The 57200-nt window shown below is 64.1% G+C and carries 53 protein-coding genes and 5 tRNA genes (2 of these 58 running past the window's edge); 41 read left to right on the forward strand and 17 right to left on the reverse strand.

The features are described from left to right. Positions 1-851: the 5' portion of an FAD-linked oxidase C-terminal domain-containing protein gene (locus tag LV28_RS28440; RefSeq protein ID WP_025250318.1), read on the reverse strand. Its footprint begins 742 nt before the window's first position; 851 of the gene's 1593 nt are visible here — the first part of the coding sequence; its start codon is at positions 849-851; its stop codon lies beyond the left edge, outside the window. A 242-nt stretch (positions 852-1093) separates the two neighbouring features. Here LV28_RS28440 and LV28_RS28445 point away from each other — a divergent pair, with 242 nt between their 5' ends. Next, positions 1094-1927, forward strand: a complete 834-nt coding sequence (locus LV28_RS28445; protein WP_081326814.1) for a FadR/GntR family transcriptional regulator — start codon at positions 1094-1096, stop codon at positions 1925-1927. Positions 1928-3114: 1187 nt separating this feature from the next. Further along, a complete protein-coding gene (oxlT, locus tag LV28_RS28450) occupies positions 3115-4437 on the forward strand; it encodes an oxalate/formate MFS antiporter (RefSeq protein ID WP_023594390.1) in 1323 nt (440 codons plus the stop codon). Between the two features lie 223 nt (positions 4438-4660). Here the strand turns inward: oxlT and LV28_RS28455 are convergent. From LV28_RS28455 to fdxA, 3 genes are all read right to left on the reverse strand, one after another. Next, positions 4661-4736 (reverse strand) — tRNA-Asn (locus tag LV28_RS28455). A gap of 85 nt (positions 4737-4821) precedes the next feature. Then, positions 4822-4897: transfer RNA gene (locus LV28_RS28460), tRNA-Asn, on the reverse strand. 104 nt (positions 4898-5001) lie between these two features. Further along, positions 5002-5325 (reverse strand): ferredoxin FdxA, encoded by a 324-nt coding sequence (fdxA, locus tag LV28_RS28465; protein ID WP_023594391.1) that lies wholly within the window; start codon positions 5323-5325, stop codon positions 5002-5004. A gap of 253 nt (positions 5326-5578) precedes the next feature. Between fdxA and pncB the strand changes: the two genes are divergently transcribed. From pncB to LV28_RS28490, 5 genes are all read left to right on the forward strand, one after another. Then, positions 5579-6772, forward strand: a complete 1194-nt coding sequence (pncB, locus tag LV28_RS28470; RefSeq protein ID WP_023594392.1) for a nicotinate phosphoribosyltransferase — start codon at positions 5579-5581, stop codon at positions 6770-6772. A 304-nt stretch (positions 6773-7076) separates the two neighbouring features. Beyond that, a complete protein-coding gene (locus tag LV28_RS28475) occupies positions 7077-7739 on the forward strand; it encodes a LutC/YkgG family protein (protein ID WP_023594393.1) in 663 nt (220 codons plus the stop codon). Positions 7740-8016: 277 nt separating this feature from the next. Beyond that, on the forward strand, positions 8017-9435 hold the full coding sequence (locus tag LV28_RS28480) for a sodium:proton antiporter (RefSeq protein ID WP_025250319.1): 1419 nt from the start codon (positions 8017-8019) through the stop codon (positions 9433-9435). Between the two features lie 25 nt (positions 9436-9460). Next, positions 9461-10453 carry a 2-hydroxyacid dehydrogenase gene (locus tag LV28_RS28485; protein ID WP_169834585.1) on the forward strand — a complete coding sequence of 331 codons (993 nt, stop codon included), beginning with the start codon at positions 9461-9463 and terminating at the stop codon, positions 10451-10453. A gap of 66 nt (positions 10454-10519) precedes the next feature. After that, positions 10520-11983 carry a DNA recombination protein RmuC gene (locus LV28_RS28490; RefSeq protein ID WP_023594396.1) on the forward strand — a complete coding sequence of 488 codons (1464 nt, stop codon included), beginning with the start codon at positions 10520-10522 and terminating at the stop codon, positions 11981-11983. Between the two features lie 61 nt (positions 11984-12044). Here LV28_RS28490 and LV28_RS28495 read toward each other — a convergent pair whose 3' ends face one another. From LV28_RS28495 to LV28_RS28525, 7 genes are all read right to left on the reverse strand, one after another. Continuing rightward, on the reverse strand, positions 12045-12533 hold the full coding sequence (locus LV28_RS28495; protein ID WP_023872214.1) for a GNAT family N-acetyltransferase: 489 nt from the start codon (positions 12531-12533) through the stop codon (positions 12045-12047). Between the two features lie 121 nt (positions 12534-12654). Then, the gene (locus LV28_RS28500; RefSeq protein WP_023872213.1) at positions 12655-12957 is read right to left on the reverse strand and encodes a hypothetical protein; all 303 of its coding nucleotides are present in this window, start codon (positions 12955-12957) and stop codon (positions 12655-12657) included. Between the two features lie 110 nt (positions 12958-13067). After that, a complete protein-coding gene (gene moeA / locus LV28_RS28505; RefSeq protein ID WP_038618684.1) occupies positions 13068-14351 on the reverse strand; it encodes a molybdopterin molybdotransferase MoeA in 1284 nt (427 codons plus the stop codon). A gap of 98 nt (positions 14352-14449) precedes the next feature. Continuing rightward, a complete protein-coding gene (gene mobA, locus LV28_RS28510; protein WP_038618681.1) occupies positions 14450-15061 on the reverse strand; it encodes a molybdenum cofactor guanylyltransferase MobA in 612 nt (203 codons plus the stop codon). A 23-nt stretch (positions 15062-15084) separates the two neighbouring features. Then, the gene (locus LV28_RS28515) at positions 15085-15849 is read right to left on the reverse strand and encodes a hypothetical protein (RefSeq protein WP_038618678.1); all 765 of its coding nucleotides are present in this window, start codon (positions 15847-15849) and stop codon (positions 15085-15087) included. Between the two features lie 160 nt (positions 15850-16009). Continuing rightward, entirely contained in the window at positions 16010-17137 is a 1128-nt protein-coding gene (moaA, locus tag LV28_RS28520; RefSeq protein WP_023594400.1) for a GTP 3',8-cyclase MoaA, read from the reverse strand. Between the two features lie 329 nt (positions 17138-17466). Beyond that, a complete protein-coding gene (locus LV28_RS28525; protein ID WP_038618675.1) occupies positions 17467-20826 on the reverse strand; it encodes an Rne/Rng family ribonuclease in 3360 nt (1119 codons plus the stop codon). A 619-nt stretch (positions 20827-21445) separates the two neighbouring features. Here LV28_RS28525 and LV28_RS28530 point away from each other — a divergent pair. The 4 genes from LV28_RS28530 to LV28_RS28545 all read left to right on the forward strand — a co-directional run bounded on the left by LV28_RS28530 (position 21446) and on the right by LV28_RS28545 (position 24720). Then, positions 21446-22450 carry an RluA family pseudouridine synthase gene (locus LV28_RS28530; protein ID WP_038618672.1) on the forward strand — a complete coding sequence of 335 codons (1005 nt, stop codon included), beginning with the start codon at positions 21446-21448 and terminating at the stop codon, positions 22448-22450. After that, on the forward strand, positions 22437-23099 hold the full coding sequence (locus LV28_RS28535) for an HAD family hydrolase (RefSeq protein ID WP_023594403.1): 663 nt from the start codon (positions 22437-22439) through the stop codon (positions 23097-23099). The genes LV28_RS28530 and LV28_RS28535 overlap by 14 nt, the downstream gene beginning before the upstream one ends. 5 nt (positions 23100-23104) lie before the next feature. Further along, positions 23105-23596 carry a Rieske (2Fe-2S) protein gene (locus LV28_RS28540; RefSeq protein WP_024788602.1) on the forward strand — a complete coding sequence of 164 codons (492 nt, stop codon included), beginning with the start codon at positions 23105-23107 and terminating at the stop codon, positions 23594-23596. A gap of 71 nt (positions 23597-23667) precedes the next feature. Continuing rightward, positions 23668-24720 (forward strand): S49 family peptidase, encoded by a 1053-nt coding sequence (locus LV28_RS28545; protein WP_023594405.1) that lies wholly within the window; start codon positions 23668-23670, stop codon positions 24718-24720. A gap of 100 nt (positions 24721-24820) precedes the next feature. On the opposite strand, the gene LV28_RS28550 is transcribed toward LV28_RS28545, so the two are convergent. Together LV28_RS28550 and LV28_RS28555 are read right to left on the reverse strand one after the other, a co-directional pair. After that, complete coding sequence (locus tag LV28_RS28550; protein ID WP_038618669.1) at positions 24821-25537, reverse strand: SAM-dependent methyltransferase; 717 nt, start codon at positions 25535-25537, stop codon at positions 24821-24823. Next, entirely contained in the window at positions 25534-26160 is a 627-nt protein-coding gene (locus LV28_RS28555) for a Maf-like protein (RefSeq protein ID WP_023594407.1), read from the reverse strand. Before LV28_RS28555 ends, LV28_RS28550 begins: the two co-directional genes overlap by 4 nt. 178 nt (positions 26161-26338) lie before the next feature. Between LV28_RS28555 and LV28_RS28560 the strand changes: the two genes are divergently transcribed. From LV28_RS28560 to nagZ, 21 genes are all read left to right on the forward strand, one after another. Continuing rightward, complete coding sequence (locus LV28_RS28560; RefSeq protein ID WP_038618666.1) at positions 26339-26941, forward strand: YceD family protein; 603 nt, start codon at positions 26339-26341, stop codon at positions 26939-26941. A 128-nt stretch (positions 26942-27069) separates the two neighbouring features. Next, complete coding sequence (gene rpmF / locus LV28_RS28565) at positions 27070-27249, forward strand: 50S ribosomal protein L32 (RefSeq protein WP_023594409.1); 180 nt, start codon at positions 27070-27072, stop codon at positions 27247-27249. Positions 27250-27367: 118 nt separating this feature from the next. Then, a complete protein-coding gene (gene plsX, locus LV28_RS28570) occupies positions 27368-28420 on the forward strand; it encodes a phosphate acyltransferase PlsX (protein ID WP_023594410.1) in 1053 nt (350 codons plus the stop codon). Positions 28421-28457: 37 nt separating this feature from the next. Then, complete coding sequence (locus LV28_RS28575; RefSeq protein WP_023594411.1) at positions 28458-29447, forward strand: beta-ketoacyl-ACP synthase III; 990 nt, start codon at positions 28458-28460, stop codon at positions 29445-29447. Between the two features lie 148 nt (positions 29448-29595). Then, complete coding sequence (gene fabD, locus LV28_RS28580; protein ID WP_023594412.1) at positions 29596-30525, forward strand: ACP S-malonyltransferase; 930 nt, start codon at positions 29596-29598, stop codon at positions 30523-30525. Positions 30526-30548: 23 nt separating this feature from the next. Continuing rightward, positions 30549-31301, forward strand: coding sequence for a 3-oxoacyl-ACP reductase FabG (gene fabG, locus LV28_RS28585; protein WP_023594413.1), 753 nt, complete (start codon positions 30549-30551; stop codon positions 31299-31301). Positions 31302-31437: 136 nt separating this feature from the next. Then, complete coding sequence (acpP, locus tag LV28_RS28590; RefSeq protein WP_023594414.1) at positions 31438-31677, forward strand: acyl carrier protein; 240 nt, start codon at positions 31438-31440, stop codon at positions 31675-31677. 142 nt (positions 31678-31819) lie between these two features. Beyond that, on the forward strand, positions 31820-33058 hold the full coding sequence (gene fabF / locus LV28_RS28595) for a beta-ketoacyl-ACP synthase II (RefSeq protein ID WP_023872207.1): 1239 nt from the start codon (positions 31820-31822) through the stop codon (positions 33056-33058). Positions 33059-33226: 168 nt separating this feature from the next. Then, positions 33227-33826, forward strand: coding sequence for an RNA polymerase sigma factor RpoE (rpoE, locus tag LV28_RS28600; RefSeq protein WP_023872206.1), 600 nt, complete (start codon positions 33227-33229; stop codon positions 33824-33826). A gap of 38 nt (positions 33827-33864) precedes the next feature. Beyond that, a complete protein-coding gene (locus tag LV28_RS28605) occupies positions 33865-34548 on the forward strand; it encodes a sigma-E factor negative regulatory protein (protein WP_023594417.1) in 684 nt (227 codons plus the stop codon). Next, complete coding sequence (locus LV28_RS28610) at positions 34549-35607, forward strand: MucB/RseB C-terminal domain-containing protein (protein WP_023594418.1); 1059 nt, start codon at positions 34549-34551, stop codon at positions 35605-35607. Between the two features lie 130 nt (positions 35608-35737). Beyond that, positions 35738-37243: a DegQ family serine endoprotease gene (locus tag LV28_RS28615; protein WP_025250324.1), complete on the forward strand. Its 1506-nt coding sequence runs from the start codon at positions 35738-35740 to the stop codon at positions 37241-37243. A gap of 15 nt (positions 37244-37258) precedes the next feature. Continuing rightward, entirely contained in the window at positions 37259-37504 is a 246-nt protein-coding gene (locus LV28_RS28620) for a glutaredoxin family protein (RefSeq protein WP_023594420.1), read from the forward strand. A 197-nt stretch (positions 37505-37701) separates the two neighbouring features. After that, positions 37702-39507, forward strand: a complete 1806-nt coding sequence (lepA, locus tag LV28_RS28625; protein WP_025250325.1) for a translation elongation factor 4 — start codon at positions 37702-37704, stop codon at positions 39505-39507. A gap of 18 nt (positions 39508-39525) precedes the next feature. Next, positions 39526-40440: a signal peptidase I gene (gene lepB, locus LV28_RS28630; protein WP_023594422.1), complete on the forward strand. Its 915-nt coding sequence runs from the start codon at positions 39526-39528 to the stop codon at positions 40438-40440. 276 nt (positions 40441-40716) lie between these two features. Beyond that, complete coding sequence (gene rnc / locus LV28_RS28635) at positions 40717-41751, forward strand: ribonuclease III (RefSeq protein ID WP_023872202.1); 1035 nt, start codon at positions 40717-40719, stop codon at positions 41749-41751. A gap of 54 nt (positions 41752-41805) precedes the next feature. After that, a complete protein-coding gene (gene era, locus LV28_RS28640; RefSeq protein ID WP_023594424.1) occupies positions 41806-42699 on the forward strand; it encodes a GTPase Era in 894 nt (297 codons plus the stop codon). Next, on the forward strand, positions 42686-43690 hold the full coding sequence (gene recO / locus LV28_RS28645; protein ID WP_038618660.1) for a DNA repair protein RecO: 1005 nt from the start codon (positions 42686-42688) through the stop codon (positions 43688-43690). The genes era and recO overlap by 14 nt, the downstream gene beginning before the upstream one ends. Then, positions 43687-44448, forward strand: a complete 762-nt coding sequence (pdxJ, locus tag LV28_RS28650) for a pyridoxine 5'-phosphate synthase (protein ID WP_023872200.1) — start codon at positions 43687-43689, stop codon at positions 44446-44448. Before recO ends, pdxJ begins: the two co-directional genes overlap by 4 nt. 124 nt (positions 44449-44572) lie before the next feature. Continuing rightward, positions 44573-45034 (forward strand): holo-ACP synthase, encoded by a 462-nt coding sequence (gene acpS, locus LV28_RS28655; RefSeq protein WP_023594427.1) that lies wholly within the window; start codon positions 44573-44575, stop codon positions 45032-45034. Continuing rightward, entirely contained in the window at positions 45031-46065 is a 1035-nt protein-coding gene (gene nagZ, locus LV28_RS28660) for a beta-N-acetylhexosaminidase (RefSeq protein WP_023872199.1), read from the forward strand. The genes acpS and nagZ overlap by 4 nt, the downstream gene beginning before the upstream one ends. A gap of 148 nt (positions 46066-46213) precedes the next feature. On the opposite strand, the gene efp is transcribed toward nagZ, so the two are convergent. Further along, positions 46214-46771, reverse strand: coding sequence for an elongation factor P (efp, locus tag LV28_RS28665; RefSeq protein WP_023594429.1), 558 nt, complete (start codon positions 46769-46771; stop codon positions 46214-46216). Between the two features lie 136 nt (positions 46772-46907). Continuing rightward, a complete protein-coding gene (earP, locus tag LV28_RS28670) occupies positions 46908-48158 on the reverse strand; it encodes an elongation factor P maturation arginine rhamnosyltransferase EarP (protein WP_023872198.1) in 1251 nt (416 codons plus the stop codon). Positions 48159-48280: 122 nt separating this feature from the next. On the opposite strand from earP, the gene uvrC reads away from it, so the two are divergent. Then, positions 48281-50539, forward strand: coding sequence for an excinuclease ABC subunit UvrC (gene uvrC / locus LV28_RS28675; RefSeq protein ID WP_023594431.1), 2259 nt, complete (start codon positions 48281-48283; stop codon positions 50537-50539). A gap of 47 nt (positions 50540-50586) precedes the next feature. Here uvrC and kch read toward each other — a convergent pair whose 3' ends face one another. Further along, a complete protein-coding gene (gene kch, locus LV28_RS28680) occupies positions 50587-51813 on the reverse strand; it encodes a voltage-gated potassium channel protein (RefSeq protein ID WP_255315181.1) in 1227 nt (408 codons plus the stop codon). A gap of 177 nt (positions 51814-51990) precedes the next feature. On the opposite strand from kch, the gene pgsA reads away from it, so the two are divergent. From pgsA to LV28_RS28720, 8 genes are all read left to right on the forward strand, one after another. Then, on the forward strand, positions 51991-52584 hold the full coding sequence (gene pgsA / locus LV28_RS28685) for a CDP-diacylglycerol--glycerol-3-phosphate 3-phosphatidyltransferase (protein WP_023594433.1): 594 nt from the start codon (positions 51991-51993) through the stop codon (positions 52582-52584). A 177-nt stretch (positions 52585-52761) separates the two neighbouring features. Next, a tRNA-Gly gene (locus tag LV28_RS28690) sits at positions 52762-52837 on the forward strand. 49 nt (positions 52838-52886) lie between these two features. After that, positions 52887-52962: transfer RNA gene (locus LV28_RS28695), tRNA-Gly, on the forward strand. Positions 52963-53075: 113 nt separating this feature from the next. After that, positions 53076-53149: transfer RNA gene (locus LV28_RS28700), tRNA-Cys, on the forward strand. A 206-nt stretch (positions 53150-53355) separates the two neighbouring features. Beyond that, entirely contained in the window at positions 53356-53748 is a 393-nt protein-coding gene (locus tag LV28_RS28705; RefSeq protein WP_038618657.1) for a nuclear transport factor 2 family protein, read from the forward strand. Between the two features lie 115 nt (positions 53749-53863). Next, a complete protein-coding gene (locus LV28_RS28710) occupies positions 53864-54286 on the forward strand; it encodes a hypothetical protein (protein WP_224785287.1) in 423 nt (140 codons plus the stop codon). A gap of 326 nt (positions 54287-54612) precedes the next feature. After that, positions 54613-55536 carry a LysR family transcriptional regulator gene (locus LV28_RS28715; RefSeq protein WP_038618654.1) on the forward strand — a complete coding sequence of 308 codons (924 nt, stop codon included), beginning with the start codon at positions 54613-54615 and terminating at the stop codon, positions 55534-55536. Positions 55537-55747: 211 nt separating this feature from the next. Next, positions 55748-56161, forward strand: coding sequence for a VOC family protein (locus LV28_RS28720; protein WP_023594437.1), 414 nt, complete (start codon positions 55748-55750; stop codon positions 56159-56161). Between the two features lie 237 nt (positions 56162-56398). On the opposite strand, the gene LV28_RS28725 is transcribed toward LV28_RS28720, so the two are convergent. Next, positions 56399-57200: the 3' portion of an oxidoreductase gene (locus LV28_RS28725; RefSeq protein ID WP_023594438.1), read on the reverse strand. The gene runs 95 nt beyond the window's last position; the window shows 802 of its 897 coding nt (coding positions 96-897); the start codon falls outside the window, past its right edge; its stop codon occupies positions 56399-56401.

Consider the following 57200-nt stretch of genomic DNA (forward strand, 5'->3'; position numbering starts at 1 on the left):
GCGGCCACGGCATTTCCGCCCGCCTCGACATCGTCGAAACTCGCCATGATGACTTGCTGCACCTGCGGCTTCGGCACGAGTTTCACCGTGACTTCCGTGACGACGCAGAACATGCCCTCGCTGCCGATGAACACGGACAGCAGGTCCAGGCCCGGTGCATCGAGCGCGTGCGAGCCGAATTCGACGACCTCGCCGTCCATTGTCACGGCGCGCACACGCAGCACGTTGTGAACCGTCAGGCCATATTTCAGGCAATGCACGCCACCGGAATTTTCCGAAACGTTGCCGCCGATGGTGCAGGCGATCTGGGAAGACGGGTCCGGTGCGTAATACAGACCGTATGGGGCCGCCGCCTCAGAGACGGCGAGATTGCGCACGCCGGGCTGAACGGTGGCGGTGCGGGCGTAGGGGTCGACTTCGAGAATGCGCTTGAACTTCGCCAGCGACAGCACGATGCCGTCGGTGATCGGCATGGCGCCGCCCGACAGGCCCGTGCCGGCGCCGCGCGGAACGACCGGCACCTTGTGTTCGTGGCATGCCCGCAGGATGCGGCACACCTGATCTTCATCGGCAGGCAGCACCACGGCCAGGGGCAGCTTGCGATAGGCCGCCAGCCCGTCGCACTCGTAGGGGGTGATCTGTTCGCGATCAGTCAACCACAGGGCATCGGGCGCGGCCGCACGCAATGCGGCGAGGCGCCTGGCCCGCGTGAGCTCGTCCACCGGCGCGAATACGGGTTCGTTCGGCTCCGGGGGCGGCACAGCCACCACGTCGGAACCTGGTGAACGCTGCGGTTCGGCGCCCGTCGCAGCCGACGAGTGGGGAGAATAGGGCGACGCATTCGATGCCATCAGGCTTGCTCTCGGACGATCGTTGAGGGGTGATGAACTTTTTGCGGTCTACTGGTAGACTGGTCGACCAGTGATCTGATTACGTCATCGTATAGGGAATGATCTGATTCCGACTACAGGGTTAACCCTTGCTAAAAGGGAATTCCTCCGGTCGGGTCGTTTCCCTGGCCGGACGGGCGCCCCTGGCACGTCGGCATCCTGTATCGTGGCATCTGTGAATTTCGTCGAGAACCGAAGCCGACATGCCGTCCAACGAGCCTTCTCCGTCTAAGTCATCTCTTTCCGCCGGTGAATCGCCGGGCACCGCCGCAGGATTCGCCCCGGTCACGCCGCCGCCGCGCCTGCGGCTCTCCGACATGGTGTACGAGCAACTGGAGACAATGGTGGTCGAAGGCCGGCTTGCGCCGGGCTCGGCATTGCCGTCCGAGCGCGATCTGGCGCAACAGATGGGCGTCTCGCGCCCCTCGTTGCGCGAGGCGCTGCTGCGGCTCGAGTCCCGCGGGTTGATCGTCGGACGGGCCGGGGGCGGATATCTGGTGGCGAACGCCAGCCAGCCGTTGCTCGCCGAGCCGCTTTCGCAGTTGATGTCGCGCCACACCAAGACGGTCGACGACGTGCTGGAGATGCGCGAGGTACTCGAGGCCAAGGCCGTGGAGCTGGCGGCACAGCGTGCGACGCCCGAGGACATCGCGCGTCTCGCACAGGCGCTCGAAGCGCTGGAGGCGGCGTATGCGGCGGGGCGCGACGGCCTGGACGGCGAGGGCGATGCGCGCGGCCAGACACTGCTCACCCGTGTGCCGGAACTCGATGCGCATTTCCATCTTGCACTGGCCGAAGCGACGCACAATCTCGTGCTGGTGCATCTGATGCACGCGATTTTCGAGCTGTTGCGCGGTTCGGTCGTCGACAATTACCGGGCGATCGTCGGCCACGGGGCCGATCTGGCGGAACTGATCGACCAGCATCGCCGCATCTTCAGTGCCGTGGCTTCGCACGACGCCGACAGCGCGCAACGTTCGCTGCGCGAACATCTTGCCTTTATCCGCACCAACTCAGGCGACGTGGCGCCGGATTGAGTTCGTGCGAGTCCGCGGTCCACGTGTCATTACCGACGCGTCGACGTCGCCTGCCCTGCCCGAGGGCAGGCGACTGCCGGGCACCGCAGGCCGGTCCGCTCTGGCTCGCCCGCTCCCGGCGATTCGCGCGCGTTGCGGCTTCCCTCGCCCCTCAGCACTTCCGCGACATTCACGTCCCACGCCTCCGGCCTCCGAGCCTTCCTCCTTTCGGCCGTGCAGGCCTCGCTCCCGCGTTCGAGCGCGATTGACGAGCGCCGAAAATGTCATCGTTTTCCCTGAGCTTGCATGGGCACCGAAGGGGTGGCCTGACGATTGAACACCCCGTCGCAAGCGGGTGCCGTACGACGCAAACGCTTGAATTCCGTACGTTTACCGCCATTCCGACGCCGACCATACGCGGTTTGTCCGGGGCATCGATGGGGTGGCACGCGCACCGCTTGCAGACGCTCTCGGGTTGACAGCCATCCGGCCATCGACTAATTTTGGAACCATAAAAAATACTTAATTCGATATATTGAATCTTGTATATCAGATTCAAAGTGCCGAAACAGCCCGAACGGACTGCTTGGAAATCAAGGGTCGAGGGCTGGATTGGCAGGTTCATCGGAGACGGCAATTGGGTAAACCAGTCTTTCCTTTCGGGCAGTGTGTGTGGATGACTACATCTGCACGGACTGCCCTGACGCATACGCCGCGATCCTCCGGGGAAGTCGCCCGGGACTCGCGGTGTGTCTCATCTCCCTGCCGCCCGTCGCGGGCAGGCGATCTGGCGATTACGCGTCCGCGCGGCGCGCTCGCCTGAGTGAGAGGGCGCGGCTTGCGATGGGACGGAAGGCATCGACCATGACCTTTCGGCATCACAAGCTGGTCCGCACTCGAAGTCGTTTCATTTGTCACCCTTCGGCAGCCGGCAACTTGCCGGCGCGGGCTTGGAAAAGCCCGCGTCGCCGCGCCGAAGTGGGGGCCGGAAGTGTCCTTTGACGCTTTCGATAGTCAGTCAGCCGGGGCTCAAGCCCTGCGAGCGCGCCGCCAGGCTGCGTTCCGCGATCAAGCGGCCAAGCATGAGCCGCAAGTAACGCCAGGAGGCGTGCCATACGTGCCGATGCACGGGGCGCGCGATGACGTCGGGCACCGCACTACGAATCGCGGGCCGTCGTCAATCGTCTGACAGGAACAGGAGGCAAGTCATGCAAGCAACTGCGCAACCGGAGGAGAAGACCTCTTTTCTGGGAGGGCGCTGGTCACAACTGGTGATCGGCATCATCTGTATGGGCCTTGTGGCCAATTTGCAGTATTCGTGGACGTTGTTCGTCGAGCCGATGCAGGCCAAGCATCAGTGGGGCATCGCAGCCATCCAGGTGGCTTTCTCGATCTTCATCGTGGTGGAAACGTGGCTCGTGCCGATCGAGGGCTGGCTGGTCGACCGCTTCGGCCCGCGGCCCGTGGTGGCGGGCGGCGCGATCTGCGTGGCGCTGTCGTGGGTCCTGTACTCCTACGCGCAGACGCTGACGGTGCTTTACACGGCGGCCGTCATCGCCGGTATCGGTGCGGGTTGCGTGTACGGTACTTGCGTCGGTAACGCGCTGAAGTGGTTCCCGGACAAGCGCGGTCTGGCGGCGGGTCTGACGGCCGCCGGCTTCGGCGCCGGCGCGGCGATCACGGTGATTCCGATCGCGAACATGATTCGCCAGTCGGGCTACGAGGCCGCGTTCTTCAACTTCGGCATCATCCAGGGCGTGGCGATCTTCATCCTCGCGCTGCTGCTGGTCAAGCCGCGTGTGCCGAAGGGCCTGACGGCATCGCGCCGCAATCTGGCGACGAAGGTGGACTACACCTCGGGACAGATGGTTCGCACGCCGGTGTTCTGGGTGATCTATGTGTGCTTCGTGGCGGTCGCCGCCGGTGGCCTGATGGCGACGGCACAGATCGGTCCGATCGCGAAGGACTATGGCATCGCGTCGATGCCGATGACGCTCTTCGGTGCAACGCTGCCGCTGCTCACGATGACGCTGTCGATCGACAACCTGTGCAACGGCTTTACGCGTCCGCTGTGCGGTTTCGTGTCGGACAAGATCGGTCGCGAGAACGCCATGTTCATCATCTTCCTGGGGGAAGGCGTGGCGATGCTGGGCCTGATGCACTTCGGTCAGAACCCGTACATGTTCGTGTTCTTCGCCGCGATGACCTTCCTTTGCTGGGGCGAAATCTTCTCGATCTTCCCGGCGCTGTGCGCGGACACCTTCGGTAGCAAGAATGCAGCGTCGAACGCGGGTACGCTCTACACCGCCAAGGGCACTGCCGCATTGCTGGTGCCGCTGGCGTCGGTGCTGGCAGTGGGCGGCCACTGGGATCGTGTGTTCATCGCGGCAGCGGTGATCAGCATCACGGCAGCGGTGGCGGCGAAGTTCGTGCTCGCACCGATGCGCCGCCGCTGGATCGAAAGCGTGAACAACGAGACGCAGACCGTGGCGAGCCCGTCGGTCGCGATCGGAGCGCCGGCCAGCGAGTGAGTTCGCGGCAAGACGCGGTGAGCGTCGAGAAAGCAGACGGAGCGGGGCGCCGGTGACGGCGCCCCGTTTTGGTTTGCGCCGCCCGGGGAAGGCGGTGAGTCGGGGCGACGGACGGGGGGGCGGGCGTGAAAGCCGGCTTTCGAATGTCGGGTCGGGATGCGGCGGCCGGACATCGGCGGCGAGAAACAAAAAAGGCCCGTCATAGACGGGCCTTTCTGTGTTTTGGCTCCTCGACCTGGGCTCGAACCAGGGACCTACGGATTAACAGTCCGGCGCTCTACCGACTGAGCTATCGAGGATCAAACTGGGTGTCGTGCATCGCTGTCACGACGCATCGACTAAAACAAAGGCCCCGCGTGCGCGAGGCCATCGCTTCGGTATTCTTGGCTCCCCGACCTGGGCTCGAACCAGGGACCTACGGATTAACAGTCCGGCGCTCTACCAACTGAGCTATCGGGGATCAAAAGAGAAAGCGATTATAGAGGCGGCTTTCGCACACTGTCAACACTCAGGGCGCATTTTTTCTGCATCCGCCGAGCGACATTCGCCACTATCGCTCGCGGCTTAGCGCTCGAGCAGATGGAGCTTGTCGGTAACGTCCTTCCAGTTGTCCGCGTCGGGCAGCGAAGGCTTCGTCTTGGTAATGCTGGGCCAGTTCGGCGAGAGTTCCGCGTTCAGCGCGATGAACGCCTGTTGATCGCCCGGCACGTCCTCTTCGGCATAAATGGCATTCACCGGGCATTCGGCCACGCAAACGGCGCAGTCGATGCACTCGTCCGGATCGATGGCGAGGAAGTTCGGACCTTCGCGGAAGCAATCCACAGGGCAAACGTCCACACAGTCGGTGTATTTACATTTGATGCAGTTTTCGGTGACAACGTGCGTCATGCCAACTCCAGAGTAGGGCGCGAAACGGCTTCGATTGGCCGTTAAAACGCATATTGTAACGCAGCCCGACGTCGCGGGTGCGAGACCGGAAAGGCTGCCCGTGCGTGGCGCGGCGGGCAGTCCCGGGACGGCGCAACGTCATGCGTGGCGCCGCTTTGCGGTACGATGTTCGTTGTTTCCCCGCGCGCCATCGCTCATCCGAGCGCCGGCGCTCGCTGCTCTCACGTGCGTGCTCCCTTCGGGGCCTGTCGTCATGATCATCACGTCGCTGCTCGATACCGATCTCTACAAGTTCACGATGATGCAGGTCGTCCTGCATCACTTCCCGGCCGCGCAGGTCGAATACCGCTTCAAGTGCCGCACCGAAGGCGTCGACCTCACGCCGTACGTCGACGAGATTCGCGACGAGATCCGCTTGCTTTGCGGCCTGCGCTTCACCGAGTCCGAGCTGCGCTACCTCGCAGGCATGCGCTTCATCAAGAGCGACTTCATCGACTTTCTCGACCTGTTTCATCTCAACGAGAAGTACATCACGGTGCAGCCGTCGCCGAAGGGCAACGGCGAGATCGACATCGCGATCCGGGGGCCCTGGCTGCACACGATCCTGTTCGAGATTCCGGTGCTGGCCATCGTCAACGAGGTGTATTTCCGCAATACGCAGCGCACACCGGCCTATCAGGAGGGGCGTCAGCGTCTCAGGGACAAGATCTGCATGCTCGCCGAGCGCGTGGACTATCGTGACTGCAAGATCGCCGACTATGGCACGCGGCGCCGCTTCTCGAAGGAGTGGCACGAGGAGGTGATTCTCAGGCTGCGAGACGAGCTGGGCGAACAGTTCGCGGGAACGAGCAACGTGTACTACGCGCTCAAGCACGGACTTACGCCGCTGGGTACCATGGCGCACGAGTATCTGCAGGCATGCCAGGCGCTCGGGCCGCGTCTTCGCGACTCGCAGATCTTCGGCTTCGAGACCTGGGCGAAGGAGTATCGCGGCGACCTGGGCATCGCACTCTCGGACGTCTACGGCATGTCGGCGTTCCTGCGCGATTTCGATATGTATTTCTGCAAGCTTTTCGACGGGGCGCGGCACGATTCCGGCGATCCGTTCGCGTGGGGCGAACGCCTGCTCGAGCACTACGCGCAGAATCGTGTCGATGCGCGCACCAAGACGATGATCTTCTCGGACGGTCTCGACATTCCGAAGGTCCTGCAGCTCTTCGAGCGTTTTCGCGATCGCTGCAAGCTCGCGTTCGGTGTGGGCACGAACCTGACCAACGATCTCGGCTATCAGCCGTTGCAGATCGTCATCAAGATGGTGCGCTGCAACGGCCAGCCTGTGGCGAAACTGTCGGACTCGCCGGGCAAGAACATGTGCGAGGACGACGCCTACCTAGCCTATCTGCGTCAGGTCTTCGAGATCGCACCCATGCCGGAAGCCGGCGCCTGACGGCACGGCGGATACGACCGGGGCGCCGAAGGGGTTCGCCGCGATGTGAAGGCGGAAATGACTGGCGGAAATGACGACGCGTGTGGCGGCGGGCGTGGAAGGTCGGCCCGGCCGGTTCCGACGCGGGGTGCAGACCCTTCCGATTGTGCGCGAACGCCGGTCGTTCGCCCGAGGGCAACCGCTATAATTGCGCATCGCCCGCCGGCTTCGATGCCGGCGGCCTCGCGATGACAAGAGACACCCCGAGAGACGACAGGCGACGACATCGGCAGCAGTCCGACGCGTCGGCTTCACAGGACAGACCATGGATACCTCCGACGCCCGCAATCGCATCTTTGCCCGCATTCGCAACGCTCAGCATCGTCCCGATGTCGCCCGTGCGAACGAGCAGGCGGACGCCGAAGACTACCTCGCGCGGCATCCGCAAGGACCGCGCCCGGCCATGACGGGCGACCTCGTTGCCACCTTCATCGCGAAGGCCGAAGCGCTATCCACCACGATTGCGCGCGTGCCCGCCATGCAGGACGTTCCCGCCGCCGCCGCGACCTACCTGCAAGCGAACGGCCTCGCGACCCGGGCCGTCGCGTGGCCGACGCTGCGTGAGCTCGACTGGGCCGGCGCAGGTTGTCAGCTGGAATTCCGCAAGCCGCACGGCGACGATATGGTCGGCGTCACCGGCTGCTTCTGCGCCATCGCCGAGACCGGCGCGCTGATGATGATGTCAGGGCCAGAGACGTTCGCGTCGGCAACGCTGCTGCCCGAGACCCACATCGCGATCGTGCCGGCCTCGCGCATCGTGGCCGGTCATGAAGATGGCTTTGCGCTGATGCGAAGCGAGCGCGGACAGCTCTCGCGTGCGACCAATTTCATCGCCGGCCCGTCGCGAACGGCCGACATCGAACAGACGCTGGTGCTGGGTGCCCATGGCCCGTACCGCGTTCACGTCATCATCGTCGACGGCGCCTGACGCGCGGCGTCGCAAGCGCAACGCCGGATCGAAGGCGTCGTTGTCCCGGCAGCCGGCGGCGGTCGCGCGGGCGCCGCGCGCCGAAGCGGACCGGGCGAACGTTGGCTTGCACGGGCGCGCGAACCGACTAACGTGAGCCCACCGGGGCTGTCGGGATTGGTGCATCCAGCGATGTTGTGCCTAAGTTTGGGAAATTTCCCAAGCTCGTGCGGCTTCGGGCACTCCGGGGCCGGCGTCGACTCGTACCGAGTCGATCTTCAATGAACAGGAACCAGCAATGCACAAGGGGATTTGGGGTGCGTCGGCAGCAACGGCGCTAATGTTGGCGAGCCCGGTGGCGCGCGCCGCCGGACCGGACGGCGCGCAACTCGTTGCGTGGTGGGGGCTGCCGTTCGCGGGCCTGCTGCTCTCGATCGCACTCGGGCCGCTGCTTGCGCCCGCGTTCTGGCATCACCACTTCGGCAAGATCGCGGCGTTCTGGGGCGCGGCGTTTCTCGTACCGTTCGCGGCGGCGTTCGGCGTCGGGGCCGCGTGGTATGGCGCGGTGCACGCCGTGGTCGCCGAGTACATTCCATTCGTCGTGCTGCTCACGGCATTGTTTACCACCGCGGGCGGCATCTGTGTGCACGGCAACCTGCGTGGCGGTCCCTGGCTCAACACCGGATTGCTCACGCTCGGCACGATTCTGGCGAGCATCATGGGCACCACGGGGGCGGCCATGCTGCTGATTCGCCCGCTGATTCGCGCTAACGACAACCGCAAGCACAACGTGCACGTGGTCGTGTTCTTCATTTTCCTCGTGGCAAACGCCGGGGGCTCGCTCACGCCGCTGGGCGATCCGCCGTTGTTCCTCGGCTTTCTGCAGGGGGTCGACTTCTTCTGGACGACGGCCCATATCTGGCCTGAAACGCTGTTCATCTGCGTGACGCTGTTGCTGCTGTTCTTCCTGATCGATGCGTATCACTTCCGCCAGAAGGGCGAACGTCTCATCGAGGAACTCGATCCGACGCCACACGCCGCGCCGCTGCGTCTCGAAGGCAAGCGCAATTTCGTGCTGCTCGCGGCCGCCGTCGGGTTGGTGCTCATGAGCGGCCTGTGGAAGCCGGGCGTGACGTTCGATGTCTTCGGCACGCACGTCGAGCTTCAGAACATCGCCCGTGACGTCGGGTTGATCGTGGTGACGCTCATTTCACTCGCGATCACGCCGCGCACCGCTCGCGAAGGCAACGGATTCAACTGGGAGCCGATGAAGGAAGTCGCCAAGCTGTTTGCCGGCATTTTCCTGACGATCATCCCGGTGGTGGCCATTCTGCGCGCGGGGGAAGCCGGCGCACTCGGCTGGGTCGTGCGTCTGGTCACCGGCGCCAACGGCGCACCGGACAACGACATGTATTTCTGGGCGACGGGGCTGCTGTCGTCGTTCCTCGACAACGCGCCGACCTACCTGGTGTTTTTCAATACCGCCGGCGGCGACGCCGCCACGTTGATGACTTCCGGTGCCGCCACGCTCGCCGCGATCTCGGCGGGGGCAGTGTTCATGGGAGCGAACACGTACATCGGCAATGCGCCGAACTTCATGGTCAAAGCCATTGCCGAGCAGCGCGGTATTCGCATGCCAAGCTTCTTTGGCTATATGCTGTGGTCGGGGTCGATCCTGCTGCCGCTGTTCGTCCTGACGACCCTGATATTCTTCTGACCCCGCGACCTTCCTTGCGAGACTCCTGGTGAAACCGAAGATCCTGGTAGCCCGAGCTATTTTTCCCGACGTGATCGAGCGTCTGGCGCAGTATTTCGATGTGGAGCGCAACGACGCCGACACCGTGTTTTCGAGCGACGAACTGCGCGCGCGCCTGGCCGACAAGGCCGGTGCGATCACCACGGCGAGCGAGCGCATCGACGCGTCGGTGCTGGCCGGTGCGCCGCAGTTGCGCGTGGTGGCGAACATGGCGGTGGGCTATAACAACTTCGATATCGATGCGATGACCGCTGCCGGCGTCATGGCGACGAACACGCCCGACGTGCTCAACGAGACGACCGCGGACTTCGGCTGGGCATTGCTGATGGCGACCGCGCGCCGCGTGACGGAGTCGGAGCGCTGGCTTCGCGAAGGGCACTGGGACAAGTGGGCATATGACATGTTCCTGGGGGCCGACATTCATGGCAGCACGCTGGGCATCATCGGCATGGGACGCATCGGGCAGGCGATCGCCCGTCGCGCCATGGGCTTCAACATGCGTGTCGTGTATCACAATCGATCGCGTCTCGACGCGGCGACGGAAGCTGCCTGCAAGGCGAGCTATCTCGACAAGGACGCGCTGCTGCGCACGGCCGATCACGTGATTCTGGTGTTGCCGTATTCGGCGGCAACGCATCATACGATCGGTGCCACGGAGCTGGCCATGATGAAGCCGACGGCGACGCTGGTGAACCTGGCTCGCGGCGGTATCGTCGACGACGCGGCGCTTGCCGCCGCGCTCGCGAAGCGGCAGATTGCGGCGGCCGGGCTCGACGTCTTCGAGGGTGAGCCGAAGGTGCATCCCGCGTTGCTGCAGGTGCCCAACGTCGTGCTGACGCCGCATATCGCCAGCGCGTCCGCGGCGACACGTCGCGGCATGGCAAGTCTGGCGGCCGACAATCTGATCGCTGCGCTCGGTTTCGGTGCCGCCGCGGGCAAGCCGCCGTGCCTGCTCAATCCGGACGCCCGCAAGGCGTAATCGCGCCGGGCATGCCCGACGCCTCTATGGGGCAGGACAGGAAGGTTCAACAGGAGTCGCAACGCGATGGTGGAGATGGTGTTGGTGGCGCTGGCAGCGCTGAATCTGTTGGCGATGATCGCGATCGCGGTGAAGGTCTGGCAGCGCGGTGGCGACGCGTCGCTTCGTGCAACGCTCGTCGATTCGCTCGCGAATGTGCGTGACGATTTGTTGCAGGCGGCAGATCGCAGCGAGCGCGGCTTGCGTCAGGAGTTCGCGGAAACGGCCCGCGCCGGGCGCGGTGAACAGAGCGCCCAAATGGCACAGTTCCAGCAGACGCTCGCCGCACAGATGACGAGCGTGGCCACGGTGCAGAACAATCAGATCGACGGCTTCGCCCAGCAGTTGGCGAAGCTCACCGAATCGAATGCGGCCCAGATCGAAGCGGTGCGGCAAAGTCTTGTGCTCAGCGGACAACAGATGCGCGAGGAGCAGGCGTCAACGCTGCGTCGGTTCGGTGAGGCGCAGCATCAGCAGTTGACGCAACTGGCGGAGGGCAACGAGCGGCGGCTGGCCGAGGTGCGCGCCACGCTCGAACAAAAGCTCAAGGACATCGAGGTCAACAACGCGGCGAAGCTCGAGGAAATGCGCCGCACCGTCGACGAGAAGCTGCACGCAACGCTCGAGCAGCGGCTCGGTGAATCGTTCAAGCTCGTCTCCGACCGTCTGGAGCAGGTGCACCGCGGACTTGGCGAAATGCAGACGCTCGCGGCCGGGGTCGGCGACCTCAAGCGCGTGCTGACCAATGTGAAGACGCGAGGCATTTGGGGGGAAGTGCAGTTGCAGGCGCTGCTCGAACAGTTGCTCACGCCCGATCAATTCGCAAAGAACGTCGCGACCCGTCCGGGAAGCGCTGAACGCGTGGAGTTCGCCATCGCATTGCCAGGCCAGAACGGCGACAGCAGCACGCCGGTCTGGCTGCCCATCGATGCCAAGTTCCCGCGCGAGGACTACGAGCGTTTGCTCGATGCACAGGAGCGCGCCGACCCGGTCGCGGTCGAAGAGGCGTCGAAGGCGCTCGAGACACGCATCCGCCTCGAAGCGAAAACCATTGCGGAGAAGTACCTCGCACCACCGCATACCACCGACTTCGCGTTGCTGTTCCTGCCCACGGAGGGGCTGTACGCGGAGGTGCTGCGGCGGCCGGGGCTCTCGGATCTCCTTCAGCGGGAATATCGCGTGACCGTGGCCGGCCCGACGACGCTGACCGCGTTGCTCAACAGCTTGCAGATGGGGTTCCGCACGCTCGCGATCGAGCGTCGCTCCAGCGAAGTGTGGCAGGTGCTGGGCGCCGTGAAGACGGAATTCACCAAGTTCGGCGACGTGCTCGCCAAGACCAAGTCGCAACTCGAGACCGTCACCCGCTCCATCGACAAGGCCGAGGTTCGTACGCGCGCGATGGCGCGTCAGCTCAAGGCGGTGGAGGCGTTGCCGGGCGAGCAGGCTGTCGAAGTGCTCGGCGTAGAACTCGATACCGACGAGGACGCCTGAGCCGCCCGATCCGCCCGATCCGCCCGATCCGCCCGATCCGCCCGATTCACCCGGCGGGGCCTCAGGCGTTGCCGCCCCCGGCGAAGCGTTCGAGCGCTTCGCCCGTCATGCGCACCACCCGCCAGTCGGGCAGCACGGTCGCCCCTTGCGACGCATAGAAGTCGATGGCCGGCTGATTCCAGTCGAGTACCGTCCACTCGAAGCGGGCACAGTTGCGCTCGACGGCAATCCGGGCCAGTGCGCGCAACAGGGCCTGTCCAACGCCTTTGCCACGCATCGACGGCTGGACGTAGACGTCCTCGAGATACAGACCGCGTCGTCCGAGGAACGTGGAGAAGTTGTGGAAGTACAGCGCGTAGCCGACCACCTGGCCGTCCCATTGCGCGATCAGGCACTCCGCCGCGGGCGCGTTGCCGAATAGCGCTTCATGCACGCTTTCGGGCGTCGCTTCGAATATATCCAGCAGCTTTTCAAAGACAGCCAGTTCTCGCATCAGGCCATGAATGGCGCCGACGTCGTCGGCCGTGGCAGCACGCAGGGTAAGGGACATGGGGCAGGGGCAAATGAGGAAATGCAGGAATGGGGAATGCGCACGTGCGCACGGAGATGGACGGCAGGCGGCCTCGGCGATCCGGTTGTCGATCGAACGCCGTCGGCCGCCGTTGCGGGCGTCAGTACTCGTCTTCCGGTGCGTCGCTCAAGGCGATCTCGATGCCGCCGAAGCGCTCCGCGACCCAGTTATAGGCGTGGCAGGCGATCCAGAGCAGCACGAAGCCCACGATGGCGTTGAGCACCAGCGCGGAAATGAAGGCCAGGCCAGGCAGTTCGCCATAGCGCAGGAATGCCGCCAGGAAGGCGAGCAGCACCAGCGGAATACTGAACGTGAGATAGACCAGCACCAGCGCCTTGGCCGTCTGGCCCGGGCTGATGTACGTGATCTGCTTTTTCGTTGTCGTTGTCGTTGTCGTGGTCATTGACGTGTGCTTTCTGTGTTGCCGTCATCGTCGAAGCGCCGACGCCGGCGATTTGTTGTTATTTCGTTGCTTCGCTTTGGAAAAAATCCGAGGGTCGTTCGCCGTTCGCGTCACACCAGTCCGTCAAACGCGATGACGTCGACCGGTTCGCCGGCCTTGACGTCGCCGCGCGCAGTCCCCAACGTGACGAAGCAGTTGGCTTCGCTCATCGTGCGCAGGATGCCGGCGCTTTGCGCATCGGCCACGGTGACCTGCCAGCGCCCGTGATCGTCGGGCGCGAGCACGCCGCGCAGGAATTCGGTGCGCCCGGGACGCTTCGCGATGGCCGTGGCCGACGGCACCGGCAGGCTCGGCGTAATTTGCGGCTCGGCGCCCATCAATGCGAACAGGCCGTCGCGGACCAGGTGGTAAAACGAAGCCATCACGGCCGCCGGATTGCCCGGCAGCCCGAACAACAAGGCGCGGTGACCTTCACTCTCGAGTTCGCCGAACGCAAACGGTCGGCCCGGACGCATCGCCATCTTCCAGAACACGACGTTGCCCAGGCGCGCCATCATCTCGCGCGTGAAATCGGCCTCGCCAACGGACACGCCGCCCGAGGTGATAACGGCATCGGCATCGCGGCACGCGTTGCGCAAGGTGTCTTCAATGGCTTGCGGATCGTCGCGCACCACGCCGAGATCGAGCACCTCGACGCCCAAACGCGTCAGCATGCCAAAAAGGGTGTAACGGTTGCTGTCGTACAGATTGCCCGGCGCCAGCGGCTCGCCCACCGAGCGAAGTTCGTCGCCGGTCGAGAAGAACGCCACGCGAATGCGGCGGCGCACCGGCACCTCGGCCACGCCAAGCGAGGCCAGCAGCCCGAGCGCGGCCGGACGCAGGCGCTTGCCCGCATGCAGCGCAGGGTGACCGACCGCCAGATCTTCGCCGACGTGGCGCACGTGACGGCCGGGTGTGACGGCATTCGCGGCGAAGGTGACGATTTCCGTGTCGCCTTCGCGCTGCACCTGCTCCTGGGGGATGACCGTGTCGCAGCCTGTCGGCAGCAAGGCGCCGGTCATGATGCGTATGCAGTCGCCAGCGCCTACGTCACCCTCGAACGGATGGCCGGCGAACGAGCGGCCCGCCACGCGCAGGCGCACGTTGCCGCCTGCGGCAAGGGCGCGACTGTGAAAGGCGTAGCCGTCCATCGCGGCGTTTTCGAACGCGGGGACGTCGAGCGGGGAAATCACGTCGCGGCCGAGTACCCGGCCCAACGCGCTGCGAACGGCAACCTGCTCGATGGCGGACACGGGACACGCGGTGCGCGCGATGATGGCGCGCGCCAATTCGACCGTCATGTGGTTGGGGTCGTAGGCCGGCAAGCCGGCCAGGGCTTCGTCTAGTGTTGTCATCGGTGTGGCGTCGTCATCCGGCTCGCTTTCGGCTTGAGTCCGGCATGAATCCCGTAAAAGCGGTGGCGACGGAACGGGCTGCGTCGGAACCCGGAGCGTCAGGGCGCGCGCGGCGTATCGGTGTGGAGGTCGTCCAGCGTGTTGACATTGTAAAACGGACGCTCGTCGCCGAAGTGAACTTGTACGGCCTTGTGGCGCGCCAGCCACGCCCGGACCCGATGCTCGCCCGCCACGAGCGTCGCGGCAAGGTCGTCGGCCAGCGATCGGTGCAAAAGCGCGAATACTGGATGCGGGCCGTGTGCCGTTGCGGCATAGGCGGCCAACGGCGGCGTGGTGTCGCCCGTGTCGATCAGCGCGGCCGCCAGCCGCGTGGCCAGGTCCTCCGGCAAATAGGGGGTGTCGCACGGCACGGTGAGGACATAGTCCGTACGTGCGGCACGCAAACCCGCCAGCATGCCAGCGAGCGGGCCGGCGAAATCCTGGGTCTCATCGCTGACCACCGGGGCACCGAGCGCCGCATAGGCGTCGCCATTCCGGTTGGCGCTGATGATCAGCGCCGAGACCTGGGGGCGCAAGCGTTCGATGACATGTGCGGCGAGTGGACGTCCGGCAAAAGGCTGCAACCCTTTGTCGCGTCCGCCCATGCGCTGACCGCGCCCGCCCGCGAGCACCAGGCCGGTGATGGCGTGACGGGAGAGGGCGGGGGGCATGAGCGGTGGCTTCCCGAACGGCGTCAGGAGCGGTTCAGCGCGATGACGCGGCCGTTGGCGTCGAACCAGACGGCACCGTCGCCGAGCATCACGCCCTGATCGCGCGCGAACATGAGGCGCGGCACCGCGGCACCGATCGTGCGAACGTAACCGTCAGTGAAAATCTCGTTGTAGCGCGCCAGCAGTGACTTCGGGTTGCGAAGGATCAATGTCTTGCCGCGCAGCGAGACGTGCAGCGGATATCGGATGGATTGGGCGACCACATCGCGACGATCGTCGAGCACGCCTTTGCGGAACTGCGTGGCGGCGCGGTTGACGGTCTCGTCGTCGCTCACGCCGGCCGCACCGTACAAGTGGTCGATCTTGCCGGTCTGGATGCTGGAGAGTGCCAGCTCGAACGGCACCGAGCGGCCGCTGCGCAGATCCTTCCACTGACCGGAGATGACTTCGCAACTCGACGACGCACCGCGCTGACGGTCGATATCGCCGTTGGCGGCGAACTCGCCCTCGAAGGTGCCGCGCGGCATGCCGCCGGCGTCGAACTCGGTCAGGTGCACGCGGGTCTTGTTCTCGATCTTGCCGGTCAGATGCGTGTCGCTTTGCGACGACGCGTTGGCGTAGCGACCTTCGAGCTTGCCACCCGACGACGGACGCAGCACGAGGCGCAGCGGATTGCGATCGCCGAGTTGACCGCTGTAAGTCATCAGCCGGTTCGCGACGTCGCGCCCGGCGGGGTCACAATCGGCACGCGCGGTGACAGGCGAGAGCACAACGAAGGACAGTGCCATTGCGCTCGCACTGGCGGCAATGAGACGACGGGTGCGACGAGTAATGGTCAGAGAGTCTCGGACACCACTACCGTCCGGGGCAACAGGGATCATGAGTTGAGAAAAAGAATTCGGTAAGTCGAAAGCGTGCCGACGAACGGACGGGCGATGCTCGTCGCGCTCATCCGCCGATGTAGGACATCTCCACTTTCGGTGGGGCGCCTTCGGGCAGGCCGGTGGCCGCCGTGCGCAGGGCGGAATACCGGTCGGTGCGTGCATGCCAGATGTCGCCGATGACGGTCGAGATCTGTGCGTCGCTCGCGCCATTGCGCAGCAGCGAGCGCAGATCGTGACCGGCGCTCGCGAACAGGCACAGGTACAGCTTGCCTTCCGTAGACAACCGCGCCCGCGAACAAGTGCCGCAAAAGGCGCGCGTGACGGAGGAAATGACGCCGACTTCGCCGCCGCCGTCACGGTAACGCCAGCGCTGTGCCGTTTCCCCGGGATAGTTGGGCTCGAGCGGCTCGACCGGCAATGCGTCGTTGATTCGCGCGATGACGTCGGCCGACGGCAGCACTTCGTCCATGCGCCAGCCGTTCGACGTGCCGACGTCCATATATTCAATGAAACGCAGGACCACGCCGCTGCCATGGAAATGGCGCGCCATGGGCACGATATCGGCGTCGTTCGTGCCGCGCTTGACCACCATGTTTACCTTCACCGGACCGAGGCCGACGTGTTGCGCCTCGGCAATTCCTTCGAGCACCTTGGCGACCGGGAAGTCGACGTCGTTCATCCGGCGGAAGATCGTGTCGTCGAGGCTGTCCAGGCTGACGGTCACGCGCGTCAGGCCGGCGTCCTTGAGCGACTGCGCTCGCCGCGCCAGCAGCGAACCGTTGGTGGTGAGCGTGATATCCACCGGCTTGCCCGACGGGGTGCGCAGCCGGGCCAGCATCTCGATCAGGCGTTCAATGTGCTTTCGCAGCAGCGGCTCCCCGCCCGTGAGCCGCAGCTTTTCCACGCCGTGCTCGATGAACAGGCGTGCCGCGCGCTCGATCTCTTCGAACGAGAGCAGCGACGATTGCGGCAGGAAGGCGTAGTCCTTGTCGAACACGTCCTTCGGCATGCAATACACGCAGCGGAAGTTGCAACGATCGGTCACCGAGATCCGCAGGTCGTGCAGCGGCCGCGCCAGCGCATCTTCGAGATGGCCGGTCGCGGCACGCACTTGTGCGGGCAACTGCGGCGAATGCGTCGTATAACGCGCATCGCTTCGCAAATCGGTGAGTCGGATGATCGTTTCGGTCATGGTGGGGTCTTGGCTTGCGTCTCCATTCTAACGAATTGGCCTGTCGGGCGCCGAAGACGCCGAAAAGTGCCCGAAGCGGGCATCGCGGACATCGGATATCGGTACCGGGACATGCGTTGCAAGACGTCAAACCCGCATGCCGACACACGATACGGACAGGTGGAGACGGAGACAAGTCGGGACAATGCGGGGTTGCGGCGAGAGGGCGTGCGCCACCATCAACAAAAAAAGGAGGCCGAAGCCTCCTTTTCTGGCGTCACGCGTGGGGTGGTGGGGCGTGTCGCTCGACGTCCGGACGGCATCACCGCCCGAGCGTCATGCGATCGGCCTCAGACCACGTGATGCGACGTGCCGCGCGTTTCCACTTGCTCCATCGGGCCGCTATTGAGCGGTGCCGGCGCGCGGCGCTCACGCTGCACGTGCGGGGCCGGGACGACCTGCGCCGCGGCTTCCTGCGCCGCACGGTGCTTGTCGGCGTCCGTATGCACCCAGACGAGGCCCACGCTCGCAAGCGTGGATTCCAGCTCGCTGTGCTTGAGCGTCGGTGCCGCGGCCACCGGAGCGGCGCGTTGTGTGACGACTTCGGTCGCGGCGGCGGCCGCTTCCGGTGCTGCCGACACGGCCTGAACCGTTGCGGCCGCGGCGGGCGCTTCCACGGCTTCCACCACCTTGTCGGTTTCGACCACCTTGGCGGCGTGGGCAGCTTGGGGCGCCTCCGTCTCGACCTGGGCCTGCACGGGTTCCGCCGCGCTTCCGGCGACCTCTGCCACTTCCGTGGCCGGACTGGCCGACGGGGCGCTGGCGGTCGCCGCGGTCGCCGCGATTTCCGTCAAGGCCTGTGCGGGGACTTCGGCTTGGGCCGGCGCCGGCGTCACCACGGGCAGCGGCGCGCTGACCGGCGGTACGACCGGCGCGGTGGCAACCTGCTCGACCGGCAGCGGCGTCACGTTCACCGGTGCGACCGGCTCCGAGATCACCGGCGCCTGCACTGCGGGCACGGCCACCGGCGCGGCTTCGGTCAGCGTTGCAACCGGGGCTGCCGGGGCTGCCGGGACTTCAGCGCGCTCGGCGTGGGCCGGGGCGGGCGTCGGTTCGGTACGGGGTGCCATCGCGGCGGGGGCGACCGGAGCTTGCTCGGCGCGCTCCAGCGCTTCGCCAGCCGCGTTTTCCACGCCTTCGTGCGTCGGCAGCGGGGTGCTTGCGGCGGCGCTTTCCACGGTTTCGGACGTTGCGCCCTCTGCGTGCTCGCCGTCGGCGCTCAGTTGCTGCTCGCCGGCTTCGCGCTCGCGGCGGCCGCCACGGCGACCACGGCGACGGCTGCGGCGGCGTTCTTCACCCGCTTGCTCGCCTTCCTCGGTGTTGACCGGCGCGCCTTCGACCTGTGCGGTCAGGTGATCCTGTTCGAGCGCGTCCTGATCGGCGACGACCGGCGCTGCTGCTGCGGCGACGACGGCGCGTTGCGGTGCGACCTGCTGGTCTTCCGCACCTTCGGTTTGGCGGCGCTCGCGGCGCTCGTTGCGGTCGCGGCGGCTACCGCGCTCACGGCCTTCGCGCGGCTCGCGGGCCTCATCGGCGCGGACGTCCTGAGCCGGCTGACGTTGAGCGTCGTCGCGCTCACGCTTGTCACGGCCCTCCTGACGATCACCACGCTCGCCACGTTCCGCGCGCTCGTTACGTTCGTTGCGCTCATTGCGGTCGGCGCGCTCGCCACGCTCCGGACGGGTGCCACGACCCTCGCCACGACCCTCGCCACGACCCTCGCGAGCTTCACGTCCTTCGCGACCCTCACGTGCCGGCTGGCCGGCGTTGTCCTTGCCTGCCTTGTCGTCGCGAGCGTTGCCACGGCGGTTTCGGTTCTGTTGATGCGGGCGCTCATGGCGCTCGCGCGGTGCACGGGCTGCCGGCTTGGCCGGCGCTTCAGCCGCGGCCGGTGCGGGTGCCGCGGCGGGCTCGAGGCCCAGCAGGCGCTTCACAAAACCGATGAAACCACCGCTGCGGGCGGGAGCGGCGGCGGGCGTAGCCGCAGCAACCGGCTCCGGACGCGGCTGTGCCGTCGGTGCCGGTTGCTCGGGCGTAATGCCCTTGACGGCGGCTTCCTGACGCGGGCGCACGTCTTCCTTCTTCTTGCTGTAGCCGGCCGGATCGTCTTCCAGCGAACGGGCCGCTTCCTCGGCGAGCGAGTAGCTGGCCTTCGGGGCGTCCAGACGCGGATCGTCGAAGCGCAGGCGTTCGAGCTTGTAGTGCGGCGTTTCGAGATGCTTGTTCGGGATCAGCAGCACGCCGACCTTGAAGCGTGCTTCGATCTTGTTGATTTCCTGACGCTTTTCATTGAGCAGGAATGCGGCGACCTCGACCGGCACCTGGCAGTGGATGGCTGCCGTGTGCTCTTTCATCGCTTCTTCCTGGATGATGCGCAGGACCTGAAGCGCCGACGATTCGGCGTCGCGGATATGGCCGGTGCCGTTGCAGCGCGGGCAGGTCACGTGCGTGCCTTCGGACAGCGACGGACGCAGGCGCTGGCGCGAGAGCTCCATCAGGCCGAAACGCGAGATCTTGCCCATCTGGACGCGCGCACGGTCGTGCTTGAGCGCATCCTTCACACGTTGTTCGACTTCACGCTGGCTCTTGGCCGACTCCATGTCGATGAAGTCGATCACGATCAGGCCGCCAAGATCGCGCAGGCGCAACTGGCGCGCGACTTCGTCGGCCGCTTCCAGATTGGTGCGCAGGGCCGTTTCCTCGATGTCGGCGCCCTTGGTGGCTCGCGCAGAGTTCACGTCGATCGAAACCAGGGCTTCGGTGTGGTCGATCACGATGGCGCCGCCCGAGGGCAACGGCACCTGACGCGAGTATGCCGTCTCGATCTGGTGTTCGATCTGGAAGCGCGAGAACAGCGGCACGTCGTCGCGGTACTGTTTCACGCGATTGAGGTGATCGGGCATGACCACCTGCATGAAATTGCGCGCCTGTTCGGAGATTTCTTCGGTATCGATGAGGATTTCACCGATGTCCGGCTGGAAGTAGTCGCGGATGGCGCGGATGACCAGGCTCGATTCGAGATAGATCAGCGCCGAGTCGCGCGGCAGCTCGATATTCTTGGCGGCGCCTTCGATGGCGTTCCAGAGTTGCAGCAGGTAGTTCAGATCCCACTGCAGTTCTTCGGCCGAGCGGCCGATGCCTGCGGTGCGGGCGATGATGCTCATGCCTTCCGGCAACTCGAGCTGGCCCATCGTCTCGCGCAGTTCCTGACGGTCTTCGCCCTCGATGCGGCGCGATACGCCACCGCCGCGCGGGTTGTTCGGCATCAGCACGAGGTAGCGGCCGGCCAGCGAGATGAACGTGGTCAGGGCTGCGCCCTTGTTGCCGCGCTCTTCCTTTTCGACCTGAACGATGAGCTCCTGACCTTCGGAGAGGGCGTCCTGAATGCGCGCATTGCGCACATCGGCACCGTCGCGGAAGTATGCGCGAGCCACTTCCTTGAACGGAAGGAAGCCGTGGCGACCTTCGCCGTAGTTGACGAAGCAGGCTTCGAGGGAGGGTTCGATACGGGTGATGATGCCCTTGTAGATATTGCCTTTACGCTGTTCGCGTCCGGCCGTCTCGATATCGATGTCGATGAGTTTCTGCCCATCGACGATTGCCACGCGCAGTTCTTCCTGCTGCGTGGCGTTGAACAACATGCGTTTCATGAAAACGACTCCCACCCGCCGCAGATGCCAATGTGCAGTGCGTCGGGCACGTATCACTCGAGTTATCCAACACGCGAGGTTCGAGCCGGGAGTGGAAGAATTGCCGGGGGGTCCGGGCGATGAGGCCGACGGACGCTATGGCGCCAGGAATACGTTTTCGCGCTCACCCGGATCCGCCCAGGCACCGGAAAATTCCGGCCCGGCGCGAGTCACTTCGGGCTTGCAGTCCATACCAAGAGAAACTGGACGAGAAACTTCATCAACGTTTTCTCGGGGCGCCTGCCGACACTTATTCTTCTTGTGACGGCGCCTCACTTCGACTATTGCGCGAACGATATTCACAAAGCGATCAGCCCTGACAATGGAGCCCGGTCTGATCGCCAAAAAATTCTATAACCACCAACTCTATCCGCGTCCCGCGCGCTGCGACCGAAGCGGCCTATGGGCCCACTTCCTGCCGACGCTGCGTGACGTGCGTGCGCTCGCTGCTCCAGGTTCACCGAACGAGCAGCCGGTCCGGGGTGCAAGTAAAATACCGTTTTGGGGTATGCACCGACAGACGTGGGGATTTGGCATGATTCCCGCTACCACCACCCCTGTTGGGCAAATTATATTCATAATGAATGAGTTAGGCAAAAGTCGGCAGAAAATGGTTTCGCCGGCGTCCGCACCGCAGGTCCGCCTCGTCGAAGTCGACGACGGCTCGGCCGGGCAGCGTATCGATAATTTCCTCTTGCGCGAGTGCAAAGGAGTCCCGAAAAGCCACGTCTACCGCATCCTGCGTAGCGGGGAAGTCCGCGTCAACAAGGGGCGGGTAGACGCCGCCTATCGACTCGTCCTTGGCGATATCGTGCGGATTCCGCCGGTCAGGGTCGCCACGCCGGCCGCCGACGCGGCCGTCCACGTACCGGCCGCCACGTTCCCCGTGTTGTTCGAAGACGACTACCTGCTGGCGATCGACAAGCCCGCCGGCGTGGCCGTGCACGGCGGCAGCGGCGTCTCGTTCGGCGTGATCGAGCAACTGCGTCGTGCCCTGCCGCATCTGAAATTCCTCGAGTTGGTGCATCGTCTGGATCGCGAGACATCCGGCATTCTGCTGCTGGCGAAAAAGCGCGCGGCACTGGTCGGCATGCACGAGCAGATCCGCCACAACCGGATGGACAAGCGTTATCTGGCGTGCGTGACCGGCGAATGGCGCGATCGGCAACGTGCGGTCAAGGCGCCGCTATATAAATATGTGACGGCGGAAGGGGAGCGTCGTGTCCGGGTGCAGGAAGATGGCCAGGCGTCCCATACGGTATTTCGCATGATGGAATCCCTGCCGCCATACACGTTGCTCGAAGCGGAACTGAAAACGGGACGCACCCATCAGATTCGCGTTCACCTCGCGCATTGCGGCACGCCCATTGTCGGGGACGACAAATATGGCGACTTCACGCTGAACAAGACGCTGGCGCGCCCGGGGAGCCGGCCCGGCATCAAGCGGATGTTTTTGCATGCATGGCGATTGAAATTCACCCATCCGGTGCTTGATACGCCGATTGCACTGGAAGCCGCGTTGCCGCCAGAATGTGAGCAATTCCTGAATCAACTTCGAGGCGCTTCCGCCGATGCCAAGCTCTGAATTCGACCTGGTCGTGTTCGACTGGGATGGGACGTTGATGGACTCAACGCCCACCATTACCCGCTGCATCCAGGCCGCCTGCCGCGATCTGGGGTTGCCCGTGCCGTCCGACGAGGTGGCCAACCATGTGATTGGCCTCGGCTTGCGCGATGCGCTCCAGATGGCGGTGCCGTCACTCGATCCCGCGCATTACCCGCGTCTGTCTGAGCGCTATCGCTTTCATTATTTGATAGGTGACAAGGAAACCGTGTTGTTCACGGGTGTTCGCGAACTGCTCGAGGAACTGCGTTCGCGGGGACGCTTTCTGGCGGTGGCGACGGGCAAATCGCGTGTGGGGCTCAATCGCGCGCTCGAATCTGCCGGTCTGATGCGCATGTTCGATGCAACCCGTTGTGCCGACGAGACATTTTCGAAGCCGCACCCGGCCATGCTGCAGGAACTCACGCGCGAGCTCGGTCAGGACCTGCGTCGCACGGTCATGATCGGCGATACCACGCACGATCTGCAGATGGCGCGCAGCGCCGGCACGGCGGGCGTGGCGGTGGCCTATGGTGGTGCACATCCGCGCGAACAACTGGTGGCGCTCGAACCGGCGTACTGTGCCGGCAGCGTGACCGAGTTGCGCGATTGGCTGTTGGAGCGCGTGTGACGGACCTGCCGCCGCCCGCGGGGCCACTGCCGATCTGTCGAGGTGACGCGCTCGAGGACGGCGGGCGCGGTGTGCGCTTCGAGGTGTGCGTCGCCGGCCGCCGCACACCGGCGTTCGTGATTCGCTACGAAGGGCGCGTTTATGGTTATCTCAACCAGTGCGCGCACGTCCCCATGGAGCTGGACTGGTCGGAAGGCCAGTTTTTCGAGACGTCCGGCTTATACTTGATGTGCGCGACGCATGGCGCCGTGTACGAGCCCGACACCGGACACTGCGTGGGTGGCCCGTGTCAGGGTGGGGCGTTGCACCCCGTGCGCGTCGAAGAGCGGCGGGCAGACGCGGAATGCCCGAGCGGCGCGAACAGCGCACCGACCGCACCCGACACCTCTGGCGCGTCTGATGCATCGACTGCCGCGGGCGTCGCCGCGCCGTCCGGGACGACCGTCGTCTGGTGGCCCGATGCCTATATCGAGGCGCCCGACACCGCGCTGAACTGATCGCGCGGGAAGCGGGAATCGGGGACGCCTTGCCACTTTCATCTATTTCTCCCACGCTCTCTGGATAACGTATGGCCGACACTTTGCCGCCCGACTCATCCCGCTCCGAACCCGGCTTTGCCGCGCCGGGTGCCCGCCCGGCCGCCGGAGCTGGCGGCACTGGCCGCGACCCCCAGGAAGTGAAGCCGTGGGAGCGCGAGATGCTGGAAAAGGTGCTGATGGCCGGTATCCGCGAGCAGCGCGCCGCTCGCAGGTGGAAGATTTTCTTCCGGCTGCTGGTGCTCGCGATCGTCGCCTTGGTTGTCTGGTCGATCTCCGACTTTGACGGCGGTTCGACGACCGTTGGCGCGACATCCGGCAAGCACACCGCGCTCGTCACGCTCAGTGGCGAAATTGCGCCCGACTCGCAGGCGAGCGCGCAGAAGATCAATTCGGCGCTGGAGTCCGCCTTCGAGGACAGCTCGGCCGCCGGCGTGATCCTGCGCATCAACAGCCCGGGTGGCAGCCCGGTGCAGGCTGGCATGATCTACGACGACATCGCGCGTTTGCGGGCGAAATATCCGAAGAAGCCGCTTTATGTCGTCGTCGAGGAAATCTGCGCCTCGGGCGGGTATTACGTCGCGGCGGCGGCCGACAAGATCTACGTCGACAAGGCGAGCATCGTCGGCTCCATCGGCGTGTTGATGGACGGCTTCGGTTTTACCGGTCTGATGGACAAGCTCGGTATCGAGCGGCGTTTGCTGACCGCCGGCCGCAACAAGGGATTTCTTGACCCGTTCTCGCCGCAAACCGACCAGCAGAAGACGTATGCGCTCGATATGCTCGAGCAAGTCCATCAGCAGTTCATCGGGGCGGTCAAGAAAGGGCGCGGCAACCGCCTGAAAGACGATCCGGACCTGTTCAGCGGCCTGTTCTGGACAGGGCAGCGCTCGATCGAGCTGGGGCTCGCGGACGGACTGGGCACGGTCGATTCGGTCGCGCGCGACGTGCTCAAGGCGCCGGATCTCGTCGACTACACCGTCAAGGAGAATCTGCCTGAGCGTGTGGCGCGTCGCTTCGGCGCGGCGGTCGGCGCGGCGGCGATGAAGACGATGATGATGGGCTCTGCGTTGTCGATGAAGTAATCCGTCCGTACGCAAAGAGCACAAAACCCCACGGAGATTCCGATTTCCGTGGGGTTTTTCGTTGCTGTCGCGAATGCCGGGATTTTCGACCTTTCGGAGGTTACTGGCTGAGGAACAGGAAAATCGCGGGACGTTTGTGGAGCTCGACGCTCGCGTGAGGCCAGCCCTTGACCTGGTGCGTCACGATCTGCTCGGCCTCTTGCGTGACATCGACCGCAACGCAGAGCAGGGTGGTCGCGTCGCAATGCTGCAGCAGGGCGTCGAGCATGGCCTTGTTGCGGTAGGGTGTCTCAATGAAGATCTGCGTTTGCTTTTCCTTGCGCGAACGTTGCTCGAGTTCGCGCAGCCGCCTGGCGCGCTCGCCGGCGTCGGTCGGCAGGTAACCGTGGAAGGCGAAACTCTGGCCGTTCAGGCCGCTGGCCATCAGCGCCAGAAGAATCGAGCTCGGGCCGACGAACGGCACGACGCGCACGCCTTTTTCATGGGCGCGTCGAACCAGCAATGCGCCCGGGTCGGCGACGGCCGGGCATCCGGCTTCGGATACGAGGCCGCCGTCCGCGCCGGCGAGAATGGGGGCGAGAAGGGCATCGACGGCAGCGGCCGGCGTGTTGACATTCAGTTCGCGGATATCGATTTCCTGGATCGGTGTGCTCACCCCCACCAGCTTCAGGAATGCGCGCGTGCTCTTGGCCTGTTCGCCGACGAAGTACTTCAGATGTGCCGTGACCGCTCGCACTTCTTCCGGGAGTACCGCCGGCAGGCCACCGCGCGTGTTGGTCCCGAGTGTGTTGGGAATCAGATACAGCGTGCCGCTCATGCCGCGCTCCCCGCAAGGGCTGGGGCTGCGCCCGGGAGCGCGATTCCCGCGCGCATGAGCATCGACGTCAGCGCAATGAGTGGCAGGCCGATCAGCGCGGTCGGGTCGTCATTCTCGATCGACTCGAGCAGCATGATGCCGAGTCCCTCGGACTTGGCGCTGCCGGCGCAATCGTAGGGGGTCTCCGCGTGGAGATACGCGGCCAGCACGGTGTCAGGCAGGTCGCGGAACTTCACCCGTGTCACGACGTCTGTGGCCTGGGTCTCGCCGTTGCGTGCGTCATAGACGCAAAGGGCGGAGTGGAATTCGACCATCTTGCCGCGCATGTCACGTAGCTGTGCCATGGCGTTCTCGAAGTTGCCGGGTTTGCCGATCTGGCGGCCTTCGAAGGTGGCGACCTGGTCCGAGCCGATGATGACGGCGCCGGGGCGCCGCGCGGCCACGGCGACGGCCTTCTCGCGGGCCAGGCGCAGCGACGTATCGCGCGGCGTTTCGCCCGGGGCGGGCGTTTCGTCGATGTCCGGGACGTCGACCGAGAACGGCAGGCGCAGGCGCTCGAGCAGTTCACGGCGATAGCGCGATCCGGAGGCCAGGATCAGCGGTGGATGGGGCTGTGCGGTCATCGGGTTTAAGTGTTTGACGAGAAACGAAAAACTATTTAGAATTCACGGCTTTTGCAATCTGGCGCTCGGTCCCGCCAGCCCGCGCGATCCCTGTTCGAATGCCTGGAAGTGGTGTCGAATCAAGGCGCTGCGAGTGGTACGGGGCATGAAAGACGCGTTCGGATGCGCCAGGGCAAGGATGAGCGTGATGAGCGAATACATCGTCGATCTGTTCGAATTCGCGCGTACCGGCCGGGTGGCGGAAGGTGACGTGCAACTTGCGGCATTGCCGCGCATGGTAACCGAAGTGCCTGCCGAAGTCTCGGCGTCCGGGCGTGCGCAGGGCGTTTTCCACTGGCGCGCCGAAGGCGTCGAGAAGCCGATGTTGCGGGCGGATGGCAAGCCCACGGTGGCGCAGTTTCTGACGCTGTCGGTCAGCGGACCGATGTGGCTCGAATGCCAGCGCTGCCTGACGCCGTACCAGGAGCTGCTCGACTCGGAGACGACCTTCGAGATCGTGCGCGACGAAGCGGCCGCGGAAGCGCGCCCCCTCGATGAAGACGAACTCGAGGCGCTGGTCGGCTCCCGGCATTTCGATCTGCGCGAGCTGATCGAGGAAGAATTGCTGTTGGCTTTGCCAATCGTGCCGAAGCATGAGGTTTGTCCGACTGTGCACGAAAGCCTGGCCACGGGCGACGACGGGTTGGCGGAGCCGCCGCCCCCGCCCGAAGAAGAGGATAAGCCGTCTCCGTTCGCGGCGCTGGCAGCGCTCAAGCGCTCGCCGGACAAGGACGGAAAGTAATGTGCGGCCGGGTTTCCGGCTCACCAAAGTACATGTTTGCGTTAGTCGCACAGGTCGGGCCGACAGGCCGACACCGTAGGGCGGCGCTCGAACTGTGTTAAAATTTCGCGATATTTTGAGGAGTTATCATGGCCGTTCAACAGAACAAGAAGTCGCCGTCGAAGCGCGGCATGCACCGTTCGCACGATTTCCTGACCGCACCGTCGACCGCCGTCGAGCCGACGTCGGGTGAGACGCACCTGCGTCACCACATCTCGCCGAACGGTTTCTACCGTGGTCGCAAGGTCATCAAGACCAAGAACGACTAACTCGGCCCTCCAGGCGATACGCGCCCATCATGGCGCTGTTTGATCGTTTGATGTGGCAAAAGCGGCACTCATCCTGCCGCTTTTTTTGTTACCTGTACCGCAAGCCAATCACGTCGACATGACAGTCACCCTGACGATCGATTGTATGGGCGGAGATCACGGCCCATCGGTGACGGTGCCGGCCGCGGTTCGCTTCGTGCAATCCACCGACGATGTCGAACTTGTGCTGGTCGGACAGCAGGAGATCATCAACGCGCAGCTCGCGAAGCTGCGCGTGACGGATCACCCACGCCTGTCCGTGGTCAATGCGACCGAAGTCGTCGCCATGGACGACTCCGTCGAGACCGCCCTGCGCAGGAAGAAAGACTCCTCGATGCGCGTGGCGCTCAATCTGGTCAAGGAAGCGCGCGCGCAGGCTTGCGTGTCCGCCGGCAATACCGGTGCGCTGATGGCCGTCTCGCGCTACGTGCTCAAGACCTTGCCCGGGATCGAGCGGCCCGCGATCGCCACGGTGTTGCCGAACCAGAAGGGCGGCTACACCACGATGCTCGATCTGGGCGCCAACGTGGATTGCGAGCCGACGCACTTGCTGCAATTCGCCGAAATGGGCCATGCGCTCGTCGCGGCCGTCGACGGCAAGGACCGCCCGTCGATCGGTTTGCTCAACATCGGCGAGGAAGTCATCAAGGGCAACGACGTCATCAAGCAGGCCGGCGAGCTGCTGCGTGGCTCCACGCTGAATTTCTACGGCAACGTGGAAGGCAACGACATCTATCGCGGCACGACGGACATCGTGGTGTGCGACGGGTTCGTGGGCAACGTTGCACTCAAGACCTCCGAAGGCCTGGCCCAGATGCTCGGCGACATGATCCGCGAGGAATTCACCCGCACGTGGTGGACCAAAGTGATCGCTGTCGTTGCGCTGCCGATTCTTACCCGCTTCAAGAACCGCGTCGATCATCGCCGTTACAACGGTGCGGCGTTGCTCGGATTGCGTGCGCTCGTCATCAAGAGTCACGGTTCCGCCGATGCCTACTCGTTTGAATGGGCTATCAAACGCGGCTATGATGCAGTTCGCAATGGCGTGCTCGACCGTTTGTCGCACGCCATGCAAGAGAACCAGACCCAGCTCCAGGACAACAAGCCGGTGAGCGCCATTCCGGCGCTTTGAAGCCGGCGGCTCCCCCGGCGCGCTAATCGATCATAAGATGACCCAGTCCGCGATTTATTCCCGTGTCGTCGGTACCGGCAGCTACCTGCCGGCACGACGCGTGACCAATCAGCAGTTGGCCGACGAGCTTGCGGCCCGCGGCGTCGAGACGAGCGACGAGTGGATCGTCGCGCGTACCGGTATCAAGGCCCGCCATTTCGCCGCGCCCGACCAGACGACCAGCGACATGGCGGTGGAGGCGGCAAAGCACGCACTCGACATGGCCGGACTCAGCCCCGATCAGATCGACCTGATCATGGTGGCTACGTCGACGCCCGACTTCGTGTTCCCGAGCACTGCATGTCTCGTGCAGAGCAAGCTTGGCGTGACCAACGGCTGCGCGGCATTCGACATCCAGGCGGTATGCTCGGGTTTCGCTTACGCGATGGCCACGGCCGACAACTTCATCCGCTCCGGTACGTATCGGAACGCGCTGGTGATCGGCGCCGAGGCGTTTTCCCGAATCCTCGATTTCAATGACCGCACGACGTGCGTGCTGTTCGGCGACGGTGCGGGTGCCGTGGTGCTTCAGGCATCGAGCGAGCCGGGCATCCTGTCGAGCGCGCTGCACGCGGACGGTAGCCATTCGAACATCCTGTGCGTGCCGGGCAACGTGAACGCCGGTGCCGTGCAGGGCGCGGCATTCCTTCACATGGACGGCCAGGCGGTGTTCAAGCTTGCCGTCAAGGTACTGGACAAAGTGGCCCACGAGGCCCTCGAAAAGGCCGGGATGGCGCCGTCGGCGCTCGACTGGCTGATTCCGCACCAGGCCAACCTGCGCATCATGTCGAGCACGGCACGCAAGCTGGGCCTGCCGGACGAGAAGATGGTCGTGACCGTCGACCAGCATGGCAACACATCTGCCGCTTCGATTCCGTTGGCCCTCGACGTGGCCGTGCGCGATGGGCGCATCAAGCCGGGCCAGAACGTCATGATCGAAGGCGTTGGCGGTGGCTTCACGTGGGGCGCGGTACTGTTCCGCATGTAATTGCCCCGGCGCTGCGGCGCGGTGACCGACGCGGGCGCACGGAAGTGCGCGCCAAGTGTGATCGTGCCGCTTCCTGTCTCGTCGTCTTCATTTTGGCGCACGACAGGACGCTGCCTTATTTCTGAATCTGACTGCAAAACCAGGCGCTATGACATTCGCTTTCGTTTTCCCGGGACAAGGGTCCCAATCGGTGGGCATGCTCGATGCATTCGCGGATAACGCGGTCGTGCGCGAGACCGTTGCCGAAGCCTCGGATGCCCTCGGACTGGATATGGCCAAACTGATCGCCGCCGGTCCCGCCGAGGAACTCAACCTCACCACCAACACCCAGCCGGTCATGCTCACCGCCGCTTACGCGATGTACCGCGCATGGCTGGCCGAGGGCGGCGCCACGCCGGCATTCGTCGCAGGCCATAGCCTGGGTGAGTATTCGGCACTGGTCGCTGCGGGCGTGATCGCGTTCAAGGACGCCGTGCCGCTCGTTCGCTTCCGTGCGCAAGCCATGCAGGAAGCCGTGCCGGTCGGCCAGGGTGGCATGGCCGCCATTCTTGGCCTCGACGATGACACGGTGCGTCAGGTCTGCGCCGAGGCGTCGGCTGCTGGCGTGGTCGAAGCCGTCAACTTCAACGCACCGGCGCAAGTCGTGATCGCGGGCGCCAAGGCGGGCGTGGAGAAGGCTTGCGAGCTGGCCAAGGCCGCCGGCGCCAAGCGCGCGCTGGTGCTGCCGGTCTCCGCGCCGTTCCATTCGTCGCTGCTCAAGCCGGCGTCGGACCGCCTGCGCGAATATCTGGCAAACGTGACGTTCAATGCGCCGCAAATCCCGCTGGTCAACAATGTCGACGTTGCGGTCGAGACGGACGTGGCCCGCATCAAGGACGCCTTGGTGCGCCAGGCCGCAGCACCCGTGCGGTGGGTCGAGTCGGTGAAATGGCTCGCATCGCAAGGCGTGACGCAAGTGATCGAGTGCGGCCCGGGCAAGGTGCTGACCGGTCTGACCAAGCGTATCGACGGCAATCTCACGGGGTTGGCGATCACGGACCCGGCGTCGCTCGCCGACGTGCGCGCCCAACTCTCGTAAGCAACAGGCAGGGAAATTCTCTCATGAGCAAGCAACTCGACAACCACGTGGCACTGGTGACCGGCGCCTCGCGCGGCATCGGTCGCGCGATCGCCCTGGAACTGGCCCGTCAGGGAGCCACGGTCATCGGCACCGCCACGAGCGAAGCCGGTGCGCAAGGCATCGACGCCTACTTCGCCGAAGCCGGTCTGGCCGGCGGCAAGGGCATCGTCCTGAATGTGACCGACGCCGACGGTGTTTCCGCCGCCCTCGACGACATCCTGAAGCAGTACGGCAAACTCGACATCCTCGTCAATAACGCCGGCATCACGCGAGATAATCTCGCCATGCGGATGAAGGACGACGAGTGGGACGACGTCATCGACACCAATCTCAAGGCGATCTTCCGTTTGTCGCGCGCGGTGATCAAGCCGATGATGAAGGCGCGTAACGGCCGCATCATCAACGTGACGTCGGTGGTGGGTTCGGCCGGCAACCCCGGACAGGCGAACTACGCTGCCGCCAAGGCCGGCGTGGCCGGCATGGCACGTTCCTTGGCCGCAGAGATTGGCAGCCGGAACATCACCGTCAACTGCGTCGCGCCGGGATTCATCGATACCGACATGACGAAGGCGTTGCCCGAAGCCCAGCAGGAAGCGCTCAAGGCGCGTATTCCGCTGGGGCGCCTCGGTGCGCCCGAGGACATTGCCAATGCCGTCGCGTTTCTCGCGTCGCCGCAAGCCGGCTACATCACCGGCACGACGCTCCACGTGAACGGCGGCATGTTCATGAGTTGAATGAAAATCGCGCAATTTACTGGAGAAATCGATTAATTTGCGCGACGTTGAACATTATTTGGCGCAGGCTAACTTTGCTTGGCAAACCTGTTAAAATGCGCGCACTTGTCTGAACTAACTACCCCGGAGGGTTTGCATGGCTAACTTTGAAGAACGCGTCAAGAAGATCGTCGCGGAACAACTTGGCGTGGCGGAAGCCGACGTCAAGAACGATTCGAACTTTGTGACCGATCTTGGCGCCGATTCGCTCGACACGGTTGAGCTGGTGATGGCCCTCGAAGAAGAATTCGAAACGGAAATTCCGGACGAAGAAGCCGAGAAGATCACCACCGTGCAACAGGCTATCGATTACGTGACGGCTAACTCGGCCAAGTAATCATCATGGTTCGCCTGGCTGGCCGGGGTGCCGACCGGTTCCTGGCGCCAGGCATGCCTGTGAGCCGCAGGGAGCGCGGGGTCGAACCCTGCTGCCTCTGTGGCTTTTGTTTTGTATGACCCAGCAGAAGAAGGGGAGTATCGTGAGTCGTCGTCGCGTCGTCATTACCGGTCTGGGCCTGATCTCGCCGGTCGGCAACACCGTTGCCGAGGGTTGGGAAAATCTGGTCGCGGGCCGTTCGGGCATCGCCAACATCACGAAGTTCGATGCGAGCGCGCACAAGGTGCGCTTCGCAGGCGAAGTCAAAAACTTCGATACCGATAAATACCTGTCGCCCAAGGAAGCGCGCCGTATGGATACGTTTATCCATTTCGGTCTCGCCGCCGGTATTCAGGCGTTTGAGGATAGCGGCCTGCAGGTCACCGCAGAGAACGCAGAGCGCATTGGCGTGCTGGTCGGCTCGGGCATTGGCGGCCTGCCGATGATCGAAGACACGCAGACCGACCTGCTCAATGGCGGTCCGCGCAAGATCTCCCCCTTCTTCGTGCCGGGCTCGATCATCAACATGATTTCGGGCCACCTGTCGATCAGGTACGGGTTGAAGGGCCCGAACCTGGCGATCGTCACGGCGTGCACGACCGGCCTGCACTGTATCGGCCAGGCCGCGCGCATGATCCAGTACGGCGATGCCGACGCTGTGCTCGCCGGCGGCGCGGAATCGACCGTTTCGCCGTTGGGCATCGGCGGTTTCGCCGCCATGACGGCGCTGTCGACCCGCAATGACGACCCGGCAACGGCCAGCCGTCCGTGGGACAAGGATCGCGACGGCTTCGTGCTGGGCGAAGGCGCCGGCGTGATGATGGTCGAAGAGTACGAACACGCCAAGGCGCGCGGCGCGAAGATCTACGCCGAACTCACGGGTTTCGGCATGAGTGCCGACGCGTATCACATGACGGCACCTTGCGAAGACGGTGACGGCGCGCTGCGCTCCATGAAGAACGCCCTGCGCGACGCCGGCCTGAACGCCGACACCGTGAATTACGTGAATGCCCACGGCACGTCGACCCCGCTGGGCGACATCGCCGAGACGGTTGCGATCAAGCGCCTGATGGGTGACGCGGCGAAGCAGGTCGTGGTGAACTCGACCAAGTCGATGACGGGCCACCTGTTGGGTGGCGCGGGCGGCCTGGAGTCGGTGTTCACCGTGTTGGCCGTGCATCACCAGAAGTCGCCGCCGACGATCAACATCTTCAATCAGGACCCTGCTTGCGACCTGGACTACTGCGCAAACGTGGCCCGCGACATGAAAATTGACGTCGCATTGAAGAACTCTTTCGGATTTGGCGGGACTAACGGCACGCTGGTCTTCCAGCGCGTCTGATGTTCGCGGGACGCCTTGCCGGCGTCCCGTCCCGCTGACCCACGCTCCGGTGAGTGTGCCCGGGCGTGCGGCGTTCAAGACACTTCCAGCCACGGCGGCCAGGCGCCGGCGTGGCGCCATCGGGCCCGACCGGGTCCGGCAGCCAGAGAAAATACGGATCCATATCAGGTGAGTGAACGAGAAATCGACCAGGCGCTCGTCGAGCGCGTGCAAAAGGGCGACAAAGCCGCCTTCGAGCTGTTGGTCGCGAAATATCACCGCAAGATCATCCGCCTCGTATCGCGGCTCGTGCGCGACGCCGCCGAGGTCGAGGATGTGACGCAGGAGGCTTTCATCAAAGCCTACCGTGCCTTGCCGCAGTTTCGCGGCGAGTCGGCGTTCTATACCTGGTTGTATCGTATTGCTGTCAACACGGCGAAGAACCACCTGGCAACGCAAGGGCGCCGTGCCCCGACCTCGACTGAAGCGAACGCTGAAGAAGCGGAAACTTTTGCCGAGGCCGATCAACTAAGGGATATCAACACGCCTGAGTCGATGCTCATGAGCAAGCAGATTGCTCAAACGGTCAATCTGGCGATGGAGGCTTTGCCCGATGAACTTCGAACGGCCATCACCCTGCGGGAAATCGAGGGGTTGAGCTACGAAGAGATCGCCGAAGCCATGGGGTGCCCGATCGGAACGGTCCGTTCGCGAATTTTCCGGGCGCGTGAAGCGATTGCCAGCCGGCTGCGGCCGCTGCTGGACACGCCTGACGGCAAGCGCTGGTGAGCGCGCCGCCGGGAAAGTTAATTTCGTTGGGGGATATCATGGGATCAGCGACGGTGCAAACGCAGCGGGGGCTGCAAGCCGAGCGGATTTCCGCGTTGGTGGACGGGGAATTCGATCCGGACGAACTGGCTGCCCTGCTGGACGAGGCCGACACCTCTGGCCGTCCGCTCTGGGGCGACTACCATCTGATCGGCGACGCGCTGCGTTCCGATGAACTGACGCTGCCGCGTTCGGAGTCGGCCTTCATGGCGGCCTTCGCGGCACGCCTCGAAGCCGAGCCCCACCTGCTCGCGCCGGCCGCCCTGGCCGACGCTCAGGCCGGTGCCGCCCAGGCGGTGAAGGCTTCGGGATCGCGCGTGACGCGCATCAATCCTTTCCTGCGCGTGCGCCGCGTGTTGCCGACGGCTGCCGCCGCCGCTGCCGTGGCTGCGTTGTCGTGGGTGGTGGTGCCGCGTCTGCAGGATCATCCGGCGGGCGGGGCTCAGCCGCAGGTGCTGGCCCAGACCGCGGCACCGGCGCCAGCCGGGGCCAACGTCACGCGTGTGGCGCTTGCCCAGCAGCCCCAGGCCGCCGTGGCGGCCAACGCGGCCACGAACGACGTGATCGTGCTGCGCGATGCGCGCCTGGACCAATATCTGGCCGCACACCAGCAATACGCGCCGGCCCCCATCGGCCAGAGCGTTTCTCCTTACATGCGAGCCTCGGCGCAAGCGGACGAATAAATGCAGCGCCTGAGTACCGAATCCTTGCCGCGTGCGCCCATCGGGCGCACTTTCTTACTGTTCGCGTTCCTGCTGGCAACCACGCTGCAATCGCAGGCGTGGGCCCAGGCGTCCGCGCCGTCCGCCGATCCGCTCGTCGAGCGACGCGAAGTCGCGGCGTGGCTCAACAAGATCCACCGTGCGGCACAGACGCAGAACTACATCGGCACCTTCGTCTATCAGCGTGGTTCGACCATGCGTTCGTCGAAGATCAGCCACTTCGCTGATAAGGGCAACGAGTACGAAGAGCTTGAAACCCTCGACGGTCGTCAGCGCCGCATTCTTCGTCAGAACGAGGACGTCTATACGCTCATTCCCGAGCAGAAGACCGTCTTCCAGGAAAAGCGCGAGAGCAAGGACTCGTTCCCCGCGTTGCTCGCAACGCCCAATCGCGACGTACTCGACTATTACGCTCCGAAGCTGCTGCCGAACGAACGGATGGCGGGTTTCGACTGCATGGTGATCGAGCTCACGCCGAAGGACGAATACCGTTTCGGCTACCGTTTGTGGGCCGACCGCAACACCGGTCTGTTGCTGCGCGCCCAGACGATCGATGCCGACGGGCACCTGCTCGAGCAGGCGGCGTTCTCGCAGATCGCCATCGGCGTGCCGAGCGAACGTACGCGCATCGTTCATGCGATTCAGGCCACGCATGGCTGGCATGTCGTGAAGCCACAGATCGTGCCCATGCGTCTGTCCGATGCCGGGTGGACCATCGATGCGCCGAAGAAGGTGCCGGGTTTCAAGGCCGTTCGTGAAGTGCGCCGTACGATGCGTTCGACGGCCGACGGGAAGCCGTTGGAAGTGCAGCAGGTGGTATATTCCGACGGCATGGCCGGACTTTCGGTGTTCATCGAGCCGGCCACGCGCGAGCGCAAGGAAGGTCACGGCAGCGCCGGTGCGACGAACATTCTCATCAAGCGCCACGGCGATTTCTGGCTGACCTTGCTCGGCGAAGTGCCGCAGGCCACGCTGCAGCAGTTCGCCTCCAGCATCGAGTACAAACAGCCGGCGAAGTGACCGGTTGTCGGGTGGGCCGTCGCCGGTAACGGCGCGGTCCGGGCAGCGAGGCGCACAAGAGACGCAATGCCGTGTCAGGCGCCGGACGGCTCTCAGGAATTCCGAGACTTTCGCGCACTACGATCTTCCAATGAAGAAGACTCTCCTGCTTCGTGTCATCCTTGGCGGCGCCATCGCCGCGCAATTGGCGGGAGTTCCCGCCGCATTCGCCGCTCCGGCCTCGGCGCCGGGCAGCGGATCGACAGCGTCGAACCCCCCGCTTGTCACCAATCTTCCCGATTTCACCCAGCTCGTCGATCGCGTCGGCCCGGCCGTGGTGAACATCCGCACGACCGAGCGCGTAAGTCGGTCCCAGCGAGGCTTGCCGCCTGGCATGGACGACGACATGGCCGAACTGTTCCGGCGCTTCTTCGGCGTACCCATGCCGCAGCCGGGACCCAAGGGCGGTGCGCCCAAGCGTGGCCAGCCACAGCCGGACGAAGAGCAGAACAGCGGCGTGGGATCAGGCTTCATCATGTCGAGCGACGGCTATATCCTGACCAACGCCCACGTGGTGGACGGTGCGGACAGCATCTACGTCACCCTCACCGACAAGCGCGAGTTCAAGGCGAAACTCGTGGGCGCGGACAAGCGGACCGACGTTGCCGTGGTGAAGGTCGAGGCGAAGGACCTGCCGACCGTGCCTGTCGGCGATTCGAACAAGCTGCGCGTCGGCGAATGGGTGGTGGCCATCGGCTCGCCGTTCGGCCTCGAAAATACGGTAACCGCGGGCATCGTGTCGGCCAAGGGGCGCGACACGGGCGATTACCTGCCGTTCATCCAGACCGACGTTGCGGTAAATCCCGGCAACTCCGGCGGTCCGCTCATCAATATGCGCGGCGAGGTGGTGGGCATCAATTCGATGATTTACAGCCAGACCGGCGGCTTCATGGGCATCTCGTTCGCGATTCCGATCGACGAGGTCATGCGCGTGGTTGATCAGCTCAAGAAAACGGGCAAGGTCGTGCGTGGCCGCATCGGCGTGGCGATCAGCGAAGTCAGCAAGGACGTCGCCGATTCGCTCGGCCTGCCGCGTGCGCAAGGCGCACTGGTGCGCAGCATCGAGCCGGGCAGTCCGGCCGAGAAGGCGGGCGTGCAGCCGGGCGACATCATCATGAAGTTCGAGGGACGGCCGGTGGATCATGCGACCGACCTGCCACGCATGGTCGGCGAGACGAAGCCGGGCTCGACCGCCACGCTGCAGGTGCTGCGCAAGGGCAAGAACCAGGATCTGCGTATCACGATCGCCGAGGCCGACGTCGACACGCCGAAGGCGTCGAAGGCGCAGGGCGGCAGCGCCGATACGCCGCATCCCAACGCGCTGGGCCTGGTCGTCTCGGATCTCACCGACGCGCAGAAGAAGGATCTGAAGCTGCGCGGCGGTGTGGCCGTCGAACTGGCCGAAGGCCCGGCGGGCCGCGCGGGGTTGCAACAGGGCGACATCATTCTGCGGGTGGGCGATGCGGACATCACCAGCGCGAAGCAATTCGAGGAAGTGGTCAAGGCGCTCGATCCCAAGCGTCTCGTCCCGATCCTCGTGCGCCGCGGCGATGCCACGCAGTTTGTGCCGTTGCGCCCCCGCGCGCAGGGCAAGTAAGCCAGCCGCCGACTCATGAGTGCGCCGGCGTTCACGCTATACGGCCGCAAGTGGTGTCATCTGTGCGATGACATGCTGGCGGCCCTCGAAGCGTGGCGTCCGGCGCGCGATTTCTCCGTCACTGTCGTCGATGTCGACAGCGACCCGGCGCTCGAAGCGAAGTACGATGAAATCGTGCCGGTGCTTGCGCTCGGCGATCGCGAGTTGTGCCGGTACCGATTCGACGCGGCTGCCGTTGCCGCCGTCTTCCCCGCGCAATGAGGCCGATCCACGCCACGCCGCGAGCGTATTCCACGAACGTCCTCGAAACCTTCCCGTCATTACCGGTAAAACGCCGCGAGGCATCCGATTCCGGACGGAATCGATGCGCTTTCGGCTAAAATGTCGTGTTTGCCGATTCTCTCGAAAGCCGCTGCCGAGCCGAATCCGATGGCACCGACTTTTCTATAGCCCGCCTCATGGACCTTATTCGCAATTTTTCGATCATCGCCCACATCGACCACGGGAAATCGACCCTGGCCGATCGCATCATCCAGTTGAGCGGCGGTTTGTCCGATCGTGAAATGGAATCGCGGGTGCTCGACTCGATGGACCTCGAGCGCGAGCGCGGCATCACCATCAAGGCCCAGACGGCCGCGCTTCAATACAAGGCGCGCGACGGCAAGACCTACAACCTGAATCTCATCGACACGCCCGGACACGTCGACTTCTCGTACGAAGTGAGCCGCTCGCTGTCCGCATGCGAAGGCGCGCTGCTCGTGGTCGACGCCTCGCAGGGGGTGGAAGCCCAGACCGTGGCGAACTGCTACACGGCCATCGAACTGGGCGTGGAAGTCGTGCCGGTGCTCAACAAGATCGATCTGCCCTCGGCCGAGCCCGAGAACGCGATCCAGGAGATCGAGGACGTTATCGGTATCGAGGCGACCGACGCCGTGCGCTGTTCGGCAAAGACCGGTTTCGGTGTGGAAGACGTGCTCGAGGCGCTGATCGCCAAGGTGCCGCCGCCCAAGGGCGATGCCAACGCGCCGCTGCAGGCGTTGATCATCGACTCGTGGTTCGACAGCTACGTGGGCGTGGTGATGCTCGTGCGTGTCGTGAACGGCACGCTCAAGCCCAAGGACAAGATTCTTCTGATGGCCACGGGTTCGACCCATCTGGTCGAGCAGGTCGGCGTGTTCACCCCGAAGTCGCAGCAACGCACGTCGCTGTCGGCCGGTCAGGTGGGCTTCATCATTTCGGGCATCAAGGAACTGGGCGCCGCGAAGGTGGGCGATACCGTCACGCACGCGTTGACGACCACGACCAAGCCCGCGCCGGAACCGTTGCCGGGCTTCAAGGAAGTCAAGCCGCAGGTGTTCGCGGGCCTGTATCCGGTCGAGGCGAACCAGTACGACGCGCTGCGCGAATCGCTCGAAAAGCTCAAGCTCAACGACGCATCGCTGCAATACGAACCGGAAGTGTCGCAGGCGCTGGGCTTCGGCTTCCGTTGCGGCTTCCTCGGTCTGCTGCACATGGAAATCGTGCAGGAACGTCTCGAGCGCGAGTTCGACATGGACCTCATCACCACGGCGCCGACCGTGATCTATGAGGTAACCGAGCGCGACGGCACGGTGGTGTCGGTGGAAAACCCGTCGAAGATGCCGGACCCGGGCCGCATCGAAGAAATTCGCGAGCCGATCGTCACGGTCAATCTGTACATGCCGCAGGAATACGTCGGCCCGGTCGTCACGCTGTGCCAGCAAAAGCGCGGTGTCCAGATCGACATGCAGTATCACGGCCGCCAGGTGCGCCTGATCTATGAAATTCCGATGGCCGAAATCGTGCTCGATTTCTTCGATCGTCTGAAGTCGGTGTCGCGCGGCTACGCCTCGATGGACTACGAATTCAAGGAATACCGCGCGTCGGACGTGGTCAAGGTCGACATGCTCATCAACAGTGACAAGGTCGATGCGTTGTCGATCATCGTGCACCGTTCGGAGAGCCGTCGCCGCGGTGCGCAGGTGGCCGCGAAGATGCGCGAGATCATTCCGCGCCAGATGTACGATGTTGCGATCCAGGCGGCCATCGGCGCGAACATCATCGCGCGTGAAAATATCAAGGCGCTGCGCAAGAACGTGCTGGCGAAGTGCTATGGTGGCGACATCACACGCAAGAAGAAGCTGCTCGAGAAACAGAAGGAAGGCAAGAAGCGCATGAAGCAGGTGGGGAGCGTTGAAATTCCTCAGGAAGCGTTCCTTGCCATTTTGCAAGTCGAAGACAAATAACGTAGCGACAGGTCCCGCATGAATTTCGCCCTGATTCTTTTGATCCTGGTGCTGGTGACCGGGGTGGCCTGGGTGGCCGACAAGTTGGTGTTTCAACCGGCGCGCCGCCGGGCCGCACAGGAGGCCGTGGCGCAGTTCGATCAGCAGCAGCTCTCGTTGCAGGGTTCCGGCATTCAGGGCTCCGGTGCCCAGGAAGGCGGCGCGGTGGCAAGCGCGCGCGCGAAGCTACGCGACGAGAAGCTTCGCCAGCCGTGGTGGCTCGAGTACTCGGCGAGCTTCTTCCCGGTGATTCTGGCGGTGTTCGTACTGCGCTCGTTCGTGGTCGAGCCGTTCAAGATTCCGTCGGGTTCCATGATCCCGACGCTGCTCGTGGGCGATTTCATCCTCGTGAACAAGTTCGACTACGGCATTCGCCTGCCGGTGATCAACACGAAGATCATCGACGTGGGCGAGCCCAAGCGCGGCGACGTGGTCGTGTTCCGCTACCCGAAGGATGAGTCCATGGACTACATCAAGCGCGTGATCGGCGTGCCGGGCGATGTGGTGGCGTACCAGAACAAGAAGCTGACGGTCAACGGCGTGCCGGTGCCGGAAACCGCCATGCCGGATTATTTCGACGACGAACACATCGCCTACTTCAAGCAATTCGAAGAAACAGTGGGAGGCGTGAAGCACCGGATTCTGAACGATCCGAACGTGCCGCCGTATATCATGGGCGCCGACGACTTCCCGAACAAGCAGAACTGCCAGTACAACAGCCAGGGCGTGATCTGCAAGGTGCCGCCGGGCAACTATTTCATGATGGGCGACAACCGCGACAACAGTGCGGACAGTCGCTACTGGGGCTTTGTGCCCGAGCAGAACATCGTGGGGCGCGCATTCTTCATCTGGATGAACTTCTCGAATCTCAAGCGCCTCGGCAAATTCCAGTAAGCCGCTCGCGCGCCCCGGGAAATCATCCTTCCGGGGCAAGATTTTATTGATGCGGAAATTGGCAATAATTTGCCAATTTCCGCATTATTGTTTTGTGATTCATGGGTAATGATGTGGCGGGTAGTGACCGCCGGGGAGATGACGTCATGCTCACCTTGGAAATCTCCGATCCATCACGCTCGAGCGAGTCCGAAAAGCCCGTCCGACGGCGGTTAAGCGCGTCGTTTCTTGGCGACGACGCACGCCGGGGCGGGAGCGTCGCGCTATACTTGCGCCATGCCTCAATCTCTGAACCAACTGGAAGAACGCCTCCAGTATCGCTTCCACGATGCGGAATTGCTTTGCCAAGCATTGACGCATCGTAGCCACAGTGCCGCCAACAATGAGCGGTTGGAGTTTCTCGGCGATTCCATTCTGAACTGTTCCGTCGCGGCCATTCTGTTCCGTCGCTACGGCAAGCTCGACGAAGGCGACCTCTCGCGTGTGCGCGCCAATCTCGTCAAGCAGCAGTCCCTGTACGAAATTGCGCAGACGCTTGGCGTGTCGGATTTCCTGCGTCTGGGCGAAGGTGAGCTCAAGAGCGGTGGATTCCGTCGCCCGTCGATTCTGGCCGATACGCTGGAGGCGCTATTCGGCGCGATGTATCTCGACGGCGGGTTCGAAGCGGCTTACGCGGTGATCGAGCGTCTGTATACGCCGGTACTGGAGCATGTCGATCCGAAGACCCTCGGCAAGGATGCGAAGACGCTGCTGCAGGAGTATCTGCAAGGTCACAAGATTGCACTGCCGCAGTACACAGTGATCGCCACGCACGGTGCCGCGCACAACCAGCAATTCGAGGTGGAGTGCACGGTGCCGAAGCTGGACATCAAGGTGGGCGGATCCGGTGCCAGCCGTCGCGCCGCGGAGCAGGCGGCCGCGAAAAAGGCGCTGGAAGAAGTGCAGAAGATGCCGGCACTTGCGAAGCCGAAGGCCGAGAAGAGCGCCAAGGCGGCGAAAAAACGCGCGGCGAAGGCCGCCGCCTCCGAGGCCAAGAAGGCGGAGAAGGCGGGGCAGATGAGCGTTGTGGCCCCTGTGGAAATTCGCGAACCGAAGGACGTGAAGGATGTGAAGGACGGCAGGGAGTCGAGAGAAGGTACCGCCGGCGCGTCCAGCGCACCCGCCATGACGGCATCGGGCGGCAACGTCGCGTCGCGCGCGGCGACGGCCGAAAAGGCGGTGGAGCGAACGCCCGAGAAAGCGCAGGAAAAGACATCGGAAAAGGCGTCCGACAAGATCGACGCCGCCAAGCAACCCCCGGCAGCCGCCTGAGTCCCATTCAAGGGGCGCGCATCGCGCCGGCCCCTTTCAAGAGAGTTACCCACCATGAACGATAAGACGGATTTTCGCTGCGGGACCGTGGCGATCGTCGGGCGTCCGAACGTCGGCAAATCGACGTTGCTCAACGCCCTCGTCGGTCAGAAGATCAGCATTACGTCGCGCAAGGCGCAGACGACGCGACATCGCATTACCGGCATCTGCACCACGGACGACGCGCAGTACATCTTCGTCGATACGCCGGGCTTCCAGACGCGTCACGCAACGGCGCTGAACCGTTCTCTCAATCGCGCCGTGACGTCCACGTTGTCGAGCGTCGATGTCGTGCTATTCGTCATCGAAGCGGGCAACTTCGGCCCGGACGACGAAAAGGTGCTCAAGCTCCTGCCGGAGACCACGCCGGTGCTGCTGATCGTCAACAAGCTCGATCGGATTGCCGACAAGGCCGAAATGCTGCCGTTCCTGCGCAAGGTGGGTGAGGCGCGTGACTTCCGTGAGATCGTGCCGCTTTCGGCAAAGCGTCCGGACGACATCAAGCGCCTGCTGGGCGTGCTGCGTCCGTACCTGCTCGAAGGAGATCCAATCTACGGCGAAGACGATCTTACCGATCGCAGCGAGCGCTTCATGGCCGCTGAAATCCTTCGCGAGAAGGTCTTCCGCTGGACCGGCGACGAGTTGCCCTACACCAGCACGGTCATCATCGACAAGTTCGAGCAGGAAGGCAATCTGCGGCGTATTTTTGCCACTATCCTGGTCGATCGCGACAGCCACAAGGCGATGATCATCGGCAACAAGGGGGCCAAGCTCAAGCAGATTTCCACCGATGCTCGCCTCGACATGGTGAAGCTCTTCGACGGGCCGGTGTATCTGGAGGTCTGGATCAAGGTCAAGGGCGGCTGGGCCGACAACGAGGCCGGCCTGCGGGCGTATGGCTACGAGTGAACTCGACACGACCCGTGACGAAGTTTCCGCGCCGGAATCGGTAACGCCGGCTGCGGCGGCCGCGCCGCGCGCATCGCGAAGCGAGGCCACGGCAGGCAGCACGGCCGCATCGGGTGCGCGGAGCTCGCGTCAGCCGCGCGGCGCGCGCCCCCGTGCGGTGGACGACGATGCGTCGGAGGCCTTCCAGCAGGCCGAAACAAACGCCGACGCCGCGAAACGCGAGACGAAGCGGGTGCGTCGCGTGACGTCGCCAGCGAAGGCGGCCGAGCGCGAGCAAAGCCGAGTGACGGAGCAGCCCGGCTTTGTGCTCCACAGCTATCCGTATCGCGAGACCAGCCTGATTATCGACGTGCTCACGCGCGACCATGGTCGGATTGCGCTGGTGGCGAAGGGGGCGAAGCGTCCACATTCGGCACTGCGCGGTGTGCTCCAGACGTTCCAGCCGCTCTCGCTCGCCTGGCTCGGCAAAGGCGAGCTAAGGACATTGACCAAGGCCGAATGGGTCGGTGGCTTGCGTCCGCTCGAGGGCGACGCCTTGCTCTCCGGCTTCTACCTCAACGAATTGCTGGTGAAGTTCTGCGCGCGCGACGACCCGCACGACAAGTTGTTCCAGCACTATCTCACGACCCTGCATCATCTCGCGCACGGCGAGCCGGCGGGCATCATCCTGCGGGCGTTCGAACGCGTGCTGCTGCGCGAGACTGGCTACGCCGTGGCATTCGACCGTTGCACGCAAACGCGCGGCAAGGTCGTGCCCGAACGTCGCTACGTGTTCCATCCCGACTGGGGCGTGCGACCGGCGCTCGGCGACGAGCCGTCCGACTGGCCCGTCATCAGCGGGCAGACCTTGCTCGACATGGAGCAGGACGACTACTCGCGGGCGCAGACCGTGCAGCAAAGCAAGCTGCTCATGCGCTTTCTTCTCAATCACCATTTGGGCGGTGTGCCGCTCAATACCCGGCAGATCCTGCTCGACCTGCAAAAACTATGAGCCTCTTCTTCCAAGGCAACCCCATCGACCTGGGGGTGAACATCGATCACGTCGCGACCGTGCGCAATGCGCGCGGTACCTCGTACCCCGATCCGATCAAGGCTGCGTTGCTGGCCGAAGAAGCGGGCGCGGATGTCATCACGCTGCATCTGCGCGAGGATCGTCGTCACATTCGCGATGACGACGTGACGAACCTGCGCGACAAGCTGATGACGCGCATGAACCTCGAGTGCGCCGTGACGGAAGAGATGCTGGCGATCGCGTGCCGCGTGAAGCCGCACGACGTCTGCCTCGTGCCGGAGCGTCGCCAGGAACTGACGACCGAGGGTGGGCTGGATGTCGTCGGCCTCTACGACCGGGTGGCTGCGGCCACGCAGCAGCTTGCCGCGGCGGGCAGTCGCGTGTCGCTGTTCATCGACCCGGACGAGGCGCCGATTCGTGCCGCCGCCCGCATGGGGGCGCCCGTGGTCGAGCTGCACACCGGGCGGTATGCCGAAGCCCACGACGAAGCCGCGCGCGAGGCGGAGTTCGCGCGCATCGAGCGTGCCGTGGCGCTGGGTCTGTCGCTGGGCCTTCGCGTGAACGCGGGGCACGGGTTGCACTATGAAAATGTGCAGCCGATCGCCGCCATCGAGGGTATTTCCGAGCTGAACATCGGCCATGCGATCGTGGCCCACGCCATTTTTGCCGGCTGGGAAAACGCCGTTCGCGAGATGAAGGCCATCATGGTCGCCAGCCGTATCGCGGCGCGCGGCTGAACCGCGGCAACATGGTCTACGTCTGCCCATGAGCGAATCCACTCCGCCGTCCCCGGTGTCCTCACCGTCGTCCCAGGCGCCGACCCCGTCGCCATCTCAGTCGCAACCCCAGTCGCCGACGCCGGTGTCGACGCCGGCGGCCCCGCTGGCCACGACGCTCTACGGCGTTGGCACCGACATTCTTCAGATCAGCCGCGTGATCGGCGTGATGGAGCGCACCCGTGGACGTTTCGCCGAGCGCGTGCTGGGTCCGGAGGAACTCAAGGTGTATCACGCGCGTCGGAATCGCTCCGAAGCGCGCGGGCTGGCCTATCTGTGTACCCGTTTCGCGGCGAAGGAAGCCGTGTCGAAGGCCATCGGGCTCGGCATGCGCTCGCCCATGACGTGGCGTGCCGTGCAAACGCTCAATGCGCCATCGGGCAAGCCCGTAGTGGTTGCCTCGGGCGCCTTGGTGCAGTGGCTGGCCGAGCGGCAGTTGACGATCGAAATCTCGATCACGGACGAGAAGGAATATGCGGTCGCGTTTGCGATCGCGTCACGTAACTTAGGCAACATTGGCAATATTGCATCGGAGAATACGCAATGACGAAGCGCAGGCCGGGCCCGGTGATGCTGGACGTCGTCGGGCTGACCCTCAGTGAGGACGACATCCGCCGCATCGATCACCCGCTGACCGGGGGTGTCATCCTGTTTGCCCGCAATTTCGACGACCGCGCGCAACTGTGTTCGCTCACGAAGCAGATTCGCGAGGTGCGCGACGACATCCTGATCGCGGTGGACCACGAGGGCGGGCGCGTGCAACGTTTTCGCACCGACGGCTTCACGCATCTGCCCGCGATGGGCAAGCTGGGCAAGCTCTGGCACGAGGACGTGTTCACGGCCACGCGCGCGGCGACGGCGGTGGGCTACGTGCTGGCGTCCGAACTGCGTGCCTGTGACATCGATCTGAGCTTCACGCCGGTGCTGGACCTGGACTATGGCACGTCGACGGTCATCGGCGACCGCGCGTTCGATGCCGATCCGCGCGTGGTGGCCATGCTGGCCAAGAGTCTGAATCACGGCCTGCTGCTTGCCGGCATGGCGAACTGCGGCAAGCACTTCCCGGGGCATGGTTTTGTCGCGGCCGATTCGCACCACGAGATTCCGGTCGACGAGCGCTCGCTCGACGAAATCCTGTCCGTCGACGCGCAGCCGTACGACTGGCTCGGCATGTCGCTCTCGGCGGTCATGCCGGCGCACGTGATCTACCCGCAGGTCGATCCGAATCCCGCGGGCTTTTCGTCGAAGTGGCTCAAGGACATCCTGCGTGGGCGATATGGCTTCGATGGCGTGATTTTCAGCGACGATCTGTCGATGCAGGGCGCCAGCGCGGCAGGCGACGTCGTGAGCGCCGCGCATGCGGCGATGGCAGCCGGTTGCGATATGGTGCTCATCTGCAATAGCCCGGAGAAAGCCGATCGTCTGCTGCGCGAGATGACGTCGACGCCCGATCCGGTGTCGCAACGTCGTATCAAGCATTTGAAGGGGCGCGGCAAGGCGCACGGCTGGGAGAAGATGCAGACCCAGCCGGAGTACCAGGCCGCGAAGCGCCTCATCGCGCAGACGTTCGGCGCATAGGCCGAGTGGGTGATCGGGCGGGTGGCCGGACGACCCGATCGCCAACCGCGACGCGCAAACAAAAAGCGCTCGATCCCGAAGGGACGAGCGCTTTTTTCGTTACGTGACGGCCGCGTTGCCCGAGGGCGCCGCGGCGGTCCGCTAACGCTTAGACGCGGCTGCGATACGAGTCGTCGCGCGTGTCGATTTCGATCTTGTCGCCGGTGTTGACGAACAGCGGCACCTGGATTTCCAGCAGATCGTTGATCTTGGCGTTCTTCAGCACGCGGCCCGACGACGTGTCGCCCTTGACGGCCGGCTCGGTGTATTCGACAGTGCGCACGAGCGACGTCGGGAGTTCGACCGAGATGGCCTTGTCGTTGTAGAACACGACTTCGCAGGGCATACCGTCTTCCAGGTACTTGATGGCGTTGTCCATGTTCTCGGCTTCGACTTCGTACTGGTTGTAGTCGGCGTCCATGAACACGTACATCGGGTCGGCGAAGTACGAGTAGGTCACTTCCTTCTTGTCGAGCACGACGACGTCGAACTTGTCGTCGGCCTTGTACGCGAATTCGCCGCGGCCTTCGCTCAGCAGCTTCTTGTACTTCATCTTGACGACGCTGGAGTTACGGCCCGACTTGACGTATTCGGTCTTGAGTACGACATTGGGCTCGCCGTCGATCATGACGACGTTGCCGACGCGGAGTTCTTGAGCGGTTTTCATAAAAAACGAGATCCTGTGACGAAATAAGCGATTTGCCGCTTGTTGAGCGCTTCCATACGCTCATTCGCCGCTTGATTCCCGCATCCGCCGGAACGATCCGGGACAGCGGTTCAGCAGCAAAGCGTTGAAAAACCAGCTATTTTACCTGATTTTCCGCAAAGCTTGCCAGTTGTCGCGCGAGGTCGGGGAGCGTCGCCTGCGCGTTGGCCCACACCCGCGCGTACCGCTGCAATTCCGGCAAGGCGGCGGCCAGTGCCGGCCAGTCCGGCGCCGTGCTGGCGTAACCGTTCCAGAGATGCCAGAAAGTGCGCAGCGCCTCACGGGCAGCGTGGCTCAATGGCGCGGCATCGGTGCCGGCGTCGGCCTTGCGAGCGGCCCAGTCGCTCAGATAGCGTGAGAGGAAGGCGTCCAGCTTCTCATGGTGGGCGTTTTCGCGCTGCGGATAAATGTGCCAGACGAACGGTTTGGCCGCCCATTGCGCCCGCACGAACGAATCTTCCCCGCGCACGAAATTCAGGTCGCAGGCCCACAGCAGCGTGTCGAATTCGGACTGCGGAACGAACGGCAGCCCAAGGACCGTCAGCGCCCCGCGCGACGCCGACTCGCGCGGGGCAAGGGCATCGCGGCCGAACCAGGCGCCCACGGCAGGCGCGATGCGCCCCTGCGGGACGAGGCAGACGATCGGCGTCGTGCTGCTGGCCCATTGGTCGAGCAACGCCGGCAGCGCGGCGTTTTCGTAGGCGAAGAGCGAAATCACGAGGGCGTCTCGCGGCGCCTCGGCGAGTCCGGGCACGCGTTGCCACCAGGCGTCCTGCAACTCGCGCGATGCGAGGAAGGCGTCTCTGCGCGAAAGCAGTTCGCGTTCGCGTGCGAGGCCGCCCGTGCGCTCGGTGAAGCCGGGGAAAAAGAACGTCTTGAGGAGCCCCAGTTGTGGGTGCACCGATTTCTGCAGATGGCAGCCTTCCACCCAGTCTTCGGCGCTCAGATAGTCGAGATTGATCCAGACCGGCGCATTGCCGGCCAGCTTGCGCGCGTGCATCGCCTCGACGTAGGTCTCGGGAATCCGGCAGGCGAACGCCTCGATGACGATGTCGCCCGGCGCATTGTCGTCGGTCACCGGGCCGAAGTCGGCATCCCAGCGCCTCACGTCAACGCCGTCGCACCGCTGTGCGGCGCGCGAGGTGTCGATGTCCGGGCGCAGGTGACGGAAACTTGCGAGGTCGTCGACCCACAGCCGCACCGACCAGCCATGCTCCCGCACGAGTTGCCGGGCGAGTCGCCAGCACACGCCGATGTCGCCGAAATTGTCGACGACGGTGCAGAACAGATCGCAGCGGGGCACCAGGGGAAAGGCGCTCGCAGCGTGGGATGAGGTGGACAGGGACATTGAGAAGCGGCAACGCGGATTGGTCTAAACTTCTGATTTTAGTCCCTGTGACGCGTGACGTTCGCCATCGGCGCCAAGTCGTCAGCGCGGCACTCGCAGTGAAGCCCCGATCGCCAGAGTCCATGACAGAAGACGCCAACGACGTCGTCCCTCCGCGCAAGTCCCGCAAGGCGAAAGCCGCCACGGCGACGGATGCCGCGCAACCGCCGGCCCCTTCGGCACAGACGGCGAACGACGCGCCGCTGTTCGACGCCCGCAAGTTGCTCGCGCAACTGCCCAATCTGCCGGGCGTCTACCGCTACTACGATGCGGCGGGCAACGTGCTGTACGTTGGCAAGGCGCGCAATCTCAAGAAGCGCGTGTCGAGCTACTTCAACAAGACGCAGCTCTCGCCGCGCATCGCATTGATGGTCGCGCGCATCGCGAAACTCGAGACGACCGTCACGCGATCGGAAACCGAGGCGCTGCTGCTCGAGAATAACCTGATCAAGGCGCTGCATCCCCGGTACAACATTCTGTTCCGCGACGACAAGTCGTATCCGTTTCTGAAGCTCACGCAGCACAAGTATCCGCGCATGGCGTATTACCGGGGATCGGTGGATCGTCGCGGGCAGTACTTCGGGCCGTTCCCGAGCGCGTGGGCCGTGCGTGAGAGCATCCAGATTCTCCAGAAGGTTTTCCAGTTGCGGACCTGCGAGGACTCGGTCTTTTCGAATCGCACGCGGCCGTGCCTGCTGCATCAGATCGAGCGGTGCAGCGCGCCATGCGTCGGCGCGATTCAGGACGAAGACTATGCCCGCGACGTGAACAATGCGGCGGCGTTCCTCTCGGGGCGCCAGAACGAAGTGCTCGGCGCGTTGGAGAGCAAGATGATGGCGTACGCCGAGGCGCTTCAGTTCGAGCAGGCGGCGGTCGTGCGCAATCAGATGCAGGCGCTTTCCGGCGTGCTCCAGCAGCAGTCGGTGGAGACCGCGGGCGATGTCGATGCCGACATTCTTGCTGTCGCTTACGCGGGCGGCCGCGCGTGCGTGAACCTCGCCATGGTGCGCGGCGGGCGCCATCTGGGCGACAAAGCGTACTTTCCGGCGCATGTGGAGCGTGGCGTCGAGGGCGGCATTGCCGACGAGTTCGACGAGGACGCCGCCATTCCGGCGACGGCCGCCGATGACGAATCGCACGAAGCCGGAACCGCCGGCGACATCGCGGGCGAGATGCCGTCGGATATGCCGTCGGATACGCCGTCGGCATCGCTCGAGTCGAGGTTGCTGGAGGCGTTCGTCGCGCAGCACTATCTGGGCCAGTCCGTGCCGCCGGTGCTGATCGTGAGCCACGCATTGCCGAGCGACGAGTTGCTCGCCGCGTTGTCGGAGCAGGCCGGCCGCCGTATCGCGATGGTGCGGCAACCGCAGGGCCAGCGCCGCGCATGGCTCGACATGGCGTTGCAGGGGGCGCAGTTGGCGCTGACCCGGTTGTTGACGGAGCAGGGCAGTCAGCAGGCCCGAACGCGCGAGCTGGTGCAGACGATCGGGCTCGACATCGACGACCCGGCGCTGCTGCGCGTGGAATGCTTCGACATCAGCCACACGCAGGGCGAAGCGACGCAGGCGTCGTGCGTGGTGTTCCATCATCACAAGATGCAGACGAGCGAATACCGTCGCTACAACATCACCGGCATTACGCCGGGCGACGATTACGCGGCGATGCGTCAGGTGCTCACGCGCCGGTACGGCCGCTTGATGGAGGCGGCCGCCTCGACCGTGAGCGACGCGACTGATCCGTCGTCCGTGGCGGCCGATGTCGCGCGAGCGGAGGCCGGCACGGAGGTGATGCCCGACAGCGCCGCAGTGTCGGCGGGCGATGCAAGCCAGGTTAGCGGCGCGCCCGGGACGGCGGCTGCGCCGTCGGCGCCGTCGGACGCTTCGGACGTGGAGGGCAATCTGCCGCAACTGGTGCTGATCGACGGCGGCAAGGGGCAGGTCGAAGTGGCGCGACAGGTCTTCGTCGAGCTGGGCATCGACATCGGACGGCTGGTGGGGGTGGCCAAGGGCGAGGGCCGCAAGGTGGGCCTCGAGACGCTGATCTTCGCCGACGGACGCGCCCCGCTGGAGCTTGGGCGCGAGAGCGCCGTGCTGATGTTGATCGCGCAGATTCGCGACGAGGCGCACCGTTTTGCCATCACCGGCATGCGGGCCAAGCGCGCGAAGGCGCGCCAGACGTCGCGGCTCGAGGAGATCGAGGGCATCGGCGCGAAGCGCCGTCAGCGGTTGCTGATGCGATTCGGCGGGCTGCAGGGCGTGGCTTCCGCGAGCATCGACGAACTGGCAAGCGTGGAGGGCATCTCGACAACGTTGGCCGAGCAGATTTACCGCCAGTTGCATTGAGCGGCGTGTCGCCGATGCGAGGTTCGAGTCAACGGCCCGGTGGCGTCTCAGGTGTCGCCGTGGAACAGCAGCCGCATGACGGTCTCGTTGTCGACGGTTTCGCCGGAGAGCGTGCGTGCTAGCAGTTCGCCGCCGACCACCGGCGGCGCGAAGATCATGTCCGGCTGCACGCGCTTGAGCTTGCTCAGATGCTTGCTGTCGTTGACCGAAGCGATGGTGCGCACCGACGGTGCGATTTCCTTGGCGGCGAGCACGATGAAGGCGTTTTCGGAGTCGTCGGCCCGCAGCGCCAGCAAGGCTTTCGCGCGTTCGATGCCGGCATGGCTCAGCACATTGTTGTCGCTGGCGTCGCCGTGGATTACGTCGGCATCTTCCGGGTAGGGGTTGTCGGAGCCGTTGGCGATGATGACTGTGACGGGCCAGCCGCGCTTGGTCAGTTCGTGGTGGACGTTGACGGCGAGCGGCGACGTACCGGCGACGATGTAGTGGTTCTTTCTGATCACGTGAGTGAATCTCCCCGCGAGAATTTTCCTGAGATTGCCGCCGACGAGCGGGCCGATCACGACCGTCAACGAGGTCGCGAACACGCTGATGCCGAACAGGATGACGGATGCGGTGAACAATCGTGCATCGGTCGTATGCGGCACGATGTCGCCGTAGCCCACGGTGGTCATCGTCACGATGGCGAAGTAGAACGCCGTGGCGAGATCGGTGACGGCGGGCTGGAATTCGCGGCCGAGGTACATCGTGCCGAACGTCGAGTAGACGAGCAGTGCGAACACGGCCACGAGTGTGTAGAGCGTGGCGGCGGCGAAGCTGGCGCGGTCGAATTCGCGCCAATACCAAAGCAGCAGTGCGAAGCAGGCGACCGAGAGAACGAACGTGAGATCGAAGCGGATGTCGAGGTGGAAATTGATCGCGGCGGCGAGCGTGAGCATCACGAGCGTGAAGGCCCAGGCGGTGCGTGCGCGAATGGCGAGTCCGCAGGCGAGCGCGACGAGCGCCAGGCCGACGAGTGCGCGGGGCAAGTGAGAGAAGTCGATGCGCTCGATGGCGTTCAGGCCGAACAGCAGCCGGGGCAGGTGGGTGGCTTCGATGCGTTCGAGCGCGGACATGTCGCCGCGCACGAAGAGGTCGATGAGCAGGGTGCCGGGCACGCGCAGCAGCACGGAGGCGACGAGCAGCAGACCGTCGATCCCGACGAGCGCCGCGATGAGGATGTGCGGCGACAGCAGCGGCCGTCGCGGGGCGGACAGGGGCCAGGGCAGTTTCACGAGATCGGCGCTATTGGCAGGTGGTTGCGAGCAAGATAGGGGCACACCGGCGCACATGTCAACAGGCGCGCGGGCGCTCCGGCCTTGTCGCTGCGGGGCATACACGGCACAATGCGGGTCTGGTACGGCTGCCGAGTGCGCCGTGTGTCGACTGCTGTGTGCCGAACTCATGCTGCCATGCCTTTCAACGTCCCCATCTTCCTGACCTGGCTTCGGATCGTGCTGATCCCGCTGGTGGTCGGCGTCTACTATTTGCCGACGACGTGGCTGTCGTCGGTCGAGATGAACTGGGTGGCGTGCGCCATCTTCGTGCTGGCGGCGTTGACCGACTGGTTCGACGGGTTTCTGGCGCGGCGCTGGAACCAGACGTCGGCCTTCGGGGCGTTTCTGGACCCGGTGGCCGACAAGCTGATGGTGGCGGCGGCGCTGCTGATGCTGTTGCAGATGGGACGGATCAACGCGTTGGTGGCATTGATCATCATTGGCCGCGAGATCACGATTTCGGCGTTGCGCGAATGGATGGCGCAGATTGGCGCGTCGCGCAGCGTGGCGGTGCACCAGTTGGGCAAGATCAAGACGGCGGCGCAGATGGTGGCGATTCCACTGTTGCTGTTCAACGGCGTACTGGCGTGGGGCGGGTTGCGTTTCGACACGCGGTTTTGGGGCACGTGGTTGATTTACGTGGCGGCGGTTCTCACGTTGTGGTCGATGCTGTATTATCTGCGCCGCGCATGGCCGCAGATTCGCGAGCGTGGTGGCGTCAAGATGTGAGCGCAAGTCTCTGAGGATGCGGGATTTGCGCGGTGGAGGAGAAAAATCTCCACAAATTTTCGGTGCAGGTGCTTGACACTGAATCGCGGTTTGGACATAATCTCCTTCTCGCTGCTACGGCACTAGCCCGGCAGCGAAGTTTTAAGAAGTGGTTGGATTGGTAGTACGCATGACAATGCGGGAGTAGCTCAGTTGGTAGAGCGCAACCTTGCCAAGGTTGAGGTCGCGAGTTCGAGACTCGTCTCCCGCTCCAGTTTTCACACTGGACATTGAGTGAGTGAATCCTTGGTGTTCGGTGTCATGCGGGAGTAGCTCAGTTGGTAGAGCGCAACCTTGCCAAGGTTGAGGTCGCGAGTTCGAGACTCGTCTCCCGCTCCAAATCCAGAGGGAAGCCTGGCTTCCCTTTTTATTTGCCGAAGAGCCCACGGCGATCGATCCGACGGGCGCCCTCGATGGCGACAGCGAGTGGTTACAATGCGGCATATCCCGATGGCGGGATGGCAGAGTGGTCATGCAGCGGCCTGCAAAGCCGTGTACGCCGGTTCGATTCCGACTCCCGCCTCCAAAATTCAAAAGCCCTGACTTGTCAGGGCTTTTTCTTTTTCTACGCTGCTATGGTGCTTCAGCGCTAATCGGCGAGTTCATCTGTATATCGCTGGCGCGCCATGTCGAGTGTGCCGACGACTGCGATCGGCCAAGAGCGGTCGCTCGACGTAGATTCCCGATGCGGTGATAATTGGTCCCCAATCTCGACACCTTGCCATCCACGCAATGGAACGCGCTCGAATCACGGACCCAGCGCTTCTCTCCGTGCAAACCGAATTGTCATCGAGAGAACCGATTTTCCACCGGCCAGAGCGTGGAACCGACCGTGCGGCTTTCGAATCGATGACCGACGCCAGTTTTTGGGAGGTGGGAGCATCGGGACGACTCTATAGTCGGCAGTACGTGCTCGACACGCTGGAGGAGCGATACGCCAGCCCGGTCGAAGACAATTGGGAGACGAAGGACTTTTTCTGCCAGGAAATTGCTCCCGATACTTACCTGCTGACATATGCGCTGCTGCAGGGCGCTAAGACTACGCGGCGCGCGACACTTTGGAGGCGTTCGTCCGAAGGCTGGAAGATCCTCTACCACCAAGGGACGATCGTTGAATCTCTGTAAATGGATCGGGAGGGTTTTTCGATTGGGATGAATCGACGTGTGTCTTTGGTGGTTCCAGAGCGAGCGAGACGACGTTGTTCGTCTGAGTGCGGTCAGAAGCGGACGATTGACGTCTGTGCTGGGTTCTTCGGCAATCTGCAACGACAGGCCACGACTTGATGTCGTTAAACAAATCTTCTTCGACATGGCACACGAATACCTCGTCATTTTTCAATACCACGAACCTGAACCACGACAGCTATTCGAGCGCGGAGTGATCGAAGATTATGAATCGATGACCGGAGTTTTCATCGCGGCGGAGTCAGCAGAAGATGCTTTGATTTGGTGCGAGGCAATCGCCCAAGAGGTCCTTTCGTGCTGCAATAACGACAGGTCGATAGCGTGGAAGCAGTTGGGGTATTCGTGTCGGATTGAATCCGATCCCGACACATCGCCATGGAGTCATTGTTTGGGCTTCTTTCAGCATGTGCGGGTCGGCGAAATGCCCAATGTCGACGCCATGGGTACCAACGCCTACGTTCTCTGGCAGAAGGGATAGCACGACTCTCCCACCACACGCTGTCCCAGTGACTGGTTTTGAGAAATGCGAGGGGCCGCATTGGGGCGTTAGCGCCCTGTCACGGCCGAGAACATTCGGCCAGACGAGGGCATCCACAATGGCGGCTCGACAGTTGTCCCCCCCCGGGAATGGCTCCCCAATCGGATGACGGAAAGACCGCGACCTTCCCAGCGGCTCGTCTTGACGGTAGCATCGGCATGCCCGCAATCTCGCGGCCCCGCATCTCAGTCTCCTCTCCGTCTCCTATTGCGCCTCCTATGCCAGGTTCACGAGCCGCTTCCGTCGTCCATAGCGCATCCGTCCCTATGCTGCAGAGTCGCGGCGCACATCTCGACGACTTGCTGCTCTTCACCCTCGTGGTCGATGCCGGCGGATTCAGTGCCGCGGAGCGGCAGACCGGGATCGCCAAGTCGCGGTTGTCCCGCCGGGTGGCGACACTCGAGCGCGCGCTCGGCGTGCGGCTGCTGCACCGTTCGGGGCAAGCCTTCGGCCTCACGCCGGTGGGCGAGGCCGTGCTCGCGCACGCGCGAGAGGCCGCCGTGCACGTCGACAAGATCGGCGCCCTCACGCGCAATGCCGTTGCGGAGCCATCGGGCGTGATCCACCTCCACACGTCCGTGCTGATCGCCGAGACCACGCTTCCCCCCATCCTGGCCGAGTTCGCGCGCGCGCACCCGGGCGTGCGGGTGCAGTTGACGCTTTCGAATCGCTTTGTCGATCTTGCCGAGGAGCGACTGGATCTGGTCATTCGCGCGGCCGTTGTGCCTCTCGCCTCGGAGGACGTGATCGCCATGCCGGTGGCGACATCGGCGTCGATGGTCGTAGCCCATCCGTCGTTGCTGAAAGCCGACGGTCCGCCCGCGCGCCTCGACGAGTTGTCCGCCTACCCCTGTCTCGCGCAGGGCACGCTGGCAAATCCGCGGCCATGGCAGTTCGTCGACGCAGATGACAAACCGATCGATATCGCCATCACGCCAGGCATTGCCGTGGATAACCTGCTGGTCATCCGCGAACTCGCGCTGCGCGGCGCCGGCATGGCACAGTTGCCGTCCTATCTTTGCCAGGACGCCATCGATGACGGCACGCTGGTGCCCGTGCTGCAAGCCGTGCGCTCGCGCCCGGCCACGCTTTACGCCATGTATCCCAGCCGGCGCGGCATCACGTCGGCCGTGCGTGTGTTCCTCGAACTCTTGCGCGCAAGGTGGGCGTCCGATCCGGCCACCGCCTGATCGCTGGTGTCCTCCCGTCCTCATGTCCGGTGGGGGGCGTTCCAGTTCCGCAACGCCTCGTTGCAACCTGTAGGCTTCCTGTCACGGGAGCGAGCCGGTAAGGTACGCCGGATCGACGGCCCCGGTCGTCAGTACAGTGCCGTGACAATCGCTGCACGGCTTACATTCACCCCCCAAGTCCACATATCGCTCGATGACAGGAAGCCAGATCATGACCAAGCAGATTTTCATCAACTTGCCCGTGACACACCTGCCGCGATCCCAGGCCTTCTACGAGGCCATCGGCGCGGTCAACAACCCCGCGTTTACGGATGAAACCGCGGCATGCATGGTGATCTCCGAGACGATTTACGTCATGCTGCTGACCCACGACAAATGGCGCCAGTTCACGGGTAAGCGAATCGTCGATGCGCACGCGGAGGCCCAGGTATTGCTGTGTCTGTCAGCGGGTGGACGGGCGGAGGTGTCCGAACTCGTGCAGAAGGCGACCGACGCCGGCGGCAAGGCGGACCCCACGCCTGTTCAGGATTTCGGCTTCATGTACGGACGCAGCTTCGAGGATCTGGACGGTCATATCTGGGAGGTGATGTGGATGGACCCGGACGCCATTCCGCCTCACGGTTGAAGGCCCGACGACGTCGCGCGGCTCGCGAACACGATGCGAGCCGCACCGTTGTTATGAGCCGTCAGTCACTCCGGCTGGCGACGTCTCGTGACGTAACGGTCATTGGCGCCACCCCCGGCGACGACACATGCCAGCCCCAGTCGCGCCGATGGGGATAGCGATTTTGTCTTGCCATGTCGTTGCGTCGTCGTTTGGATCAACCGCAGCGTCCGCCGGCACGATGACGCCTTGCCACGCCTAGCCCGGCCCATCGCTGGCCGCCGCGAGAAGCGGCACGATCAGATCGCTGATCGGCGTCGGAATTCCATGAGCGCGACCGTATCGTTGCACGACGCCATTGCGGCAATCCCACTCGAGCGGGCGATTCCCCTGCCGGTCGGCAAGGATCGACGTCCCGAGATCGGGCGGCGCCCGGTGGAACCCATCGACGATCGCACGCGGCACGTCATCGTCCAGCTTCGCACCCTCGGCGCGGGCGACTTCGAGACACTCCCGCAGGTAAGCGAGCGACAATGCGGTGATGTCGCTTCGCGAGAACATGCCCGCGCGACGCCCCGTCAGCACCATGAGGCCCGCCACCGCGTTCTGCAAGAGCTTTCGCCACGCGAGCGTCACGAAATTTTCCGCCACCTCCACCGAGCATCGCGTGCCGCCCAATGCCGAGACCACGCTTCGGCTTTCCGGCACATCGGGCAGCGTGATCCGGGGACTTGCGCGCAACCACACCGACGCGTCGGATTCGCGCTGCGCGGGAAACCAGACGACCGAAGGCAGGACAGTCGCGCCTGACGCATACGGTGCGAAGGCGGTCTTCTGCTCGACGCCGTTCTGCAACACGCAGACAACCGATTCCGCATGGCAAAGCGCGGAGATCCAGGGCGCCGCGCTTGTCACCTGCGTCGCCTTCACCGCGATGAACACGAGATCGAACTTGTCTTTCACCGCCCGGGGATCGGTCACGACCGGTCCGGGCACGACGATCTCGCCGTCATCATGGCGCAGCACCAACCGCTCGTGCGCCGAGCGGCCGCAGATCATC

The organism is Pandoraea pnomenusa (genome assembly GCF_000767615.3).
Classification (GTDB): domain Bacteria; phylum Pseudomonadota; class Gammaproteobacteria; order Burkholderiales; family Burkholderiaceae; genus Pandoraea; species Pandoraea pnomenusa.

Coding starts and splice junctions, on each gene's coding strand:
- LV28_RS28545 (WP_023594405.1), top strand. CDS start 23,668: ATGGCCGACACTTTGCCGCCCGACTCATCCCGCTCCGAACCCGGCTTT.
- LV28_RS28550 (WP_038618669.1), bottom strand. CDS start 25,537: ATGAGCGGCACGCTGTATCTGATTCCCAACACACTCGGGACCAACACG.
- plsX (WP_023594410.1), top strand. CDS start 27,368: ATGACAGTCACCCTGACGATCGATTGTATGGGCGGAGATCACGGCCCA.
- earP (WP_023872198.1), bottom strand. CDS start 48,158: ATGTCCCTGTCCACCTCATCCCACGCTGCGAGCGCCTTTCCCCTGGTG.
- LV28_RS28480 (WP_025250319.1), top strand. CDS start 8,017: ATGCACAAGGGGATTTGGGGTGCGTCGGCAGCAACGGCGCTAATGTTG.
- LV28_RS28615 (WP_025250324.1), top strand. CDS start 35,738: ATGAAGAAGACTCTCCTGCTTCGTGTCATCCTTGGCGGCGCCATCGCC.
- LV28_RS28555 (WP_023594407.1), bottom strand. CDS start 26,160: ATGACCGCACAGCCCCATCCACCGCTGATCCTGGCCTCCGGATCGCGC.
- LV28_RS28525 (WP_038618675.1), bottom strand. CDS start 20,826: ATGAAACGCATGTTGTTCAACGCCACGCAGCAGGAAGAACTGCGCGTG.
- pdxJ (WP_023872200.1), top strand. CDS start 43,687: ATGAGCCTCTTCTTCCAAGGCAACCCCATCGACCTGGGGGTGAACATC.
- lepA (WP_025250325.1), top strand. CDS start 37,702: ATGGACCTTATTCGCAATTTTTCGATCATCGCCCACATCGACCACGGG.
- LV28_RS28715 (WP_038618654.1), top strand. CDS start 54,613: ATGCTGCAGAGTCGCGGCGCACATCTCGACGACTTGCTGCTCTTCACC.
- LV28_RS28705 (WP_038618657.1), top strand. CDS start 53,356: ATGGAACGCGCTCGAATCACGGACCCAGCGCTTCTCTCCGTGCAAACC.
- lepB (WP_023594422.1), top strand. CDS start 39,526: ATGAATTTCGCCCTGATTCTTTTGATCCTGGTGCTGGTGACCGGGGTG.
- LV28_RS28445 (WP_081326814.1), top strand. CDS start 1,094: ATGCCGTCCAACGAGCCTTCTCCGTCTAAGTCATCTCTTTCCGCCGGT.
- acpP (WP_023594414.1), top strand. CDS start 31,438: ATGGCTAACTTTGAAGAACGCGTCAAGAAGATCGTCGCGGAACAACTT.
- recO (WP_038618660.1), top strand. CDS start 42,686: ATGGCTACGAGTGAACTCGACACGACCCGTGACGAAGTTTCCGCGCCG.
- LV28_RS28720 (WP_023594437.1), top strand. CDS start 55,748: ATGACCAAGCAGATTTTCATCAACTTGCCCGTGACACACCTGCCGCGA.
- nagZ (WP_023872199.1), top strand. CDS start 45,031: ATGACGAAGCGCAGGCCGGGCCCGGTGATGCTGGACGTCGTCGGGCTG.
- LV28_RS28605 (WP_023594417.1), top strand. CDS start 33,865: ATGGGATCAGCGACGGTGCAAACGCAGCGGGGGCTGCAAGCCGAGCGG.
- pncB (WP_023594392.1), top strand. CDS start 5,579: ATGATCATCACGTCGCTGCTCGATACCGATCTCTACAAGTTCACGATG.
- LV28_RS28500 (WP_023872213.1), bottom strand. CDS start 12,957: ATGACCACGACAACGACAACGACAACGAAAAAGCAGATCACGTACATC.
- pgsA (WP_023594433.1), top strand. CDS start 51,991: ATGCCTTTCAACGTCCCCATCTTCCTGACCTGGCTTCGGATCGTGCTG.
- fdxA (WP_023594391.1), bottom strand. CDS start 5,325: ATGACGCACGTTGTCACCGAAAACTGCATCAAATGTAAATACACCGAC.
- LV28_RS28475 (WP_023594393.1), top strand. CDS start 7,077: ATGGATACCTCCGACGCCCGCAATCGCATCTTTGCCCGCATTCGCAAC.
- era (WP_023594424.1), top strand. CDS start 41,806: ATGAACGATAAGACGGATTTTCGCTGCGGGACCGTGGCGATCGTCGGG.
- efp (WP_023594429.1), bottom strand. CDS start 46,771: ATGAAAACCGCTCAAGAACTCCGCGTCGGCAACGTCGTCATGATCGAC.
- LV28_RS28575 (WP_023594411.1), top strand. CDS start 28,458: ATGACCCAGTCCGCGATTTATTCCCGTGTCGTCGGTACCGGCAGCTAC.
- fabG (WP_023594413.1), top strand. CDS start 30,549: ATGAGCAAGCAACTCGACAACCACGTGGCACTGGTGACCGGCGCCTCG.
- mobA (WP_038618681.1), bottom strand. CDS start 15,061: ATGCCCCCCGCCCTCTCCCGTCACGCCATCACCGGCCTGGTGCTCGCG.
- rpmF (WP_023594409.1), top strand. CDS start 27,070: ATGGCCGTTCAACAGAACAAGAAGTCGCCGTCGAAGCGCGGCATGCAC.
- LV28_RS28535 (WP_023594403.1), top strand. CDS start 22,437: ATGCCAAGCTCTGAATTCGACCTGGTCGTGTTCGACTGGGATGGGACG.
- rnc (WP_023872202.1), top strand. CDS start 40,717: ATGCCTCAATCTCTGAACCAACTGGAAGAACGCCTCCAGTATCGCTTC.
- oxlT (WP_023594390.1), top strand. CDS start 3,115: ATGCAAGCAACTGCGCAACCGGAGGAGAAGACCTCTTTTCTGGGAGGG.
- fabD (WP_023594412.1), top strand. CDS start 29,596: ATGACATTCGCTTTCGTTTTCCCGGGACAAGGGTCCCAATCGGTGGGC.
- LV28_RS28515 (WP_038618678.1), bottom strand. CDS start 15,849: ATGGCACTGTCCTTCGTTGTGCTCTCGCCTGTCACCGCGCGTGCCGAT.
- uvrC (WP_023594431.1), top strand. CDS start 48,281: ATGACAGAAGACGCCAACGACGTCGTCCCTCCGCGCAAGTCCCGCAAG.
- LV28_RS28560 (WP_038618666.1), top strand. CDS start 26,339: ATGAGCGTGATGAGCGAATACATCGTCGATCTGTTCGAATTCGCGCGT.
- LV28_RS28495 (WP_023872214.1), bottom strand. CDS start 12,533: ATGTCCCTTACCCTGCGTGCTGCCACGGCCGACGACGTCGGCGCCATT.
- LV28_RS28620 (WP_023594420.1), top strand. CDS start 37,259: ATGAGTGCGCCGGCGTTCACGCTATACGGCCGCAAGTGGTGTCATCTG.
- moeA (WP_038618684.1), bottom strand. CDS start 14,351: ATGACAACACTAGACGAAGCCCTGGCCGGCTTGCCGGCCTACGACCCC.
- LV28_RS28490 (WP_023594396.1), top strand. CDS start 10,520: ATGGTGGAGATGGTGTTGGTGGCGCTGGCAGCGCTGAATCTGTTGGCG.
- LV28_RS28610 (WP_023594418.1), top strand. CDS start 34,549: ATGCAGCGCCTGAGTACCGAATCCTTGCCGCGTGCGCCCATCGGGCGC.
- LV28_RS28530 (WP_038618672.1), top strand. CDS start 21,446: ATGAATGAGTTAGGCAAAAGTCGGCAGAAAATGGTTTCGCCGGCGTCC.
- moaA (WP_023594400.1), bottom strand. CDS start 17,137: ATGACCGAAACGATCATCCGACTCACCGATTTGCGAAGCGATGCGCGT.